At 43.6% G+C, this 56,584-nt stretch carries 56 protein-coding genes, 2 pseudogenes and 1 other annotated feature (2 of these 59 only partly in view); of the genes and pseudogenes, 12 read left to right on the plus strand and 46 right to left on the minus strand.

From position 1 onward, the window contains the following. The 5 genes from A3GY_RS09900 to A3GY_RS0103510 form a co-directional block, all read right to left on the minus strand. A protein-coding gene (locus A3GY_RS09900) for a GBS Bsp-like repeat-containing protein (protein ID WP_018030021.1) crosses the window boundary here: on the minus strand, window positions 1-224 show its start. It extends 2,368 nt beyond the left edge of the window; the window shows 224 of its 2,592 coding nt (coding positions 1-224); the start codon lies at window positions 222-224; its stop codon lies off the left edge, out of view. Window positions 225-389: 165 nt separating this feature from the next. After that, on the minus strand, window positions 390-1,205 hold the full coding sequence (locus A3GY_RS0103495; protein ID WP_018030022.1) for a transporter substrate-binding domain-containing protein: 816 nt from the start codon (window positions 1,203-1,205) through the stop codon (window positions 390-392). A gap of 32 nt (window positions 1,206-1,237) precedes the next feature. Further along, entirely contained in the window at window positions 1,238-2,392 is a 1,155-nt protein-coding gene (locus A3GY_RS0103500; RefSeq protein WP_018030023.1) for an aminotransferase, read from the minus strand. 114 nt (window positions 2,393-2,506) lie between these two features. Then, window positions 2,507-3,307 (minus strand): transporter substrate-binding domain-containing protein, encoded by an 801-nt coding sequence (locus A3GY_RS0103505; protein ID WP_018030024.1) that lies wholly within the window; start codon window positions 3,305-3,307, stop codon window positions 2,507-2,509. Window positions 3,308-3,452: 145 nt separating this feature from the next. Next, the gene (locus A3GY_RS0103510) at window positions 3,453-4,499 is read right to left on the minus strand and encodes a zinc-binding dehydrogenase (RefSeq protein WP_018030025.1); all 1,047 of its coding nucleotides are present in this window, start codon (window positions 4,497-4,499) and stop codon (window positions 3,453-3,455) included. A 263-nt stretch (window positions 4,500-4,762) separates the two neighbouring features. On the opposite strand from A3GY_RS0103510, the gene A3GY_RS0103515 reads away from it, so the two are divergent. Next, the gene (locus tag A3GY_RS0103515; protein WP_018030026.1) at window positions 4,763-5,779 is read left to right on the plus strand and encodes a YdcF family protein; all 1,017 of its coding nucleotides are present in this window, start codon (window positions 4,763-4,765) and stop codon (window positions 5,777-5,779) included. A 91-nt stretch (window positions 5,780-5,870) separates the two neighbouring features. Here the strand turns inward: A3GY_RS0103515 and A3GY_RS10410 are convergent, their stop codons facing one another. From A3GY_RS10410 to uvrB, 3 genes and pseudogenes are all read right to left on the minus strand, one after another. Continuing rightward, window positions 5,871-6,458 carry a CPBP family glutamic-type intramembrane protease gene (locus A3GY_RS10410; RefSeq protein WP_018030027.1) on the minus strand — a complete coding sequence of 196 codons (588 nt, stop codon included), beginning with the start codon at window positions 6,456-6,458 and terminating at the stop codon, window positions 5,871-5,873. 83 nt (window positions 6,459-6,541) lie between these two features. Next, a pseudogene (locus A3GY_RS10520) lies at window positions 6,542-6,820 on the minus strand (putative immunity protein); the annotation flags it as partial. Window positions 6,821-6,870: 50 nt separating this feature from the next. Continuing rightward, entirely contained in the window at window positions 6,871-8,862 is a 1,992-nt protein-coding gene (uvrB, locus tag A3GY_RS0103530; protein ID WP_018030028.1) for an excinuclease ABC subunit UvrB, read from the minus strand. Window positions 8,863-9,023: 161 nt separating this feature from the next. Here uvrB and A3GY_RS0103535 point away from each other — a divergent pair, with 161 nt between their 5' ends. The 4 genes from A3GY_RS0103535 (at window position 9,024) to A3GY_RS0103550 (ending at window position 13,916) form a co-directional block, all read left to right on the plus strand. Continuing rightward, the gene (locus A3GY_RS0103535; RefSeq protein ID WP_018030029.1) at window positions 9,024-11,174 is read left to right on the plus strand and encodes an ABC transporter substrate-binding protein/permease; all 2,151 of its coding nucleotides are present in this window, start codon (window positions 9,024-9,026) and stop codon (window positions 11,172-11,174) included. Then, window positions 11,174-11,914 (plus strand): amino acid ABC transporter ATP-binding protein, encoded by a 741-nt coding sequence (locus A3GY_RS0103540; RefSeq protein WP_018030030.1) that lies wholly within the window; start codon window positions 11,174-11,176, stop codon window positions 11,912-11,914. Before A3GY_RS0103535 ends, A3GY_RS0103540 begins: the two co-directional genes overlap by 1 nt. 322 nt (window positions 11,915-12,236) lie before the next feature. After that, window positions 12,237-12,383, plus strand: a complete 147-nt coding sequence (locus tag A3GY_RS10370) for a hypothetical protein (RefSeq protein ID WP_018030031.1) — start codon at window positions 12,237-12,239, stop codon at window positions 12,381-12,383. Window positions 12,384-12,410: 27 nt separating this feature from the next. Beyond that, window positions 12,411-13,916 carry an ATP-binding cassette domain-containing protein gene (locus A3GY_RS0103550; RefSeq protein WP_018030032.1) on the plus strand — a complete coding sequence of 502 codons (1,506 nt, stop codon included), beginning with the start codon at window positions 12,411-12,413 and terminating at the stop codon, window positions 13,914-13,916. Window positions 13,917-13,955: 39 nt separating this feature from the next. On the opposite strand, the gene A3GY_RS0103555 is transcribed toward A3GY_RS0103550, so the two are convergent. The 3 genes from A3GY_RS0103555 to A3GY_RS10025 form a co-directional block, all read right to left on the minus strand. After that, on the minus strand, window positions 13,956-14,132 hold the full coding sequence (locus A3GY_RS0103555; RefSeq protein WP_018030033.1) for a hypothetical protein: 177 nt from the start codon (window positions 14,130-14,132) through the stop codon (window positions 13,956-13,958). 273 nt (window positions 14,133-14,405) lie between these two features. Next, window positions 14,406-15,719, minus strand: a complete 1,314-nt coding sequence (gene obgE, locus A3GY_RS0103560; protein WP_018030034.1) for a GTPase ObgE — start codon at window positions 15,717-15,719, stop codon at window positions 14,406-14,408. Between the two features lie 53 nt (window positions 15,720-15,772). Continuing rightward, on the minus strand, window positions 15,773-15,907 hold the full coding sequence (locus A3GY_RS10025; protein WP_018030035.1) for a DUF4044 domain-containing protein: 135 nt from the start codon (window positions 15,905-15,907) through the stop codon (window positions 15,773-15,775). A gap of 150 nt (window positions 15,908-16,057) precedes the next feature. On the opposite strand from A3GY_RS10025, the gene A3GY_RS0103570 reads away from it, so the two are divergent. After that, window positions 16,058-17,299 (plus strand): aminopeptidase, encoded by a 1,242-nt coding sequence (locus tag A3GY_RS0103570; protein ID WP_018030036.1) that lies wholly within the window; start codon window positions 16,058-16,060, stop codon window positions 17,297-17,299. Between the two features lie 14 nt (window positions 17,300-17,313). Next, window positions 17,314-17,676 (plus strand): thioesterase family protein, encoded by a 363-nt coding sequence (locus A3GY_RS0103575; protein ID WP_018030037.1) that lies wholly within the window; start codon window positions 17,314-17,316, stop codon window positions 17,674-17,676. Between the two features lie 189 nt (window positions 17,677-17,865). Here A3GY_RS0103575 and A3GY_RS0103580 read toward each other — a convergent pair whose 3' ends face one another. The 4 genes from A3GY_RS0103580 to A3GY_RS0103595 all read right to left on the minus strand — a co-directional run bounded on the left by A3GY_RS0103580 (window position 17,866) and on the right by A3GY_RS0103595 (window position 21,605). Beyond that, window positions 17,866-19,407 carry an ABC-F family ATP-binding cassette domain-containing protein gene (locus A3GY_RS0103580; protein ID WP_018030038.1) on the minus strand — a complete coding sequence of 514 codons (1,542 nt, stop codon included), beginning with the start codon at window positions 19,405-19,407 and terminating at the stop codon, window positions 17,866-17,868. Between the two features lie 141 nt (window positions 19,408-19,548). After that, window positions 19,549-20,379 carry an SDR family oxidoreductase gene (locus tag A3GY_RS0103585; protein WP_018030039.1) on the minus strand — a complete coding sequence of 277 codons (831 nt, stop codon included), beginning with the start codon at window positions 20,377-20,379 and terminating at the stop codon, window positions 19,549-19,551. A gap of 34 nt (window positions 20,380-20,413) precedes the next feature. Beyond that, complete coding sequence (locus tag A3GY_RS0103590; RefSeq protein ID WP_018030040.1) at window positions 20,414-20,827, minus strand: acyl-CoA thioesterase; 414 nt, start codon at window positions 20,825-20,827, stop codon at window positions 20,414-20,416. Window positions 20,828-20,882: 55 nt separating this feature from the next. Then, a complete protein-coding gene (locus tag A3GY_RS0103595; protein ID WP_231871627.1) occupies window positions 20,883-21,605 on the minus strand; it encodes a phosphatase PAP2 family protein in 723 nt (240 codons plus the stop codon). On the opposite strand from A3GY_RS0103595, the pseudogene A3GY_RS09910 reads away from it, so the two are divergent. Further along, window positions 21,593-22,300, plus strand: a pseudogene (locus A3GY_RS09910) (alpha-galactosidase). The gene A3GY_RS0103595 and the pseudogene A3GY_RS09910 overlap by 13 nt on opposite strands. Continuing rightward, a complete protein-coding gene (locus tag A3GY_RS10525) occupies window positions 22,301-22,531 on the plus strand; it encodes a GH36 C-terminal domain-containing protein (RefSeq protein ID WP_081601036.1) in 231 nt (76 codons plus the stop codon). A gap of 43 nt (window positions 22,532-22,574) precedes the next feature. Here A3GY_RS10525 and A3GY_RS0103610 read toward each other — a convergent pair whose 3' ends face one another. The 4 genes from A3GY_RS0103610 to A3GY_RS0103625 form a co-directional block, all read right to left on the minus strand. Further along, entirely contained in the window at window positions 22,575-23,174 is a 600-nt protein-coding gene (locus A3GY_RS0103610; protein WP_018030044.1) for a DUF1349 domain-containing protein, read from the minus strand. Between the two features lie 135 nt (window positions 23,175-23,309). Beyond that, window positions 23,310-24,146 carry an alpha/beta fold hydrolase gene (locus A3GY_RS0103615; RefSeq protein WP_018030045.1) on the minus strand — a complete coding sequence of 279 codons (837 nt, stop codon included), beginning with the start codon at window positions 24,144-24,146 and terminating at the stop codon, window positions 23,310-23,312. A gap of 8 nt (window positions 24,147-24,154) precedes the next feature. Beyond that, window positions 24,155-25,159, minus strand: a complete 1,005-nt coding sequence (locus A3GY_RS0103620; RefSeq protein WP_018030046.1) for an NADP-dependent oxidoreductase — start codon at window positions 25,157-25,159, stop codon at window positions 24,155-24,157. Between the two features lie 74 nt (window positions 25,160-25,233). Beyond that, a complete protein-coding gene (locus A3GY_RS0103625) occupies window positions 25,234-25,665 on the minus strand; it encodes an Rrf2 family transcriptional regulator (protein ID WP_018030047.1) in 432 nt (143 codons plus the stop codon). Between the two features lie 363 nt (window positions 25,666-26,028). Here A3GY_RS0103625 and A3GY_RS0103630 point away from each other — a divergent pair, with 363 nt between their 5' ends. After that, the gene (locus A3GY_RS0103630; protein WP_018030048.1) at window positions 26,029-26,403 is read left to right on the plus strand and encodes a hypothetical protein; all 375 of its coding nucleotides are present in this window, start codon (window positions 26,029-26,031) and stop codon (window positions 26,401-26,403) included. Window positions 26,404-26,579: 176 nt separating this feature from the next. Here A3GY_RS0103630 and A3GY_RS0103635 read toward each other — a convergent pair whose 3' ends face one another. The 21 genes from A3GY_RS0103635 to A3GY_RS0103740 all read right to left on the minus strand — a co-directional run bounded on the left by A3GY_RS0103635 (window position 26,580) and on the right by A3GY_RS0103740 (window position 44,782). Further along, window positions 26,580-27,518 (minus strand): alpha/beta hydrolase, encoded by a 939-nt coding sequence (locus A3GY_RS0103635; protein WP_018030049.1) that lies wholly within the window; start codon window positions 27,516-27,518, stop codon window positions 26,580-26,582. A 69-nt stretch (window positions 27,519-27,587) separates the two neighbouring features. After that, complete coding sequence (locus A3GY_RS0103640; RefSeq protein ID WP_018030050.1) at window positions 27,588-27,890, minus strand: ArsR/SmtB family transcription factor; 303 nt, start codon at window positions 27,888-27,890, stop codon at window positions 27,588-27,590. A gap of 176 nt (window positions 27,891-28,066) precedes the next feature. Continuing rightward, window positions 28,067-28,708 (minus strand): Rossmann-fold NAD(P)-binding domain-containing protein, encoded by a 642-nt coding sequence (locus A3GY_RS0103650; protein WP_018030052.1) that lies wholly within the window; start codon window positions 28,706-28,708, stop codon window positions 28,067-28,069. 302 nt (window positions 28,709-29,010) lie between these two features. Continuing rightward, window positions 29,011-29,817, minus strand: coding sequence for a sugar phosphate isomerase/epimerase family protein (locus A3GY_RS0103655; RefSeq protein ID WP_018030053.1), 807 nt, complete (start codon window positions 29,815-29,817; stop codon window positions 29,011-29,013). 387 nt (window positions 29,818-30,204) lie between these two features. After that, window positions 30,205-30,648 carry a hypothetical protein gene (locus A3GY_RS0103660; RefSeq protein ID WP_018030054.1) on the minus strand — a complete coding sequence of 148 codons (444 nt, stop codon included), beginning with the start codon at window positions 30,646-30,648 and terminating at the stop codon, window positions 30,205-30,207. 38 nt (window positions 30,649-30,686) lie between these two features. Beyond that, entirely contained in the window at window positions 30,687-31,232 is a 546-nt protein-coding gene (locus A3GY_RS0103665; protein WP_018030055.1) for a TMEM175 family protein, read from the minus strand. Between the two features lie 61 nt (window positions 31,233-31,293). After that, window positions 31,294-31,569, minus strand: a complete 276-nt coding sequence (locus A3GY_RS0103670) for a YciI family protein (protein ID WP_018030056.1) — start codon at window positions 31,567-31,569, stop codon at window positions 31,294-31,296. A gap of 49 nt (window positions 31,570-31,618) precedes the next feature. Next, a complete protein-coding gene (gene rlmD / locus A3GY_RS0103675) occupies window positions 31,619-32,977 on the minus strand; it encodes a 23S rRNA (uracil(1939)-C(5))-methyltransferase RlmD (RefSeq protein ID WP_018030057.1) in 1,359 nt (452 codons plus the stop codon). A 58-nt stretch (window positions 32,978-33,035) separates the two neighbouring features. Further along, window positions 33,036-34,439: an LCP family protein gene (locus A3GY_RS0103680; RefSeq protein WP_018030058.1), complete on the minus strand. Its 1,404-nt coding sequence runs from the start codon at window positions 34,437-34,439 to the stop codon at window positions 33,036-33,038. Window positions 34,440-34,465: 26 nt separating this feature from the next. Continuing rightward, window positions 34,466-35,290 carry a prephenate dehydratase gene (gene pheA, locus A3GY_RS0103685; RefSeq protein ID WP_018030059.1) on the minus strand — a complete coding sequence of 275 codons (825 nt, stop codon included), beginning with the start codon at window positions 35,288-35,290 and terminating at the stop codon, window positions 34,466-34,468. Continuing rightward, window positions 35,281-35,772 (minus strand): shikimate kinase, encoded by a 492-nt coding sequence (locus A3GY_RS0103690; RefSeq protein ID WP_018030060.1) that lies wholly within the window; start codon window positions 35,770-35,772, stop codon window positions 35,281-35,283. The genes pheA and A3GY_RS0103690 overlap by 10 nt, the downstream gene beginning before the upstream one ends. After that, a complete protein-coding gene (gene aroA / locus A3GY_RS0103695) occupies window positions 35,765-37,051 on the minus strand; it encodes a 3-phosphoshikimate 1-carboxyvinyltransferase (protein ID WP_018030061.1) in 1,287 nt (428 codons plus the stop codon). The genes A3GY_RS0103690 and aroA overlap by 8 nt, the downstream gene beginning before the upstream one ends. A gap of 110 nt (window positions 37,052-37,161) precedes the next feature. Continuing rightward, window positions 37,162-37,500: a YlbF/YmcA family competence regulator gene (locus A3GY_RS0103700; RefSeq protein ID WP_018030062.1), complete on the minus strand. Its 339-nt coding sequence runs from the start codon at window positions 37,498-37,500 to the stop codon at window positions 37,162-37,164. Between the two features lie 11 nt (window positions 37,501-37,511). Further along, complete coding sequence (locus A3GY_RS0103705) at window positions 37,512-38,618, minus strand: prephenate dehydrogenase (protein WP_018030063.1); 1,107 nt, start codon at window positions 38,616-38,618, stop codon at window positions 37,512-37,514. Window positions 38,619-38,627: 9 nt separating this feature from the next. Next, window positions 38,628-39,011, minus strand: a complete 384-nt coding sequence (locus tag A3GY_RS0103710; protein WP_018030064.1) for a DUF1634 domain-containing protein — start codon at window positions 39,009-39,011, stop codon at window positions 38,628-38,630. Next, complete coding sequence (locus A3GY_RS0103715) at window positions 39,012-39,845, minus strand: sulfite exporter TauE/SafE family protein (RefSeq protein ID WP_018030065.1); 834 nt, start codon at window positions 39,843-39,845, stop codon at window positions 39,012-39,014. Then, the gene (aroC, locus tag A3GY_RS0103720) at window positions 39,845-41,011 is read right to left on the minus strand and encodes a chorismate synthase (protein ID WP_018030066.1); all 1,167 of its coding nucleotides are present in this window, start codon (window positions 41,009-41,011) and stop codon (window positions 39,845-39,847) included. The genes A3GY_RS0103715 and aroC overlap by 1 nt, the downstream gene beginning before the upstream one ends. Further along, the gene (gene aroB / locus A3GY_RS0103725) at window positions 41,012-42,079 is read right to left on the minus strand and encodes a 3-dehydroquinate synthase (RefSeq protein ID WP_018030067.1); all 1,068 of its coding nucleotides are present in this window, start codon (window positions 42,077-42,079) and stop codon (window positions 41,012-41,014) included. Window positions 42,080-42,087: 8 nt separating this feature from the next. Beyond that, window positions 42,088-42,954 (minus strand): shikimate dehydrogenase, encoded by an 867-nt coding sequence (locus A3GY_RS0103730; protein ID WP_018030068.1) that lies wholly within the window; start codon window positions 42,952-42,954, stop codon window positions 42,088-42,090. Next, entirely contained in the window at window positions 42,944-43,621 is a 678-nt protein-coding gene (gene aroD / locus A3GY_RS0103735) for a type I 3-dehydroquinate dehydratase (RefSeq protein WP_018030069.1), read from the minus strand. The genes A3GY_RS0103730 and aroD overlap by 11 nt, the downstream gene beginning before the upstream one ends. Beyond that, window positions 43,622-44,782, minus strand: a complete 1,161-nt coding sequence (locus A3GY_RS0103740) for a class I SAM-dependent rRNA methyltransferase (protein ID WP_018030070.1) — start codon at window positions 44,780-44,782, stop codon at window positions 43,622-43,624. A 135-nt stretch (window positions 44,783-44,917) separates the two neighbouring features. Between A3GY_RS0103740 and A3GY_RS0103745 the strand changes: the two genes are divergently transcribed. Next, complete coding sequence (locus A3GY_RS0103745; protein ID WP_018030071.1) at window positions 44,918-47,059, plus strand: LTA synthase family protein; 2,142 nt, start codon at window positions 44,918-44,920, stop codon at window positions 47,057-47,059. A gap of 51 nt (window positions 47,060-47,110) precedes the next feature. On the opposite strand, the gene A3GY_RS10035 is transcribed toward A3GY_RS0103745, so the two are convergent. The 6 genes from A3GY_RS10035 to A3GY_RS0103775 all read right to left on the minus strand — a co-directional run bounded on the left by A3GY_RS10035 (window position 47,111) and on the right by A3GY_RS0103775 (window position 56,452). Further along, window positions 47,111-53,704 carry a pullulanase gene (locus A3GY_RS10035; protein ID WP_018030072.1) on the minus strand — a complete coding sequence of 2,198 codons (6,594 nt, stop codon included), beginning with the start codon at window positions 53,702-53,704 and terminating at the stop codon, window positions 47,111-47,113. A gap of 257 nt (window positions 53,705-53,961) precedes the next feature. Continuing rightward, on the minus strand, window positions 53,962-54,321 hold the full coding sequence (gene rplT, locus A3GY_RS0103755) for a 50S ribosomal protein L20 (RefSeq protein ID WP_000124830.1): 360 nt from the start codon (window positions 54,319-54,321) through the stop codon (window positions 53,962-53,964). Between the two features lie 47 nt (window positions 54,322-54,368). Beyond that, on the minus strand, window positions 54,369-54,569 hold the full coding sequence (gene rpmI / locus A3GY_RS0103760; protein ID WP_018030073.1) for a 50S ribosomal protein L35: 201 nt from the start codon (window positions 54,567-54,569) through the stop codon (window positions 54,369-54,371). A gap of 36 nt (window positions 54,570-54,605) precedes the next feature. Further along, window positions 54,606-55,136, minus strand: a complete 531-nt coding sequence (infC, locus tag A3GY_RS0103765) for a translation initiation factor IF-3 (protein ID WP_018030074.1) — start codon at window positions 55,134-55,136, stop codon at window positions 54,606-54,608. Between the two features lie 15 nt (window positions 55,137-55,151). Further along, window positions 55,152-55,276, minus strand: a sequence feature (ribosomal protein L20 leader region). Window positions 55,277-55,299: 23 nt separating this feature from the next. Further along, window positions 55,300-55,980, minus strand: a complete 681-nt coding sequence (gene cmk, locus A3GY_RS0103770; RefSeq protein ID WP_026161913.1) for a (d)CMP kinase — start codon at window positions 55,978-55,980, stop codon at window positions 55,300-55,302. 13 nt (window positions 55,981-55,993) lie between these two features. Next, window positions 55,994-56,452 (minus strand): SAG1386/EF1546 family surface-associated protein, encoded by a 459-nt coding sequence (locus tag A3GY_RS0103775; RefSeq protein WP_018030076.1) that lies wholly within the window; start codon window positions 56,450-56,452, stop codon window positions 55,994-55,996. Between the two features lie 45 nt (window positions 56,453-56,497). On the opposite strand from A3GY_RS0103775, the gene A3GY_RS10040 reads away from it, so the two are divergent. After that, window positions 56,498-56,584: the 5' portion of a ferredoxin gene (locus A3GY_RS10040; protein ID WP_081601032.1), read on the plus strand. It continues 108 nt past the right edge of the window; 87 of the gene's 195 nt are visible here — the first part of the coding sequence; its start codon is at window positions 56,498-56,500; its stop codon lies beyond the right edge, outside the window.

The raw sequence follows: 56,584 nt of genomic DNA on the forward strand, positions 1-56,584 counted from the left end.
TCTTGCTTGGACAAAGTGTTCTCGGTACTTGTCACATCGGGTGCTGAACTTACAGTTGTCGTTTCACTAACACCGATGAAATCTTGAGAGGTCTGTCCCCCATCTACCAACTGATCCGCCTCATCGGCTGAGACAGAAGCCGTACTCATTAAAAAAGAGACCAATATAAGGCCACATAAGGTGTAAATGTTGTTTTTTCTAAAACGAATCTTTTTCTTTGTCATCATCATCCTTTAACCTAAAACAATCCGAAAGCAGGTCATTTTATGGTTCATTTCTACTCAACGTTTGATTATATTATTAGACAATTCTAATGTAGCACCAAATCCTATTTTTGTCAATTTCCCTAATATAATAAACACGCACAGCCAGAGGCTGTGCGCGTTATCTTATTCATCCACTTGTTGATCTGTCAGCTGAGCTGCTTCTTCAATGTAGGTTTTGTATTTGCCTTCTTTTTTCAGTTTGGCAATGACTTTGTTTACCGTTTTGAGGAGCTTGCCACTATCCTTAGGCAGAGCAACTGCTTTAGCATCTCCTTCACCCGTCTTAAGGGCAACCTTCGCAATAGCTAAATCGGAATTTTGAACGACATAGCCTTCTGCAACTGGTTTCTCCAAGTTAACCGCATCTACCTGACCAGATTTTAATTCATTAACCGCCTCTCCCATAACCGTCAAGGAGGTGATGTTAGACTTTTTCAACTGATCTTTGGCCAGCGTTTCTTCAATAGCACCTTTCAGAACAGCAACTTTCTTGCCAGAAAAGTCAGAAACAGCCGTATAGTTTTCTAAATCTGCCTTTCTAACAAGGAAAGCATTTTCCGTTTCATAATAGGCGTCCGAGAAATCATAGACTTTGGCACGTTCTTTGGTATAGGATAGGCCTGAAATAGCCATGTCTGCTTTTCCTGTTTTCACGCTAGTCAGGACATTGTCAAAACTCATGGAAGACAATTCAAGTTTGACGCCCAGCTCATCTGCAATGGCCTGAGCTAACTGTACATCCGATCCGACAATGGTATCTTTGCTGTTTATCAAAGCCTTAAATTCAAAAGGGGCATAGTCCGGGCTGATGGCAACGACTAATTTTCCTTTTTTCTCTATAGAAACCTGAGCATCTTTTGACGACGAGTTGCTGCAGGCCGCTAAACTCACTGCTGCTAAAAGTCCGGCAGCCCCTAAAAGTATTTTCTTTAATTTCATAACAAATCTCTTTTCTTTTTACTAATTTCAGTTTAGAGGGTTTTCACTGACTTGTCAATACCAATGTCATTTGCAAATTGGCGCAGCTCTTCAGATACTTTAGCCAGTGCTGTCTTTAACATATCCTGAGGACAGCAATAGCCGATACGTGCATAACCTTCCCGATCAAAACGATTGCCCGGAACCATGAGAACACCTTGGTTTTTCAAGACTTGCAAGCAAAAAGTTTCGATTGGAATAGGAAGATCGAATTTGACAAAGGCAGTTGATACATGGGCTGGTGAGATGAGGGACACACGTGGCTCAGTCGCCACCCATTCTTCTAAAATCTTTAAATTATCCCTCACAATTTTTTGATTTCGTGAAAGAATAGCCTGCCGGTGCTTCAAAGCAAAAGCAGCTGTCATATCATCAAAGACTCCGGCACAAATCATGGTGTAATCTCGATAGCCTCTCAGTCTATCGGCAATATCAGCATGGCTGGCTACCCAGCCCACTCTGATTCCCGGTAAGGAATAGGTTTTGGACAGACTGTTAACTGAGATGCCCTTATCATAGAGATCAACAATGGCTGGGATGTGCTGGTCTGGCGCAAATGACTTGTAAACTTCGTCGGATAGAATGTAAGCATCGCAGGATCTCGCAATCTCTACCAGTTCCTTCAAGTAGAGCTCATCCATCACTGCTCCCGTGGGATTATTGGCATTGTTGATGCAGATCATTTTGGTTTCTGGCCTAATCAAACGACGCAGGTCATCCAAATCCGGCAGCCAATTCTTTTCTTCTTTAATTGTCCACAAGGACACATCAGCTCCCAAGGATCTAGGAATGTCATAAAGCTGTTGATAAGTCGGATATAAAGAGATGACGTGGTCTCCTGCTTCAATCAAGCTATAAAGTACCAGAAAGTTAGCGCCCGTTGCACCGTTTGTTTGCAGCACCTGATCTGCTCTGACAGTCTTGTAAAGACCGGAGACCTCCTCTTTAAATTCAGGAGACCCTTCAATCCAGCCATAATCCAAGCGTTTCTTGTTTAATTTCTGGAAAAAATCAGTTGGGTTTTGGCGGCCCATTGCCAGCAGCTCGTCCAGACTGAGGGCTGCGATAGAGACACCGGCAATATCATAGAGTGCTTCTTTTTCATGTGCATTAAGCCACTCTTCTACTCCGAAGCGGGGTAATTTCATTAAAACTCCTTGAATAGTTAATCTTCTTGATCATACTGAATATCCCAAAGCTTGTCAAGAAATGGTTCTTCTGGCAAGTAAAAAGGAGCGGTGGCTCCTTTAATCCCTTATGATTTATTCGGCAATGGATAAGTCATAAGCCTCTTTAACAAAAGTATCAATTTTTCCTGATGCTTTCAGCTTTTTGATGACCTTATCAATTTTCTTTTTAAGAGCCGTGCTTCCTTTTGGCATAGCAACCGCATAGGCATCTGAATCACCCGACTTCAGATCGATAGAGGCAATGGCCAAATCATCATTCTTAGCAACATAACCCTCTGCAATGGGCTTTTCAAGAACAACCCCATTGACCTTGCCAGCTTTTAGCTCGTTTATCATCTCACCATTTTGAACCAAAGACACCATATTAGCCCCTTTCAGCTGCTCCTTGGCGATTGTTTCTTGGATAGAGCCTTTTTGCGTCGCTACCGATTGCCCCTTTAAAGCTGTCGTTGTTTTGTACTGATCAACTTCTGATTTTTTCACGATAACAACATTTTTAGATTCGTAGTAGGTTTCTGAAAAATCATAGACTTTTTGGCGCTCTTTCGTCGCCGAAATCCCTGAAATACCGATATCGGCCTTACCGGACTGCACACTTGACAAAACATTGTTAAAAGACATGGATGAAAACTCAACCTTAACCCCCAGCTCTTTACCAATTTCTTTAGCAATCTCAACATCAGCACCGACAATTGTATCTTTGCCATTCACCAAAGTCTTAAATTCAAAAGGTGCAAATTCCGGATTCATGGCAACAACAATCTTGCCTTTATTTTCGATTTTTTTCAAAGATGTATCTTCTGTAGCTGAACCGCAGGCCGTTAAAGCAATAAGAGACAGGGCAGCTAGGCTTCCTAAAATCCATTTTTTCATTATTATCTCTCCTAAAAAATTAATCTAAGACTATTTTATTTTATATTTATTCATATGTCAAGTATTTTTTTATAAAAATACAAAAAAGGAGGGTGTCCTCCTTTTCTATAAAACTCTCTTTACCTGTCATTGTTTTTGGAACAATTTAGTCACTAACAATCAGCATGGATTTAATAGTCTTTCGCTCTTGCATATCTTGGTAGGCCTGATTGATTTCTTCCAGTTTATAATCGGCTGTAAAGACACGTCCGGGATTGATATCGCCATCAAGAACTGCTTTCAGCAATACTTGCTTATCATAGGTGGTCACGGAAGCTGAACCGCCCGCAACAGAGATGTTTTGAGCAAATGTGGAACCAAGTGGGTGATTATTGTAATGCGGTACGCCTACAAAACCAAGTCGGCCACCATTATGGAGAACCCCAAGTGCCTGATCAACAGCTGCTTCTGTCCCGACACATTCAAGTGCGGCATCGGCTCCTCCGCCTAGGATTTCACGAACCTTGGCAATGCCTTCCTCCCCGCGTTCAGCAACAACTGCGGTTGCTCCTGATGCCAACGCCATTTGCTGACGGTCTTCGTGACGGCTCATTAAAACAATTTGAGAAGCCCCCAGCATTTTAGCCGCAATCACAGCACATTGTCCGACTGCTCCATCTCCAATAACAACAACTTTATCCCCACGTTTGACACCAGCACAGCGTGCGGCATGATAACCTGTTGGCATGACATCTGCTAAGGTTAATAGAGACTTTATCATTCCTTCTGAATAATCAGATGGCTGTCCAGGTACCTTAACCAAGGCCCAATTAGCATAATGGAAACGGATATATTCCGACTGGAAACCATGTGACCAGTTCGTGAAGCCTGGATGGCGATCGCAAGTTCCATCAAAACCGGCACGACAGGCATCACATTCGCCGCAGCCATGTGTAAATGGAACAATAACAAAGTCTCCTGGCTGAACCGTCGTTATGCCATCTCCGACCGCATCAACAATGCCCAGAGCCTCGTGACCATCGTTCATAGAGTGTTCTTCTTTATTGTCACCATGGGCATAGGCCCAGAGATCAGACCCACAGACGCAGGCGCGAACGACTTTGATAATGACATCATCGGGAGCCTGCAAAGTTGGTTTAGCAACCTCTTCGACAGTCATTAAGCCAGCTTTTTGAAAAATAGCAGATTTCATAAGTTCCTCTTTTCTACCCTGAAACGGGAATAACTACTCAAGGCTAAAGAATCTTCTAGACCAAAATTCTTTGCTTGCTTTCATTATAAACCTTGAAGTCAACTTCAAGTCAAGCTTTTTTTACCAGTCCTCACATCTCTTAACTTCATTTCTTCAAACAGACCTGCCAGCTTACAATTCTGTAAGTTTTATCCGAGCGACTGTAAGGAAAAAGAGGACCTATCTCCTATATAATCATCTTAGAAAGATTTAGGAGGTGTCCTATGCTGACGATAATCGCTCTGATATTCTTGCTACTGCTGATAGTGTCACTCTATCGAGACAACCGCAGTCTAAGCAACCCCTTCTTACTCTTCTTTTTCCTAGTCTCATTTTATTTGGCTTTGCTTGACTTGGCCTATTATTATCAGCTGAACCTACTTGGCAGTTTTCTGCTTTTAGCCGGCTTTGCTCTGATACCGTTTTTAGTCTTGCTAAGCGGCCTTTTTCTCATTTATAACGGTCTTATCCTCCTGCGAAAGGAGGGAAAATCTAAGACCAATTACCTCTCTCTGGGACTTGGGATTATCATTGTTTCCTTCTTTATTCTCTACTTTATTTACCTGACTTTCTGGAAATATTTAGTCGTCCTGCCCTATCTCTCCATTTTAGTCAATCTCTTCGTTTTCTCCTATTTACTTTTTGGCACTATCTTTGCGGCCTTACTCATCTATAGCTTTCTTTACAATCTTATTCCTAAGAAAAAGACCTATGATTTTATTATCATTCACGGAGCTGGTTTATTGGATGGCGAGCGGGTCAGCCCGCTGCTGCAAAAAAGAATTGACAAGGCGCTCGAAGTCTTTCATCACACCACTAATCCTGCTATGCAGCTAATTGCCAGCGGCGGTCAAGGACCAGATGAAAAAGTGTCTGAGGCACAGGCTATTGCAAAAGCGCTTAAACAGCAAGGCATTCCAGATGACAGGATTCTTATGGAAGATCGGTCAAGATCAACTTATGAAAATCTGTTGTTTTCTAAAAAGATTGGCGAATCGCTTATCAAAACACCACGCTTCCTCTTTGTTACAAATGATTATCATGTTTTTCGCACTAGCTTTTATGCTAAGAAAATTGGACTCAGCGGAGACGGCCTAGGCTGCCGAACTGCCAGCTATTACATCCCTAGCGCCTTTATCCGTGAATACATCGCTATCCTCGTCAAACTGAGATGGGGAATCGCAGCCATCTATCTGATTTTGATTGTATTACTCATCGTCTCTCACTTCGTTCATTGGTAATGCGATGCTAGATCAAGAAAGAGAGTTCAACCATATTGAACTCTCTTTCTGATTGAGTCAGATCAATTGAAAAGGCCATCGTAACGGGCAATCAAGCCGTTAAAAAATAAAACATGAGATGAATGAAAATCAGCCAATGCAACTGCCCTGTTTTTTCTTTTAAATAGCTGAAAAGCAGTGCCATAACAGGCGTAAGCACAACGACAACCGGGGATTTTTCGGTCAAAAAGTTAGGAATAAAGATGATATGCCCTAAGAGAAAAACAATAGGCAAAAGCAGAAAAATACTTTTTTGTGATAGGTGCTGCTTCAAAGCATTTTGAAAAAGGCCAAAAGTTACCAGATTTTGCCAAAAAACGGAAACGGTCACAAAGAGCAGGTACTGCCAGATGGGGAGCTCCCAATGATAGTGCCAGGGAACCGTGATGCCTGCAAAGAAAAGAATCAGGTAAAGCAGCCAGATTTTTCGATCAGATAACTTTAAAAGCAAAGCCAATTCTTCTCTTTTTCTTACGATAAGCCAAGATAAGATCATATTCAGCAGACAGCCTCCGACAATAACACTTCCACTCCACGGCAAAAGAGAAAAGAGGGCCTCAGACAGCCCGAGCTTGACTGTCAGTCCGAAAAGAAGAAACCATGTGATGGTTGGTAAAATCAAGTTCTTAACATTCTTCATGAATCCCCTCCAAAAGTGTTAGCTGCTTTCGCCTTTCTTCCTGAACTAGAGACATATTTCTAGGGACATGCGATTGATAACAGTTACTGCAAAGTCTGTTTCACAGAGGCTATGGTATTAACATGCGGGCTGGCCATTAATGGTGAAAAGGGTTGATAAAACCGTTTCTTGACCAGATCTTTCTCGTCGCGCACCAGCCTAGAGATCGCAAAACTAATATTTCTGGCTGTATGATAATTGATTTTCCCAGACAGCCAGTCCTGCATGGCAGCAAAGCCTTGTTTGATTTCCGGAAAAACCTGGTAATCAAAGCGCTTCAGTAAATCCTCTCCATATCGCAGACAGAAAGTGACTATTCCCTGATGACTTTTATGGTTATCGGAATTATTTTCAAGTTCACTGCTTCTCCCTCTTAATCCATCGCTTTCAGCTCCAAGACCATGTCACGGATTTGAGCTGCCAGTTCAAAGTCCAGCAATTCGGCAGCTTCCTGCATTTGTTTTTGGAGTTTTTTGATGGCTTCTTTGCGTTCTGAACGGTTCATTGCCGCATAGTCTAGGCTCTCTTCAGCCACATCGCTGTCACCCGACTTGGTAATGGCAATCAAATCACGGATTTCCTTCTTAATGGTTTGCGGAATAATACCGTGTTCTTCATTGTAGGCCATCTGAATTTCCCGGCGACGGGCGGTTTCCTTGATGGCATTCTCCATTGATTTGGTCATGGTATCGGCGTACATAATGACATGACCTTGAGCGTTACGGGCTGCCCGTCCGATAGTCTGGATAAGCCCACGTTCATTGCGCAAGAAACCTTCTTTATCTGCATCCAGGATAGCAACTAGGCTGACTTCTGGCACATCAATCCCCTCACGCAACAGATTAATCCCAATCAGAACATCAAAGACACCCAGACGCAAATCTCGGATAATTTCCGTCCGTTCTAAGGTCTTGATATCTGAGTGCATGTATTTAACCTTGACTCCCATTTCTTTCAGGTAATCGGTCAAATCCTCCGCCATTTTCTTGGTCAGGGTCGTGACAAAGACCCGCTCGCCCTTCTCTGTCCGCGCATTGATTTCTCCCAGAAGGTCATCCATCTGCCCCATGGTCGGACGTACTTCTACTTCAGGATCCAGAAGACCTGTCGGACGAATAATCTGCTCCACAATCGTATCTGTCTGCTCCAACTCATAATCTCCAGGGGTCGCAGAAACATACACAATCTGATGAACATGACTTTCAAATTCTTCGCGGCGCAGGGGTCTGTTGTCCAGAGCAGACGGCAGACGGAAACCGTAATTAACCAACATCTCCTTGCGGGAGCGGTCACCGTTATACATGCCCTTGATTTGCCCCATGGTCATGTGACTTTCATCAATCATAATCAGAAAATCATCAGGGAAGAAATCAAGCAGGGTATAAGGCGGCTCTCCCTCGCTGCGCCCATCCATGTGGCGGGAGTAATTCTCAACACCATTGGTGTAACCCATTTCCCGAAGCATTTCAATGTCATAATCCGTCCGCTGTTTTAAGCGCTGCGCTTCTAAAAGTTTCCCTTCTGCTTCAAATAATTTGAGCTGGGTGTCTAATTCAGCCTGAATTTTGGCAATTGCCACTTCCATGTGTTCATCGTTGGTCATAAAGTGAGTCGCAGGGAAAATGGCTAAATGGTCTACCTCACCCAGATTACGACCTGTCAAGGCCTCAATTTCTCGGATACGGTCAATCTCATCTCCAAAAAATTCGATCCGAAAGGCATGCTCATCGCGAGAAGCAGGGAAAATTTCCACCACATCTCCTCGAACCCGAAAACGGCCGCGTTGAAAATCAATATCATTACGCTCGAATTGGATATCCACCAAATCATTCAAGAGCTGGTCACGGGATATCTCCTGCCCAGGTCTTAGGCTGACAACGCTGTCAGCATATTCTTTCGGAGACCCCAGCCCGTAAATACAGGACACAGAGGCCACAACAATGACATCATTGCGTTCTAAAAGGGCTGACGTCGCTGAATGGCGGAGCTTATCAATCTCATCATTGACCGAGCTGTCTTTTTCGATATAGGTATCAGACGATGGCACATAGGCCTCGGGTTGATAATAATCATAGTAGGAAACAAAGTATTCCACGGCATTGTCAGGGAAAAATTCTTTAAATTCGCCATAAAGCTGACCAGCCAGCGTTTTATTGTGGGCAATTACCAGAGTGGGCTTGTTGACCTTCTGGATAACCTGACTCATGGTATAGGTTTTCCCAGTTCCTGTTGCTCCCATGAGGATTTGAGCTTTTTCGCCCCCTTCAATATTATCTACCAAAGCCTCAATAGCCTGTGGCTGATCTCCGGAAGGTTCGTATTTAGAAACGAGTTTAAAGGAATTGTTTTCTTGTCTGTTTATCATTCTTACACCTCTTCTGTTATTCTAACATATTATTGAAAAAAGCTTCTTGCTGGACTCATAAGTTACAAATAATGTTATATTTTATGACATCGAGATTGTGAAATTTGCAGTTGCACCCGTTTTTTGCTATAATAAAGTAATTTTTACTAAAGGAGATAGAGATGAAGAAAAAATTTCTTGCTTTTATGATAGCATTTCTGACATTTTTCCTTGCATCGGGTGTTAAAGCCTCAGCAGAAACTATTACTATTGTTTCTGATTCCACTTACGCCCCTTTTGAGTTTAAAGATTCAGATCAAGTGTATAAAGGCATTGATGTTGATTTAATTAAGGCCGTCGCCGAAGCTAGTGGCTGGGATTACAAAATGACCTTCCCTGGTTTTGATGCGGCGGTTAATGCCGTCCAGTCAGGGCAGGCAGACGCTATTATCGCAGGAATGTCTGTCACAGCGGAACGTCAAAAAGTATTTACCTTTTCGGATACCTACTACGACTCTGCAGTTGTCATTGCCACAACCAAGTCCAATAAGATTTCCAAATACAGTCAGCTGAAAGGCAAAACTGTCGGCGTTAAAAACGGAACATCCTCGCAGGCTTTCTTAGAGAAGAACAAGGATAAGTACGGTTTTAAAGTCACTTCTTTTGATGCTGGGGACAATATGTACAACAGCCTAAAATCGGGAGCTGTTGATGCGGTTATGGATGATAAGCCTGTTATTCAATATGCTATCAGCCAAGGTCAAGACCTTCGTGTCTCCATGAAAGGAGAGAAGGTTGGTTCTTATGCTTTTGCTGTGAAAAAAGGCAGTAAGTATGAGTATCTGGTCAAAGACTTTAATAAAGCGCTCAAAAAACTGAAAAAAGATGGCAGTTACGATAAGATTATCGCCAAATGGACTGCTTCTGACACTGATCAAACAAGCAGCGCCAAGGCTACCCCGGTCAAAGACAGCTACACGATTGTTATGGATTCCTCCTTTGCACCTTTTGAATTCCAAAATGATGCTGGCAAATATGTGGGGATTGATGTTGAATTGATAAAGGCAATCGCCAAGCAGCAAGGTTTCACCCTGCAAATCAAAAATCCCGGCTTTGACGCGGCCCTAAATGCCGTTCAGTCCAGTCAAGCTGATGGGGTTATGGCGGGAATGTCCATTACCGAAGAGCGCAAACAAATCTTCGACTTTTCTGACCCGTACTATACTTCCAACACCCTCTTGGCCGTCAAAAAAGGCAGCAAGATCTCCAGTTATGCTGATTTAAAAGGTAAAACGGTTGGTGCCAAAAATGGAACTGCTTCTTACACTTTCTTTGAAAAAAACAAGAGTAAGTATGGCTACACAATCAAAGCTTTTGATGAAGCTTCTACCATGTATGACAGCTTGAACTCTGGCTCTATTGATGCGCTTATGGATGATGAAGCTGTTCTGAAATATGCTATTCAGCAGGGACGTCAGTTTGAGACACCGGTTGATGGTGAAAAATCAGGTGAATATGGATTCGGCGTTAAAAAAGGCACGAATCCTGAGCTCATTCAAATGTTCAATAACGGCTTGGCCGCTCTTAAAGAAAATGGTCAGTATGACAAAATTGTCAATAAGTATCTAGGCGATGAGAGCGAAAGCCAAGAAAAAACAGCTGACGAAACAACCATCATTGGCCTCCTTCAAAACAACTACAAACAGCTTTTATCTGGACTTGGCACTACCTTAAGTCTAGCCCTGCTGTCATTTGGCCTTGCCATTATTGTCGGTATTATTTTTGGGATGATGAGTGTCAGCCCATTCAAAACACTTCGCGTGATTGCTTCTATCTTTGTTGATGTGGTTCGCGGTATTCCGCTCATGATTGTCGCAGCCTTTATCTTCTGGGGGATTCCAAACCTCATCGAATCCGTAACCGGCAATCAGAGTCCTATCAATGACTTCGTCGCTGGGACTATTGCCCTTACCCTAAATGCTGGTGCCTACATCGCTGAAATTGTCCGCGGTGGTATTGAAGCTGTCCCAGTCGGACAGATGGAAGCCAGCCGAAGTCTGGGTATTCCTTATCGGAAGACGATGCAAAAAATCATCCTTCCACAGGCTACGAAGCTGATGCNGCCAAACTTCATCAACCAATTTGTCATCACCTTAAAAGATACAACCATTATTTCAGCTATTGGTCTGATCGAACTCTTCCAAGCTGGAAAAATTATCATTGCTAGAAACTACCAATCTTTCCGTATGTATGCCATTTTAGCAATCTTGTATCTGATCATCATCACCTTGCTGACACGCTTGGCAAAACGTTTAGAAAAGAGGATTAAATAATGGCAGATTTAAAAATTGATGTTCAAGATTTGCATAAATCCTTTGGAAAAAATGAAGTTTTAAAAGGAATTGATGCTAAATTTTATGAGGGGGACGTGGTTTGTATTATCGGTCCTTCTGGATCAGGCAAGTCAACCTTCCTTCGGACCTTAAATCTTTTGGAGACGATTACCAGCGGTAAGGTTGTTGTGGATGGCTATGAATTGTCGGATCCAGCCACTAATGTTGATAAAGCCCGCGAAAATATCGGAATGGTTTTCCAGCATTTCAACCTTTTCCCTCACATGACCGTTTTAGAGAATATCATGTTTGCACCGACTGAATTGGGTAAAGAGTCCAAGGCAACTGCAGAAAAGCATGCTATTGAATTACTGGAAAAGGTCGGACTTTCTGATAAGAAAGATGCTTATCCTGACAGCCTTTCCGGTGGACAAAAGCAACGCGTGGCAATCGCTCGAAGCTTAGCCATGAATCCAGAAATCATGCTCTTTGATGAGCCGACTTCTGCCCTTGACCCTGAAATGGTCGGAGACGTTCTCAATGTCATGAAAGACTTAGCCGAACAAGGCATGACCATGCTCATCGTTACCCATGAAATGGGATTTGCTCGCCGAGTAGCTAACCGCGTTATTTTTACAGACGGCGGTCAATTTCTAGAGGATGGCACTCCTGAAGAAATTTTTGATCACCCTAAACACCCGCGTTTGAAAGACTTCTTGGATAAAGTCTTAAACGTTTAATCGTTAAAAAGCAGCCGTAATTCTTAGATAACAGCTGCTTTTTAGATTGTCTTTGCTAGTCATGAAAGCCTTTTCTTGACAAAATACGATTGATTTGCTAGTATAAAGGTACCACAATTCAGGAGGACAACCTATCGTGTTAAACTAAAAACCAATAATTGCAGATAATCTATCTTTATCAAGCATGGTTTTTAGTTCTGTCCAAATAAACAAGTCAACAAGCCTTTTTGAGTCTTGTTCTTATTGGCACTCTCTTCTTTCAAACCCTGCTTGATTAAGCAGGGTTTTTCTATTAAATCTTGGAGCAAGAAAGGAAAATACGATGAAACACTTAGACCAACTAAAAAAACAAGTCAAACAGCCACAGGGAAAGGGACAAGCTGGCAAAACAGCTGATAAAAATGTCCGCCCTGGTCACACTAACCAGCACAGCAAGCCTATTATCAGTCATAATCTAGGAAATCGCTAAGCTGGTCCCATCTCCTAAGGAGGACCTATGCTACAATTAGAAAAACTAACCATTACCCATCAGAAAGACTTGCAAGATTTGGTACACAACTTGGATTTGGTCTTAAATCCAGGCGAAAAACTGGCCATTATTGGCGAAGAAGGCACGGGCAAGTCCAGCCTCATCAAGGCTATCGTTGCCCCTCAACTCCTTTCTTCCTATGCCCAACTTTCAGGGAAGATCACCAACCATTTTCACCAGTTCGGTTATTTGCCACAAGCTTTGGAAAATGAAGAACTCCAACTAACCGTCATGGATTTTCTCTATCGAGATCTGGACTATGGGCTCTTTGACTTCAACCTTTTTTACAAATACGCCGACCAATTCGGACTTGATTTGGAGAAATTTGAAGCCAATGTACAGACTATGACTAGTCTCTCCGGTGGTGAAAAACTGAAAGTTCAGCTCTTGAAAATTCTAGCCAATGACCCTGACTTGCTGATTTTAGATGAACCATCCAGTGACTTGGACTTAGAAACCCTTCAATGGCTGGAACATTTTATCCAGCAGTCAGACAAGGCCATCCTTTTCATCTCCCATGATGAGAGTTTGCTAGCTCGGGCAGCTACTGCTATCTTGCACCTGGAATTGCTCAAAAAGCGGACAGAACCTCGAGCAACTTTCTACCGTGGAAGCTATGATCAGTACCGTCAGGAGCGAAAAGAGGGCTTTGAACACCAGCTACAAGTCGCTAAAAAAGAACGGGAAGAACACGCCAAAAAGATGGAGCGCCACCACCGTATCCACCAGAGTGTAGAGCATGTCCTGCGCCATACCCATGACAGTACTGCCGGTCGGCTCTTGGCCAAGAAGATGAAGAATGTCCTCAGCCAAGAAAAGCGACTGAAAAAAGAAGCCGAAAACCTGACCGAAATGCCGCAAGATATGGATGCCATCCAGCTCTTTTTCTCAGAAATAAAGCCCCTACCAGCCAGCAAAACCATCCTCTCTTGGGAGCATAAGGCCTTGCCGACAGGACAAACGATCAGCTTGCAGATTCGGGGACAGGATAAGCTGGTTATCACTGGCAAGAATGGCATTGGCAAAACCAGACTGCTCAAATTAATCATGAAAGACTTGCTAGCTCGTCCTGACTTATCCGTCGGCTACATGCCCCAGCACTACGAGGAGGAATTTGAAAATCAGGATACACCTCTGTCCTTTCTAGCTTCGGTAGCCGATGAGGAAAAAGCACGAACTCTCCTCGCTAGTTTAAAATTTACCAGACAAGAGGTCATTCATTCTCTACATGATTTGTCAGGCGGACAAAAGGCCAAACTGTTTCTGGCTCGGATGGTCTTGGCTGGCAATGATGTTCTGGTCTTGGATGAGCCGACCCGCCACTTTTCACCAACCAGTCAGCCCCTCATTCGACAGCTCTTGATAGATTACCCAGGTGCCATCATCAGTGTTTCCCATGACCGCCGCTTTATCGAAGAGGTAACTGCAATCAACTATCAGTTGGTTGAGGAAAGCTTGCTGAGAAAAAGATAATTGAAAAGCCTACTGTTTTTATGCAGCAGGCTTCTTCTTTTATTCTTCATTTTGCGTTTCTTCTTGCACTTCTTCCTTGGCCAATTTCTCCCGCTCTAAGCGCAACTTGCGGTTGGGATTCAATTCGTTAAAGAGCTGCTCTAGACGTTCTGAGTTCCAGACATCCGCAGCAGACCCAAAATTGCCGTCCTTGTCTTTAAAAGATACTAAGCCCATTTGATGACCTCTCTTTCACATTTCTTGACTCACACTTACCTGACGTTAGTAAGGTAGCTAACCAAGGTCCAATAAGACTTGGCCTAGTTTGACTGCTGACCTCGCTCTAAAATTTCTCTGTCCAAGCTGAGCTCACATGCCTAATAAGCTACAACATGGAGTCCAGGCAGTCGATATTACTGCCTGAACGGAATTCGTAAGGTTGGTAGGTAGACCGCCATAGTGGCTACCGTATCACATCAAGTCCTTTAGGACTAAGATGTGGTTCCAACGTTAATCCACAAACTCAAACTCAAAGTTGCCAATGCGGACAATGTCTCCATCTTTGGCACCTCGGGCACGCAGAGCTTCATCGACACCCATTCCCCGCAGCTGACGTGAGAACTTCATAATGGACTCGTCACGTTCCATATTGGTCATGACAAAAAGCTTTTCTAACTTATCCCCTGAAAGAACCCAGGCAGCATCATCAGCCCTTGAAATCTCGAATGGTTTTTCTTCTTCGTTAAAGCCATAATAGGCTTCTTCCTGCTGAAAATCCGACTCACCGTAAAGCAGAAATTCTGACGTTTTATCCAGTAATTCTGTTGTTGCTTCAAGAAGATTTTCTAACCCTTGATGGGCAATCCCAGAAACCGGAAAAATCTGAGGCAGGTCATCAAATTCATCATAGCTTTCGGCTAAGCGTTGCCTGAAAAGACGCAGATTTTCTTCTGCCTCCGGCATGTCCATCTTATTAGCAACGATAATCTGCGGACGCTCCATTAAACGAAGATTGTAGGTCTCCAGTTCATGGTTGATAGCCTGATAATCCTCATATGGATCCCGACCTTCACTGGCACTCATGTCTATCACATGAAGAATGACCCGTGTGCGCTCAATATGGCGGAGAAACTGGGTTCCAAGGCCAACGCCCTGGCTAGCCCCTTCAATCAGACCCGGTAAATCAGCTGCAACAAAAGACTCCCCTGATTTAGTTCTCACCATGCCGATATTAGGAACAATAGTGGTGAAATGGTAGGCTCCAATTTTAGGCTTAGCCGCAGAAATGACGCTTAATAAGGTGGACTTTCCGACAGACGGAAAGCCGACGAGACCAACATCTGCTAGAACTTTCAATTCCAGTTCGAGTTCACGTTCCTCACCCGGCTCACCATTTTCCGCAATTTCGGGAGCTGGGTTGCGAGGGGTAGCAAAACGGATATTGCCACGCCCCCCGCGGCCGCCATGGGCTACGACAAATTCCTGTCCATTTTCAACAAGATCGGTAAGAACCTTGCCGGTCTCCGCATCACGGACAGTTGTTCCTTGGGGAACACGGACATATAGATTATCGGAGCCGCGACCATGCATGCCTTTGGTCATCCCTTTTTCACCGGCTTTGGCTTTAAAATGACGGTTGTAGCGAAAGTCCATAAGTGTGCGAAGCCCTTCATCCACAAGGAAAATCACATCACCACCGCGACCACCGTCACCACCCCAGGGGCCGCCGTTGGGCACATACTTTTCACGGCGAAAGGCAACCATACCGTCACCGCCGCGGCCGGCCTTGACGCTTACCTTGGCCGTATCTAAAAACATACTCATTCTTTCAATTCTTCCTATTTTCCTGCTTTAAAAAAACGCCCTTAAGCGTCCCTTTAAATAATTCCAACGGCACTTAGGGCACTAAACACAACGGCTCCTACTGTAACCAATAGCATCACAATGACAACCACTAGGGTTAATTTTTCAAAGGGGGTCTTCTTTTTGGGTCCATTATCTCCAAAAGCCAATTCATTTTACCTCTTTTACAGAATTTTTTCCTATTCATCTTATCATGATTTGGAAGAATAAGCAACTAACAAGCCAGATTGACTTTAATTTGTGATTTCAAACTAAATATGCTAGAGTAACAGATGACAGAAAAAAACAAGGAGGTTGTCATGGTTTTACAAAACTTTGATCAAAACTTAAAAAAATATGCCCAGCTCTTGATTAACAAGGGGGTCAATATCCAAAAGGGCCATACTCTGATCATTACTATCGATGTCAAGCAGAATGACTTTGCTCAGCTTCTGACAGAAGCTGCTTATCAAGCCGGTGCTAGCGAAGTGGTGGTTGATTACACAGACGACAGAATCACCAAATCAAAATTGCTTTATGCCGATGAAGACCGAATAACAACTGTTCCACAGTACTTGGTTGATAAATCCCTTTATTTTCTTGACAAAAAGGCCAGCCGCCTGGCCATTCGTTCTTCGGATCCGAACGCTTTTGCTGGTGTAGACAGCAAACGTTTAGCGGATGCGACAAAAGCAGTCGCTCTGGCTTTAAATGAGCAGCGCCAAGCCACTCAGGCCAACAAAGTCAGCTGGAATTTAGCGGCCGCTGCAGGACCCGAGTGGGCTGCTATGGTCTTTCCTGACTTATCCAGTCAGGAAGAACAGGTCGATGCCCTTTGGGATGCTATCTTTAAAATGAATCGTATCTATGATGATGATCCGATTAAGGCTTGGGATGAGCATGAAGCACGCTTATCTGAGAAAGCATCCAAATTGAACAAGGCACAATTTACAGCCCTTCATTACCGAGCACCTGGAACTGACCTAACGATCGGTCTGCCAAAAAACCACCTCTGGGAATCCGCCGGCTCCTACAATGCTCAAGGAGAAACATTTATTGCCAACATGCCGACCGAAGAGGTCTTTACAGCCCCTGATTACCGTCGAGCTGATGGCTATGTTCAAAGTACCAAACCCTTAAGTTATGCCGGTGTTGTCATCGAAAACATGACCTTTACCTTTAAAGATGGGCTTATTGTGGATGTTAAAGCTGATAAAGGGGAGGAAACCATTAAACGCTTAGTGGAAGAAAACGACGGTGCCCGCTCTCTTGGTGAAGTGGCGCTTGTCCCTCATAAAACACCGATTTCTCTGTCAGGCCTTACTTTCTTTAATACGCTCTTTGACGAAAATGCCTCTAATCATCTTGCCATTGGCTCTGCCTATGCTTTCAATATTGAAGGAGGTACTCAGATGAGCAATGAAGAGCTTAAAGCGGCCGGCCTTAACCGTTCAACCACTCATGTGGACTTCATGATTGGCTCTGATCAGATGGATATTGACGGTATCGACCAGGAAGGCAATGCCGTCCCAATCTTCCGGGGCGGAGAGTGGGCTATTTAAAAAAGGAGATCCTGATGATTCTTTTTTCAAAACCCTTTAAAGCGCTGCCTCAACACTCAGCCCGTTCTCAAGGGTCAGGAGGTTTGGATGTCCTCGCAACCCCTAGTTTGGTTGCCTTTATGGAAAATGTCGCTTATGACTTCTTGGAAAAACAGTTAGACGCTGGACAAACCAGTGTGGGAGTAAGTCTTGATTTAGAACATTTAGCGCCCACCAAAATCGGACGCACCATTAAGGTAAACCTCTTAGAGCATTCTCAAGAGGGACGCAAGAACCACTTTAGCCTCGAGGCTTTTGACGGTGATAAACGGATTGGTAAAGCCCTGCATACCAGAGTTTGTGTTGATCATCAGCGTTTTTTAGAACAACTGAATTAAAAAAAGCGTGAGACACAAACCAGTCAACCGTCATAAAGTGGCAATTTCGATTTTGTTGCTCCACCGCCGCACAGTTGATGAGAACAGGTGTGATCACTTACATAGCAAGAAACAAGGGCTTCCATTAAGCTACTTTGATGCTGCATAATTAAAAGCGTTTGAGAAAAAAGTCTCAAACGCTTTTTTAAATTAGGTTAGTTGATTAAAATCCCAGACCTGATCAACCCAGCCCTCGTAGAAATCTGGTTCATGACAGACCATGAGGATAGAGCCTTTATATGCCTTTAAAGCCCGTTTCAACTCCTCTTTAGCCTCGACATCCAGGTGATTGGTTGGCTCGTCTAAGACCAGAATATTATTTTCACGATTCATCAGCAGACAGAATCGAACTTTGGTCTGCTCTCCTCCTGAAAGCACCTGAATCTGACTGTCAATATGTTTAGCTGTCAAGCCGCAGCGAGCTAGAGCAGCCCTGACTTCCGCCTGATTGAGAGCGGGGAAAGCATCCCAGACGGCTTGGAGCGGTGTCTGCCGATTGCCATTGGCTGCTTCTTGCTCAAAGTAGCCGATATCGAGATAATCGCCTCGTTCAACTTCTCCAGCCATTGGCGGTATCAGCCCCAAAAGACTTTTTAGAAGAGTAGTCTTACCAATACCATTGGCTCCTACAATGGCAACCTTTTGGTTACGCTCAAAGGTCAAATCAAGCGGTCTGGTCAAAGGTCTGTCATAGCCAATTTCCAGTTTCTTAGCCTGAAAAATAAAACGACCGGGCGTCCGCGACATTTTGAAATCAAAGGAAGGTTTTGGCTTTTCCGCCTGCAATTCAATAATGTCCATCTTATCCAGTTTCTTCTGACGGGACATGGCCATGTTTCGGGTGGCAACCCGAGCTTTATTGCGGTTGACGAAATCTTGTAAATCAGCAATTTCTTTTTGCTGGCGTTGGTAAGCTGCTTCTAGCTGAGCTTTTTTCATAGCATAGACTTCTTGGAACTGGTCGTAATTCCCTGAATAGCGAACCAGATCCTGGTTTTCCACATGGTAAACAATATTGATAACCTCATTTAAGAAAGGGATATCATGAGAGATGAGGACGAAGGCATTTTCATAGTCCTGCAGATAACGCTTAAGCCAGTCAATGTGCTCGGCATCAAGGTAATTGGTGGGTTCATCCAGTAGCAGAATGTCTGGTTTTTCCAAGAGAAGTTTGGCCAGCAGTACCTTGGTGCGCTGACCCCCCGATAGCTCGGTAACGTCTGTCTCCATGCCGAAATCCATGACGCCCAAGGCACGCGCCACCTCATCAATTTTCGCATCTAAGGTATAGAAATCACGGCTTTCCAAACGATCTTGGAGCTCTCCGACTTCCTCCATCAAGGCATCGATGTCGGCTCCCTCCTCTGCCATACGCATATAAATGTCATTAATCCGGTTTTCCGTTTTAAAGAGCTCGTCAAAGGCTGTCCTCAACACATCGCGGACGGTCTGACCTTTTTCTAAAACAGCATGCTGATCCAGATAGCCTGCCGTCACATATTTGGACCAGTCTACTTTGCCCTCGTCAGGCTGCAGCTGACCCGTTACAATGGACATGAAGGTTGATTTCCCCTCACCATTGGCTCCTACAAGACCAATATGTTCTCCCTTCAGGAGACGGAAGGATACATTATCAAAAATAGCACGGTCACCAAAACCGTGGCTTAAGTTTTTTACTTCTAAAATACTCATGATTTCTCTCTTTTTATAAAATAGCTGAGCAGTCAGCTCCTATTGCCAGATATGATTATATCAAATCAGGCTGATTGGAGGCAAGGTAAACAGACTCCACATAAAAAAGGAAGTCCATACTTCCTTAACCCAGTGTCTTCTTTAAGGATTCAGTAAATCCCTCAGACTTGTTGCAGGCCGTCCCAGAACACTTTCAACATCACTTGAAACACCGGTCTGTTCTCCTGCTTTTATAGCTGTATAGGTAGATACCCAGGCATCGTATTCCCAGTCTTGGGCAGGCCATCTTTTCCGAGATTGATACGCTTCTTCGACCGTTTCATCGATAAAGGTCAGCATCTCTCCCGTTTTCTCAGAAACAGCTCTGACAATATCGGTCATGGTCAGATTTTCTGGGCCTGTCAGATCTAAGGTCTGATTTGCCCATTTCTCAGGTGCCTTCAAAATACAGGCACCGACCTCTGCAACATCTTGTCTAGCCACAGCTGAAACACTACCATTGCCGGCAGGCCCCCGAATCTCGCCATTAGACTGACACAAGTCTAGGAAGAAATCCAAGTAAAAATTATCCCGCAAAAAGGTGTAGGTAAAGCCCTTTTTGATAATATACTGTTCTGTCTTTGCATGATCACGCGCTAAGGTGAAAACAGAATTATCGGCAGCATTATAGAAAGAGGTGTAGATGATATGTGTCACACCAGCTTTTTGAGCGGCATCAACAAAGGCAAAATGTTGCTCTAAGCGCTTAGGATGCTCAGCAGCTGAGACCATAAATAATGTCTCAACTCCCTTTAAAGCCTCGACCGTCTCTGCTGAATCATCATAAGCAGCCTTAACTACCGTCGCATTAGCGTACTTTGGGGCTCTTTCAGGACTTCTAGCCAAGTGACGAGCAGGGATCCCTTGCTGCGATAATAAAGCAGCAAGCTGTCCGCCGACTTTCCCGGTAACACCTGTAATCGCAATTGTCATTTTCTGCCTCCTTTACGTAATAGCTACTGTCTTCTTAGTTTGTTTGACTAAGGGTCATTAATCTTGTGTAAAAATCTGGGAACTGTCTCTTAAGATTGACAAAGTCACCCGCCTGACTAGTAAACGTGTGATGTGATTCCGCCTGACAAATGAGGGCCCCCTTGTCATTGACCATTTGATAAGAGAAAATCAAGCGTGCGGCTTTAACAGCTGCAACAGAAATGGTAATGCGGATCTCATCTGCAAAGGTTGAAGTGGCTAAATAGTCACAATTTACCCTTGTGACCGGAGATATAATTCCTTTTTCTTCTAGTTTATCATAGGGCCAGCCAATTTCTGACAAAAAATGAACCCGCGCTTCTTCCATCCAGCGAATATAATTTGAATGATGGGTGATGCCCATACGGTCTGTCTCATAGTACTGAACACGGTGATGATGTGGTGTCATAATTCCCCTCACTTCTGCTTTTGTTCCATTATAGCATAAAGCCTTTATCCACCCCTCAAAAAGGAAAGGCAAATAAAAGACAGCCGCTGAAGAGTCCTAGGAAAAAGCCCACCAAAACATCCTTGGGATAATGAAGACCCGCCGCAATTCGGCAAAAGCCAAGAAAAGCAGATAGGACCAGCAAACAAAGGCCTAATAACAGGTGAACTCGCAGCACACAGATACTAATCAAGGTTGCAGAAAACACATGGCGGCTTGGCATAGAATGGCCACGAGTCTCTTTTAAAATCAATGGTTCAATTGCCCATGTTTCATAAGGTCTCGGCTGATTAAGGACTTTTCGAAGGATCGTCATCAAGCAAAAGCTAACCCCTGGAAACAATAAGAAAGGAAACCAATTTTTCTGATTGAAGAATAAATAGGCCAGCAAAATCAGATAGACCGCTGCCATCAGTTTACTGATGAGACGGTTAGCTGATTTAATCAGTGCGATAGCAAATGGGTAAGTCTTCAAGGTTTTCATTAAACGGTTGTAAAACAAATCATAATTTTCCATCATTACTCCCATTATATCATGCCTGGCCTTGATTCGAAACGATTCAGATAAAAATGGGGCAAGAGGCTGATAAGACAGCAAAAAGCCTCTGTGGCTAGACTTTGATGTAAAGTTCTCGTCACAGAGGAGGTTGGTATCAATCGGGCATTTCCTGCCGATATTGGCTACATGAGCAGGGCCTGCAATTTGGTATCTGGTTTGAACCCGAAATGATTTCCCCAAAAAGCCTCCTGATTCAAGAAAAGCCACATTGAGTGGTGGGTTCCAAGTCCCACCCTCCATTGTATAGCCGTCACCAGTATTGTCTAGACCTGAGCCAAAAAGAAGTGTAGGATTGGCTGATTGATACCCTGTCTCAATTTATCTCAACCTACTAGGTTGACTATATCAAGTGGGATATGAATAGACATCTGGTGGAGCACGAAAGTCCCACTGTCATCTTAGGCAGCGCCAAGGAATTTGCCCATCGCTATATGCTGGGACTCTACCGGGTAATTGAGAGCATCACCAGCCAGTTTCCGGACCTGCTGATTGAAAATTGTTCCAGTGGTGGTGGCCGGCTTGATTATGGAATGCTCTACTATTTCCCTCAGACTTGGGCAAGTGATAATACAGATGGCTTTGACCGTCAGGCTATCCAAGACGGAGCAAGTTATCTCTTCCATCCCTATCAACTGACTGGGCATGTTTCTGTTACTCCCAACCGTCAAACCCAGCGTCTTACACCTTTTCAAACCCGCCTTGATTTGGCATCTGCCACCAATATGGGCTATGAACTCAACATTCTTGAGTTTTCTGAAAATGAGGAGAAGATGGTTTTGGAACATATCAGCGAATACAAGAAACTCCGACCACTTATAAAAGATGGCCGTTTCTACCGCCTGAAATCTCCCTTCACCAGTAATCAGACAGCCTGACTGTTTGAAAGTCCAGATAAATCCCACTATCACTTATTTGCCTTTAGAAATCTCTTCAAGGTCTCTCAATTCCATGCCATTCTCAAGATTCCCTATCTTGACCCAAATGCGCATTATAAGGACCAATTCGGAAGGGTATTTTCTGGAGCGGAGTTGGTCCATTCCGGCATCCATATTCCGTTTGCAGCTAGTGATTTTCAGTATTTTAGTCTGGAATTTCATAAAATATAAGAAAGTACACTAGGCATGTTTTTCCTAGTGTACTTTTTCAATTCTAATCTGGCTGCTGGCCATCATGGGCCAACCATTTGCAATCAGTCAAACTCATTTCCGAAAAGACGGCTTCAAAGGAAGAGTCTTCCGGCGAGCAGGCATAGATGCCGAAATGGATCTTACCGCTGCCTTCATGCAGGTGGCAGATCCGCATTTGCTCAAAATGGACACCATCTTTGGAGTTTTCGATGCAAAAATCACTGCCCCGGCGGCTCAAACGGTAATAGATGGACTTGACGGAGGCAGGAATTTCCTGAGTGGCCCAGTCGGAGTAGCCATGATTGGTCACGACGCTGCCCAGGTGCTGAAAATCTTCATTTTCATATTCAATCGAGCCCTTGATCCAGTTTTCCGAGTCCTGATAGACCACGACACCACACTGGTCAAAACGGGTATGGCTATTGGAAAAGTCTGTCTTTACTGTAAAGGAGAAATACTCTTCCTCCGTGTCCATCAATAGCAAGGGCGCATTGTCATTGACAAAATGGTAATAGGTCTTCTGCCACAAGTCCGTATGGGCCTGGGTGGTGATTCTGATTTCCTGGTCTGAAATCTGGTAGTTTTGGGGTTCCCGAACCCAGTAAAAATCTTTCGTGTTCATTTGATTTCCTTTTGTTTTTAGACTATTATACAGGCAAAAGAAAAAGAAGACAAGTATCTCAACCAACTCTTTCAGGAGCAGGCTGGGGTAATTTTAGGAAGCTTGCAGGCCTTGTATGGCCAAAAGTAATAGGGACTATTCCTCCAAAAATGCAACTAATTCTTTTGAAAATTCTTCTGCGTATTGGAAAATGGAGCCGTGACCTGCATTTGGATAGATGATGAGTTGGCTGTTTTTGATTTTCTCATGCATGATATAAGAGTTTTCAGTCGGAACCTGCATATCCTTATCGCCATTGACAATCAGGGTTGGTTGCGCGATAAAAGTCATATCATCTTGAGGATCTCTACCCCAGCGTTTGATGGCCTTCAGCTGAGTCAAAAATCCTGGAACATTCATGTCCTTGTCTGCATCAGCAGCTTTTCTTTGACCCATACGGCCCAAAACTTTTTCAGCTTCCAGGCGGCCTGCTTCATCGTGATTATAGAAAATGTAGCGTTTGGGATCCACTCGCTTCAGACCAGCCTTCAGCATATAGCGGAAGGTTTTTCCTGTCACCTTATCGACTTCAAGACCGCCACGAGGACCTGTTCCTGCAAGAATCAAGCGGTTGACCAAGGGACTGTCAAGACGAACGATTTCTTGGGCAATAAAACCACCCATAGAAAGACCGAGCAAGTTGATTTTCGTATGCCCCAAAGCCCTGATAATGGCAATGGCCTGCTCTGCCATTCCCGGAATGGTGGATGCCACCTTGCCCTGACTGGCTCCGACGCCAGGCAGGTCTAGGACGATGATGTGCTCTTTTTCAGCCAGTAAGTCTAGCAATTTGGGATCCCAGTTGTCCAAGGTTGCAGCCAAGTGGACCAACATGACCAGGGGCAGTTTGGACTGGCCCTTGCCTAGTTCACGGTAGGCAATCTGCTTGCCCGCGACTGTTATGTATTGATTTTTGCTTGTGATATAAGACATGACTTCTCCTATTTTTCAAAACTGAGGACAGTTTTTCCGCGTGAACGACCGTTGGCCACCTTATCCAGGGCTGCGTTGACTTCTTCAAATGGGTAAACGGTGTCGATGGACGGTTTGATTTCGAGTTGGCTGAAAATATCTGCCACTTCCTGCAGCTGCTGGCCATTGCTTTCAACAAAGATGAAATGGTAGTGCACGCCGTAGCTTTCCGCCATTTTGTCAAACTTGCGACCCACTTGACCAAATAAGATTTGTTTGCATTTTGGCAGGTTCATGCGTTTGGCAAAGGCTCCATTTGGCATGGCCCGAAGGGAAACCAGCTGACCGCCTTTTTTCATGATTGACATTTGTTTTTCGGTTTCTGCACCACCAAGCGTGTCCAGTACATAGTCGATTTGGGAGAGGATTTTAGTATAATCTTCTGTCTTGTAGTCGATAAACTGGTCAGCTCCCAGTGCCAATACTCGCTCTGCATTTGCTCCGTCACCGTTGGTAATGACCTTCAAGCCCTTGGCTTTGGCAATCGGAATGGCCATACCGCCGACACCGCCTGTCCCGCCCGAAATGAAAATGGTCTTGCCAGCCTCAGCCCCCATGAGGTCAAGTGCCTGCATAATAGTCAGGGCTGTCAGGGGAACAGCTGCCGCTTCCACATCTGTCAGATAGGCAGGAACTTTGGTAAGGGCTGTAGCCTCAACTGCTACATACTCGGCAAAGGCACCAATGTTGTCAAGGGGAAGACGGCCAAAGACACGGTCACCGACCGCAAAGCTGGTCACGCCTGAGCCGACCTCTTCGACCAAGCCAACGACCTCATTGCCAGCCGTTTGTGGCAGTTTGTAGGGAACAATCATTTTGACATCTCCGCGAGAAATCATATTGTCCAGAGGATTGACACCTGCTGCGGTCACTTTGACCAGGACTTGGTCTGGTTTGATGTGCGGTTTGGCAATCTCAGTCAGGTTGAGGGCGATATTGTTTTTGTTATAAGATGTGTGTTGTGCTGCTTTCATGGTTTCTCCTTTTATTTAACAACTTGTATCTGATACAGGTCTAACTGTATTCTAAGAAAATCTGACTAAGCCAGTCAGATGCGGTTTTGTTTGGCTTCCGCGTAAAGGTTCTCAATCACATTGTCCAAGCTTTGCTGGGCCAAGTCTTCTTCCAGTTGCTTTTCAACACTGGCAAAAATCGGGCTCACAGCCCCTGCGATATGCTTGCCGACTGGGCAGGCCCGATTGGCGTGCTGGTGCTGCTGAAAGAGTTGGATATGGCTGACTTCCTGAGTCGCAAAGTAGATATCTAATAGCGAGATGTCCTTGGGCTCCTTGCTCAGCTCATAACCTGCCTTGCCCTGCTGGGACTGGATAAGGCCTGCATTTTTCAACAGTGCAATCACCTTACGAATGTAACTGGCATTGGTGCCAACACTCTCCGCCAGAGCCTGCGATGTCATGACATCACTGCTCTCGCTAATCATGGTGAGAATATGCAGGGCTACTGAAAATTTGGTATCCATAGCTGCTCCTTTCTGAACTTGTATCAATTACAAGAACAAGTATAACATGAAGAAATCCACTTGGCAAGGATTTGACTTCAACAATAATTAAGCCAGTCATCAACTGCTCAAAAGGGAGTACACATCAGCAGTTGAGCACACAACCACCCTCTTATTTAATATCATAGAAGGCTGTTCTCCGGGTAGGTTTTCCAATTGGCTCTCTCCACTCCTAGCTGATGGTCTGCAATGCTCAACTGAATTCCAGCTACAATAGCAATAACAAAATGTGGGAAAAATGATATAATAAAAAGGATGAGAAATTAACAAATTAGAATCTGTAACTGGAATTTTTTATATTTTGCGAAGGGAGAATATTGATTAATGTTTGCAATGTTAGGTGCAGTAATATTTGGAGTTATAGCAACTATGACCGTTCTTGTTGCTTGCGGTTTGCCTTTGGGCGAATTTACAATGGGTGGACAACATAAAATCTTACCAAAGAACCTTAGAGTTGCAGCCGTCATTTCGGTGGCTATCCAATTTTTTGCAATGATCATTATTTTACAAGCCGGAGGTTTTATTCCCTTGTGGTTCTCTTTTAAGGTTACTAAATATATTTGTTTCTTCTTTGCTGCTTACCTATCTTTGAATACCATTATGAACATGATTTCAAAAAGTAGGAAAGAAAGATTTGTTATGACCCCACTTTCACTTATAGCCGGAATATGTTTTTGGATAACGGCATTTCAGATGTAGTATATATAATGAAGCTAACCTACAATGTTTTAAATTGCCGGTTTGTCGCACTAAAACAATTAAATAAAATGACTAAGAGGAAGTAAAAGTAAATAGCTGTACTTCCTTTTTTGATGCTTAAAAAATGGAAGAAACGATGGCTTATGTACGATGGGGAATAGTACCTTGTTCTATATTCATAGATTACGCTTAATAAATCGATCAATACTGTCATTCATCACTCGAAGGGCTTGGTGTTCCACTGGATAGTGTCCGCCATTTGGCAACTGGACCACTTCTACTGGTACTTTTGAAATCTGATCCAGAACAGGACGGCTCAATTCATAAGGTGTCCATTTATCCGCATCTGGCTGGGTCAATAAAACCGGAGCAATATCAAAATCCTTGGGAGCAATTTCTGGAACGTAGTTCATGTACGATTGCAAGAAATTGATAGAAGCAAGATTTCCAGCAGATGTCTTATCTTTCATAAATACTTTGAGCAAATCTTTGTCATTGACAAGGGCTGACATTTTTGAAGCAAACCACATGGGCAGCTGAAGACGACCCAAGCCCAAGGCTTTTCCGAGCGTCAACATAGGAACGCCAATTCGTCCCATGAGAACGTGGCTAGTAGTTTGATCTCTGACAATCTGATCCTTTTGATCCAAGAAGGTCATGCCGATAATCCCTTTTACCTTTGGATTGCGGGCTGCAACGTGATAGGTTTCCATACCTCCAGCACTCAAGCCATACAAGAAAATCGGACGGTTATCTCGTGCCAACTCTCTATCAATCAAGGCTGCCCCAATTTCTACCCAATCATCATAGGTGACGTTTTTTCGATTATGAACTTGGGAAACGCCATAAGTCGGCATGTCAATCATAATGGTTTCATAGCCATTTTTCGATTGTGGACCACCGAGAATCATAGAAATTTGTCGGCCGTTTGTTCCTACACCATGAAAGGCAATGATTTTTGCTGGAGCTGCTGGATTTCTAAAGGTATCCAAGTGCAAACGATGTCCCTTGTAATCCCACCATTCTTCCTCAGGTTGATAAGAAGCTGTAAACTGGTAATCAGCTGGCAAGGTTTTCATAATTTCTTTCCAAGTAGTTTGTGTTGCGTAGGTCATTTTTTATCCTCTTTTCGTTTTTATATTTTTAAACATTTCAACATATTTGTGATAAGAAAATTTAAAGTCTTACTTTAAATCCTCCTCTATAGAATGCACCAGATCTTTTAGGATAATCAGCGCCTCTTCTAAGCATATACTGTAATAGCGTTCTTTTCCATCTTTTCGATAGGTGACAAGATCTGCTGAGTAAAGCAATTTCAGATGATGCGAAACCGTTGGTCGAGAAAGCGACATGTGGTCTGTTAATTGATTGACCGTCATCTCTCCCTTATCAAACAAGAGCATCAATAAATCTTGCCGACTCTCATCTTGTAACATGGTAAAAGCTGGAATAGCCTTCCGCAAATACTGCATTGTTTTCTGACTCATTTTTTACCTCGGGTCGAAATGTTTAAACTTATTTAATTTTAAAGTTTTGTATTTGTCAACCCCTTTGCTCAAAAAATCAACAAATTGATAAAAGCCTCCTGCACGAGCTTGAGTTGACATGTCAAATGGAAAAACAAAAACGACAGGTCCCACGTTTTCCTGTCGTTTTTTGCTTGTTAAACAGCTGTCATGTCTTTATGACGGTAAATGGTTTGTGGATTTTCGTTCAGAGCATTTTGGACCATGGCACGCGCAACCTGTTCTGGCCGAATGCCCTTCCAGCCTGCCATAGGACCGACCAGAACTGGGGAGATGACTTGGAAGATTTTGATCCAAATAGCTCCATCCAGCGTCAATCCTTCACGCTTGGGCGCAATCAGCATCGAAGGCCGATAATAGCGGTGAGTGCCGAGATTGAGCTTGAGCAAGTCCTCTTCCAAACGGCCCTTGACCTGTAAATACTTATACCCTATTTTACTATTGGCTCCCATAGCGGAAACGAGATTAAAGCTTTTGACCTTGCCTGCACAGAGTTTTGCAAAATCGTAGGCGTACCCGTAGTCCACCTTTTCAAAATCTTGCCTCTCCCCTGTTCCGATGGCACAAAAGACATCTGACTCCTCTAGAATAGCTGGGTTGACAATAGGATTTTCAAAGTCAATGATGATTTTCTCAATTTCCTGATAGTTGGGAAGTTTGTGAATGGAGGCTCTCCCCAAAACATAAATCTTACGGTAGTGGGGATTGGTCACCAATTCCTGTAAGAGATGACCGCCTACCTCGCCCGTTGCACCTAAGAGTATGGCTGTGTTTGACATGATATTCCTTTCCTAGTGGTCTGCTGAAATAACTTTCTTCGGCTGGGAAATATCCACTGAAACTCGATAAAAATCAGAGTTATTTTTTGTTTTACAAGATAGATTATAGACCTCCACAAGAAGATTTTGAATAACATTTAATCCTTTGTTTTATCATTTTACGCCAAAAAAGCTGAGATTTTGTTCTCAGCTTTGAAAATCAGCGATGTAGTATTAGTATCTTGGCGTGTTAAATAGTATGAGGTCAACCGTTTCCCACCACCACCAACTCACCTGCTCGTGGGGAACAGAGCAAGCCCTTTTTATGAAAAAAGCTGCTGGAGATAGGCATGGCTCGCCAGCTGCTCTCTTGGGTCGAGCATATCTGCCAGATCAATTTCATAGATGCTGGTAGCCTTTGGATTGAGCAAGGGGATAACCCGCTTCCAGTCGATGGACCCTTGGCCCAGAGGCAGACTGTCATGCTCCTGCCCTTTTGAATCAACCAAATGATAGTGCACAATATGGTCTTTCAAATAGGCCAAAGAGTCTTCCAAGGCTTCCTGATTCCCCTTTAGGGCGATAAAAGCGTGGGAAACATCGTAGGCCAGACGGTAGCCGCGCTTAAAAATCTCACGCTCAAGCTCTCTATCCCCAAAGCAAAAGAGAGGGGAAATGGAATTTTCAAACATAATCCGGTCTTTGCCAAAGTCCCGATAAATATCCAGTCTTTGCCAAAGAACTTCCGTAGCTTCTGCCAAACTCCGATAATCTGCAATAAAAGCATGGGTCTGCTTTTCGTAGGAGCCATGAACCAGCACCTGTATATCATACTTAGCAGCCAAATCCAGCAAAGTCCTTGTAGAATAATCGATGAAATCCACTAATTGCGGATGGCAGTCCGCCTTGGCAACCAGCTCCAGCATCTCCCCTCGATAAAATACAGGATGGTGCAGGATGATATCCCGGATGCCTGCATCCTTTACTCTCCTAATCCCCTGTTCCAGCCTAGACAGTCCCTCTTTTGTCAAATCATGCTCCGAGGTATAAAATTCATAGACACTGGGTCGGTATTTCAGACGGCTCTCCATTTGGTCAGGAGCAGCACTTGATTTTAGCCCTAAACGCATACAGCCACCTCCTATCTCTCAAATCCTATTATAACAGATGGGAAGACAATTTTCCTCAGCTTACGCCATTTAAAAAACGAGAGTGGGACATAAATTGGTAATTTCGAAGAAATTCAATTTCGTCAACAAGTCTTTATTTCCAGTTGTTGACCTAAAACGGTCTATCCCCAGACCTTTTGAACTCCCACCTCCGCATAGCTCCAAAGGTTTGGGGAACCTTTGGAGGTTGGAAATAGAGCGAACTTTGTTCGCATCAATCGTATAGGGCTATAAAAGCTGATTTATCAGCGCATTAGAGCCCACTCAACTACTGCGCCATAAGTACCTAAAACAAGTATAAAAGAGTTTGGAACTAATTTTATCCCAAACTCGCTTATCTTATCTAGCCTAACGGTAAAAGAGCAAACAGAGGCAGGCACATGCATAGACCAGGCTATAAGTCAGGTGCAAGGGAATATTCCAACGCAGGTAAAGCTGACGCTGTCGCTCATCAAAGAATCGACCGCTGACAATGGTTTCTTCTGCTTTACCAAATCCGGTCAAGCGGTGACAGAGCAACAAGAATGGCAACGGCAAAAGGGCAGTGAGGGAGGCATAGCTCTGAGCAAACAAGACTGCCAGCAAACCGACTACAAATTGACTGCCCATACAAAAGGCATAACGTTTCGCAATATTTTCCTGCCTGCGAAACACACTGTAATAATCCGAAAAACCTTTATCTCTATGCGTTTTTAGAAGAAAATTATAGTAATGACCGAGGGTCACGCAGTAAGAAAGCATAAAACCAGCAACCATGCCAGTCGCAAGAATGGTCAAGTCATAAATGAGCATAAGCACCTCTTTTGAAACACAGCAATAGGCTACGCTGCCTAGATTTCCAAATCCCGTCCTATAATAAGACCAATCACATTGAAAAGAATAAGACCAACGAGGGCTAATGGAATGTGCCAGAGCGCCAACAGGATTAGAACCAAAAGAACAGCTAGATAAGACAAGGTCCTGGACCAGGGATAGGCTGGCATGTCATTTTCCTCGCACAAGGCATAGTACATGAGGCGGTAAGACAAAGCCCAGAGCATATTTAAGGCTAAAAAGACGATGACTGGTGTAGAATGGCCAGGGTAGTCCGCCATCCAAGAGGAAATGTAAGGGAGGAAGGACTGAATGAGCAGCCAGAGGGCATTGGCCCAAAACACCTTGCGATTGATTGTCTCTGCATAGTGAAATAGGTTGTGGTGCTGAAACCAGACGCCGACTAGAACCACAAAAGACCCCATATAGACGAGGTACGATTCCCAGTTCACCAAGAGGGCATCTAGTCGATAAGATTCGGGTTTTGGAAGCTCCAGTACCAAAATGGTCACCACAATGGCCACAATGGCATCTGTAAAAGCTTCAAATCTTGCTTTATTCATAAGAACTCCTTAACTGATCAATGTTTCCTATTATACTAAAAATATAGCCGTCCGCTATGATTCAGACCAGATAGTTATTGTCCTTATTAGCAACTTCCAGCGTTCTCAGCTCATAAGTCTTATGACCAGACGCAATAAAGGGATCACTTTCAGCCAGTGCAACAGCCTGATCATGGCTATCGGCCTTAAAAACCACCATACCCCCAGGATAATCGCTGAAAGGTCCACACAAGACAAGTTTATTATCAGCCTCTAAGGCCTTCAGATGTTCGACATGGTCTCTGACCAGTTGGTCAGTCAATGCCTTCTGATTTGTCATCAAATACATATACAGCATGACATGTCCTCCTTTATTTTTCAAAGACAATAAGCCTTGTGAAGAATAGTTATTTGCTTTTTTCGAGTAAACTCACTACCTCCACATGATGCGTCTGTGGAAACAAGTCTACGGGCTGTACCTTGGTCAGTTTATAGCCTAACTCTTCGTAGAGCTTGATGTCACGCGCCATGGTGGCTGGATTGCAGGAGATGTAGGTGATCCTGTCAGCTGCTGTCTGACAGCTAGCCTTGATAAAACTTTCGGTCAAGCCTTTTCTCGGTGGATCGACAATGATAAGGCTAGGCTTAATACCTGCCTTAACCCAGTCTGCCATTGCTTGTTCAGCAGTAGCGCAGACATAGGTCACATTAGCAATGCCGTTGTTCTGAGCATTGGTACGCGCATCCTCTACGGCCCTTGCTATAACTTCGACCCCGTAGACATGCTTGACCTGTCTGGCAAGAGAGAGACCAATCGTACCGATTCCCGAATAGGCATCAATGACAATATCATCTGACTTTAAGTCGGAGAAATCAATAGCGGTCTGATAGAGCAACTCTGCCATTTCAGTATTAACCTGGTAGAAAGACTGGGCTGAGATTGCATAAGTATTGCCTAAAAGTCTGTCTGAAATCGTCTCAGTACCATAAAGAGTCCGATAGTCCGGCCCTAAGATTGTATTGGTATTGCGGTCATTGATATTTTGAATGACGGACTTAAGCATAGGGAAGGCTCCGGTCAGTTCTTCAATCAGCTGCTCAATGCGGAAAATTTTCGGACGGGTGGTGACCAAAACTAGCATTAACTCTCCACTGTAATGGCCGCGGCGAACAAGAATATTGCGAATCAGGCCCGATTGCGCCTTCTCATCATAAGGTTTAAGATCAAAACGACGGAGCAGGTCTCGGGTTGCATTAATCAAGGCATCAATCTCTGGATGTTGGATATAATAATCCGAGATTGGCATCAAGTCATGCGAATGCTTACGGAAAAAACCTGTCTCTAGCTGGCCTTTAATTCGGCGAACAGGCACCTGAGCCTTGTTGCGGTAGGCAACAGGATGGGACATACCCAGCGTTTCCAATACCTTGACATCCTCTATTCCAGCCGTCTTGTAAAGGCTGTCAGCCACCTGCTTCTGCTTGAACAGGAGCTGCTCTGAGTAAGCCAAATGCCCCAAATCAGCAATTCCTGTTCTTAAATAGGCCAAATCCAAGTCTTCATTTCGATGGGGCGACTTGACCAGGTACTCCTCCACCTTGCCATAGCCCATTTTTTTCTTGCTTTTCAGAACCCGCATCTGAACTTTTTCACCCGGCAAAACATTTTCAATAAAAAAGACCATGCCGTCTACCTTAGCCACCCCTTGACCTTCATGACTTAAATCAATAATCTCTACAGGAATAATGTCATTTTTTTCTAGCATATTTTCTCCAATTAATAAAAGGCGTCCTAGTCACCTAGTCGCCTTTTATTATATCATATTAGCGCAAGCCTAGCTCTGATAGTTTTTGCTGATACTTATCAAAATCAATCGCCAGAGCCTGTCCGCCGTACATATCGTAATCGTCAATCCAATCCCCATTCTCAGGAATCGTCATCTGTTCCACACCGCCTTTTCCGCTGGTCAAAGCCGACAGGCCGTTGGTCAGCAAGAAGCTATAAGACACATTGGTCGATGTTAGAGCATAGATTTTCCCCAGCGCTGCTGAGCCGGTAAAGAGCTTGGTCGGATCTTTAACCTGAGACATTACGGCTGACATAACCTGCTGCTGCCGTTTGGTCCGGCCATAGTCGCCCTCATCATCCTTACGGAAGCGCGCATAGTTGAGCAGGGTTCTGCCATCCATCTTCTGCTTGCCGACATGAATCGTCTGATTGGGCACCACGCCGTCTTTCATATTAAGATCATCTGGTACTTCGACAGAGTCTACGGCAACACCATCAACCGTTGAGAACTTCGCATTAATGGTGACGCCATTTGGAAAGAGGGTATCAATAGCCTCCGCAAATGTCTCAAAATCGACCATCATATAATATTTAATGTCAATGTCAAAATTATTTTTCAGGGTTTGACGCATGAGCTCAGCCCCTTGGTTATTATTTTGCTCACCAATATTAAAGGCAGAGTTGAGCTTACTGTCATAATAGCCTTCCGTGCTGACACCCGGAATATTAACCAAGGTATCCCGCATAAAGCTGACCATTTTAACCTTTTTATCCTTATTACCGACATTGACCACCATAATCGTATCGGTTCTGGCCTCCGAAGAACCTTGGGTAATCCTTTGGTCACTTCCCAGAATAAGGATGTTTGTCCCATCCTTAGTGTCCTGTCCCTTAAAGACTTCCGTCATGGCGGCTTTATAATTCTTATTATTGCCTGATGAAATATCATTCATGCCTTTGAAGAACATAAAAATCATACCGGCCAGAGTCAGCAGCAGCAAGACTCCTGCCCACTTCAAAATGGTTTTAAAGCGAATCCGCTCTTTAGCTTTGGGTGCTTTAAATTTTCCTGAAGAAGAGGCCGCCAAAGCAGCTTTTCTTGCCTTACGGCTTTCACGCTTGGGCTCTTGATCAACATAGACCGGGAGACCTTGATCTGTATACTGACTATCCTCGTCCCAGTAATCTTCTTCCTGATAATAACTGTCTGCTGCATCATCATAGTCCGTTTGATAATCATAGCTATTATCATACCGATTATCCTGATAAGGAGACCTGTAAGGGGCTTGATAGTTATTCTCGACCTGACGCGCTTCAATCTTTCGTCTCAGGTAATCAAACTCAGCCTGTTCTCTGGCAGTCAGATAAGCCAGGTTTCTAAGCAGGTACTCATAGCGCAGCTGTTCGTGGCGGGCTGTTTTCCCATTATCATTCGTCATATTACTTCTCTATATCATCTTTTCATTTATAGCTGATAAACAGCATAGTTACCAAGAATTTTATACTGAATTCCAATACTTGTCAACTCTTGGAGGGCAAATGATACCAATTCTTCATTCCGATTTTCAAAATCAATAATAAAGAAATACTCTCCTAAAATAGTCTTCAGCGGACGGCTTTCAATCTTGGTCAAATCAATTCCTCGCCAAGCAAAAGTAGATAAGGCCTTATAAAGCGCACCGGGCAGATTGTCCGGCAGCGTTAAGGCAATCGTAATCTTTTGATCTTCCTGCTTCAAGGAAATATCTGGCCGACGGTGACCCAACACCCAGAAGCGGGTGTAATTTTCATCAATTTCCTGGATGTCTTTAGCGATGATAGACAGGCCGTACTCGGCTGCCGCAGAATGCGGAGCGATAGCTGCAAAATTCTTCTGAGGATGGGACGCCACAAAACGCGCCGCATAAGCTGTACTGGCGGTCATCTCAATCAGGGCATCTGGATAATACTGGCGGATATACTTCTTCCCTTGGGCAATGGCCTGAGGATGCGAAAAAATCTTATCGATTTTCTTATCCTTAGAGGTCGCCATCAACTGTTGTTTGATAGGCAGGATAATTTCCGCAACAGCCTCAATCTCAGCCTGATGAAAAAGATAGTCCGAAGTCTCATGAACACTGCCTTCAATCGAATTTTCCACCGGAACAATGGCGTACTCAACCTTTCCGGTTTCATAAGCCTTGATAACTTCTGTAATATTTTCAAAAGGCAGGAGGTCAGCCTCTGGAAACGCATGAAAAGCTACGTTATGCGTAAAAGAGCCTTTGGGTCCTAAAAAGCCTACAAACATCTAATCATCTCCGCAATTTCTTCAGGTGTCTTATCCTTAACATCTATGATATGTGTCGCCACATCGGTGTACATTTTTTGGCGACCATCAAAAATCTTCTTGAATTCCTCTTTGGTATTATTCAGATAAAGCGGGCGGTGCATTTCCTTATCGTTTTCAATCCGTTTGTAAAGTGTCTCAAAATCGAGTTTTAAGAAAATATTATAGTCGTTTTCGGACAGCAAGTCACGATTGTGCGGATTGACCACAATACCTCCCCCAGGAGAGATGATGGCATCTTCTTTGGCCAATAATTCTTCCAAGGTCTGGGTTTCAACTTTCCGAAAGGCGGCTTCTCCTTCTTTAGCAAAGAAATCATTGATAGACATGCCAATTTTGTCCGTAATGATTTCGTCCATATCGTGAAAATCAGGATCTAATACACGACCGATTGTGGTCTTACCAGCTCCCATAAAGCCTAAAAGTATGATTGTTTTAGTCATGTCTAATGATTTCCTCCAGATCTGCAAAGAAACTTGGGTAGCTCGTATTGATGGCTTCTGCTCTTTCCAAGTCAACTTCTCCTTCTGTCACCAGCAAGGCAGCAATAGCCGTCATCATGCCAATGCGGTGATCGCCAAAGGTATTGACCTTCGCGCCATGAAGCGGTGTTTTCCCCTCAATAATCATACCATCTGCTGTCGGGGTTATATGAGCTCCCATGGCGTTCAAAGCATCTGCAACGACCTGAATGCGGTCTGTTTCCTTGACCTTTAATTCCTCAGCATCTCTGATAACTGTCCGGCCTTGTGCCTGTGTTGCTAAAAGAGCAATGACCGGCAGCTCATCAATCAGGCGCGGTATGATATCGCCACCAATTTCAGTGCCATGTAATTCCGATGTTTCAACAGTGATGGTTGCTGATTTCGCCAACTCATCAACCTCTGACAGACTTAAACGGCCTCCCATGGCCTCAATGACTTCCAGAATTCCTGTCCGTGTCTCGTTGATGCCGACATTTTTCAAAATGAGTTTGGCATTTGGCACCACAAGCCCTGCTACCAGCCAGAAAGCTGCGCTGGAAATATCCCCAGGCACCAAAATATCCTGAGCAATGAACTCCTGCCCTCCGGAAATACGGATTTCTTTCCCATCAACCTGAATCTCTCCGCCAAATTGCCTAATCATATCTTCTGTATGGTTGCGGGTCTTCTCTTTTTCAATAATGACACTTTCCCCTTCTGCCTGTAAGGCCGCGAAGATGAGAGCGGATTTGACTTGAGCAGAAGCAACCGGCAGCTGGTAACGGATTGGTTTTAGGTGCCTGCTGCCCTTCAATGTCAACGGTGGGAGGTCGCGATCCGTCTGACCTGAGATGGATGCTCCCATTTGTCTCAGCGGAATGGTCACACGATCCATTGGACGTTTTGAGAGGCTGTCATCTCCAAACATTTCCACTTTGAAGTCTTGGCCGGCCAAAAAACCTGAAATCAAACGAATAGATGTTCCTGAATTTCCCATATCAAGTGCTTTTCGAGGCGCTTTTAGGCCATCAAAGCCCACTCCATGAATTTCCACAAGGTCTCCCTTGTCTTCAATGTTAACGCCCAGTTCACGAAACACCTGTATGGTAGATAAGACATCTTCCCCCCGCAGAATATCATGAACTTTGGTCACGCCCTTAGCCAGACTGCCAAACATAATTGAACGGTGGCTGATTGACTTATCGCCGGGAATTCGCAGACTTCCCTCTAAAGCTGTTGCATTTGTTTTTAGTTTCATCTATCGCTCCAAAAAGATACTTTCCCTCTATTTTACCATAATTTCACTGCAAAAAAACCATCATTTCTGATGGTTTCCAAATTTTAGAGTATGTTGTCCTTATCATCCTGTTAAATCAAATCCTGTAAAGGTTTGAAGACAATGCGTTCAATGTCAGCCATATAAACCGACAAGGCCTGCTGCGCATCAAAATAAGATTTTAAAACAGGGTTTTCTTCAATACGCTTGCCAAAGCTCTGCATCTCTTCTTGGTCTTTTTCGGTAGGCGCCTGCCCTGCCTGCATCAAACCTTGAAGTTTAGACTGAAAATCAATAAATTCTTTTAAAAGAGCGGAAGCCGTCTGATCGGCATCTACTTTTTGCTTGCTCTCAGCAACTGCCTTGTATTCTGGCAAGTCACAGATACCACGTTCCAAGTTGTTAGCTAAATCATAAACATTAACGGTCATTTTTTCTCCTTTTAATCTAAATAAACATGATAGTCAGTATGCTGACTGATTAACGTTTGAGCATGAAGCAGATCACTTTCGGACTTAAAGGAAATCTGCAGGATACCATTGATATCGTCCCGATTTTCTTCATTGATGTGAACATTGACAAGCGAAGTTCCTCTTAGCAGCTCCAAGATTTGCAAGATGACATCTTCTTCATCGGGAACATCTACAAAGAGATCGTAGAAACTGTCAACGCCAGCCCGTTTATGAATTTCCATTTCTTTGCGTTTACGGCGTCCCGCATCAAAAAAGTGCCAGATGGCTTCTTCATCTTTCTGCCCAATCAGTTCTGCCACGGCATCCAGGCGATTTTTGAAATCCGTCAACCGTTCAAGGACCGCATCGGAATTGCTCAACAGAATGCTGGTCCACATCCCAGGTTCACTTTCTGCAATCCTAGTCATATCCCTGAAGCCACCTGCAGCAAAATGATTGGTCAGCTCATGTCCATTGGCATAATCACCGGCTTGTTCCATCAAGGCTGAGGCTAAGATGTGGGGAAAATGGCTAATCTGGCTAGTTACCAAATCATGCTCCGCTGCTTCAACCTCAATAAACCGTGCCTTGAGCCCTAATAAAAGATCTTTTAAACGAGGGATTGTCTCCTCCCGTGTCAGACGGGTCGGGCTAAAAATATAATAAGCATTTTCAAAGAGGTGGACATTGGCTGCAATTGCCCCCGTTTTATGACTGCCAGCCATGGGATGACTGCCGACAAATTGGACTTTGTCAGCCGGCAAGTATTTTTCTGCCGCTTGGATAATCTTTAACTTGGTTGAGCCGGCGTCTGTGATAATTACATTTTCTTTCAGGTCTAGTTGAGCTAAAACCTTAATAAAGTCAATGGTTTGCTTGATGGGAACGGCCAGAATAATCACATCGGCCAGAGGTGCAAATGCTTTAAAATCGGCAGTCGCCTCGTCTACAATCCCTCTTTCTAACGCAATTTGACGCGATTGATCAGACCGATTATAGCCTAAAATCTTGTAATCTGGGTGCTGACGCCGAATTCCCAGAGCCAGCGAAGCACCGATCAGCCCCATACCTGCAATGTAAACAACTTTTTCTTCCATTTTTCCCCCTTATTTCGGTTCAAAAACAAAGCCTAAGACAATAGAAATAGCGATAATCACTAAGACGACTGTGGTAAACAGGACATAGAGTCGGTCTTTCGTGATGAAGAAAATAATGAGTGTTGCCAGCACCCGAAAAATCGGTGTCAGAATGAGCATGAAGCAGCCCATAAGCATGATCGTCACCGGATCAAAAACAGAATGACTGCTAACATAATCCATCAGGTTGAAAGCTGTCACCTCGTCAGGGCTGAGACTCGCTTGGCTATTACCCAAAAAGAGAATGAGACCTACTAGCATAAAGGCAACCGATAACAGAATCCCTAAACGAAGCAGCTTGCCTAATTGTAATTCAATTCTGGCATTCTCTTCTGCTGTGCTTTTTTTATCCATTTAAAAACCTCGCAAAAACATCTGGAGACCTGAAACAAGCAAGACGACGATAAAGATAAGCCTCAAAAGACTGACAGGTATATACGGCATCATTTTACTGCCTAAAAGCGATCCGAAGATCACCCCGATAGCAATTGGTGTTGCGAGAACAGGATTGATATGGCCACTGAAAATATAGAAAACGGCAGATGCTGTCGCTGTTACCCCCATCATAAAGTTCGAGGTCGCCGAGGAAGCTTTCAGCGGCATTTTCATCACAGTATCCATCGCCAGGACCTTAAAGGCACCCGCACCGATTCCTAAGAGTGCTGATAGAATTCCTGCACAGAACATGACCAGAGACCCCTGAGGGACCTTGGTCAGCTGGTAGGTCACTAATTCGCCGCTGCTTTTATCGTAATAACGACCGCCAAGATTCAGTTTGGCCGCTAAGGCGTCTTCCTCCACCGCTGCAAGATTTTCTTTTCCGGCACGGATTTTTTGATACATATTGAAAGCTTGAAAGGTCAGAAGTCCACCGTAGAGGAGAAAGAGCACCTTTGAGTCCAGCACAAGTGATAGCATGGCCCCCACAAAAGCTCCCAAAGTGGTAAAAATCTCTAAAAACATCGCCAGTCTTAAATTCAGCATATCATCCTTGAGATAGGCAATAGCCGATCCTGAGCTGGTGGCCAAAACAGCGATAATAGAAGCTCCCACAGCGTGCTTAATATCTACATTAAAGATTAAGGTTAAAACAGGGGTAACGACAATGCCGCCCCCCAGTCCTAACAATGCTCCAAGAAGCCCTGCAAAGAGACCCACCAAGAGCATGGTAATGATGTAAGATAACATTAGAATTCCTTCACATAAGTACGGTGTTTAGCGACTGCTTCCTTCAACTCTTCTAAATTATCAGATGAAAACTTCATCAGTACTTCCGTCGCCAAAACAGTTGCCACCACACTTTCCATGACAACACCTGCAGCCGGAACTGCTGTTGGGTCAGAACGCTCAACGCTGGCTTTATAAGGTTGGTGGCTCTCAATATCGACACTCATCAAAGGTTTATACAGGGTCGGTATAGGTTTCATCACCCCACGAACCACAATTGGCTGACCGTTTGTCATGCCACCTTCAAAACCACCTAAATTATTGGATGTTCTGGTATAACCCTTTTCTTCCGACCAGACAATCTCATCCATGACTTCAGAGCCCGGACGATAGCCTGCTTTAAAGCCTAAACCAAACTCAACACCCTTGAAAGCATTAATTGAGACAACCCCTTGGGCGATTTTAGCATCTAATTTACGATCCCACTGCACATAGGAACCTAAACCAACAGGAACGCCTCCAACAAGGGTCTCAATGACACCTCCTATGGTATTCCCTTCTTTTTTGATCTGATCAATATAGTCTTTGATGTCTTGTTCACGGTCTTGATTGACGATGGAAACCTCAGACTGACGTGCCCGTTCTTTAATCTCAGCCACGGTCAGATTTTCTGGGACATCAACCTCAATGCCACCGAAAACAACAACATGGCTGGCCACTTCCATTCCCAGCTCTTCCAACAGACGTTTCGCCACTGCACCTACGGCAACCCGCATCGTCGTTTCACGTGCACTGGAACGCTCCAGACTGTTACGCAAATCGGAAAAACGGTACTTCATGCCTCCAACTAAGTCAGCATGACCAGGCCGTGGTTTGGTCAGTTTTCGAATAGCTTTTTTCTTCTCGTCAATTTCAGCAGCACTCATGACTTCTGTCCAATTTTTGAAATCACGGTTAGTGACATTCAGCGTAATCGGACTTCCCATGGTTACTCCGTGTCTGACGCCTGAGGTAATCTCAACTTGATCCGATTCAATCATCATTCGACCGCCACGACCGTAACCTCCCTGACGGCGTTTCAGTTCCGCATTAATGTATTCCGCGGTCAAAGGCAAACCAGCGGGAATACCTTCGATAATGGCTGTCAGACGGGGGCCGTGCGATTCACCTGCAGTAAAATATCTCATTTATTTCTCCAAATATTCTTTCATCTCGTCAATCGGAATCTGATTGATAGCTGCGCTTCCCAGTTCAGGAACAATTACCGTCTTAATAGTCTTACCGCGAGCTTTCTTATCATGTGTCAAAGCCTTGTAGAGTGCTTCAGTATCCCACGGTTCATAGTCTGTTGGTAAGCCAAATTTTGCACACATGTCGATAATTACCTGTGTGATTCCTGCTGGCATGAGTCCTTTGCTTTCTGCAACTCGTGAAAGCTGAACCATTCCAATAGCCACGGCTTCGCCGTGCATGACCTTACCATATCCGGCCGTTGCCTCAATGGCGTGACCAATTGTATGACCAAAATTAAGGTGGAGGCGGACACCATTGTCTAATTCATCTTCAACAACAACCTTCCGTTTGACCTCACAGGAACGGTAAATAATCGATTCTGCATGATCTAAAATAGATTCCGGACTACCGTCCATCTGCTGCAATTCTTGCCAGAGTTCCAAGTCTTCTATCAAGCCGTACTTCACAACTTCACCCATTCCTTCAATGAGCTCACGGTGTCCCAATGTTTTCAAGGTTTCCGGATCAATCAACACGCCATCCGGCTGAGTGAAGGTTCCGACCATATTTTTAGCAAAAGACGTGTTAACACCGGTTTTGCCACCTATCGAAGAATCCACCTGAGCAGTCAAACTTGTTGGAATCTGCAGAAAATGAATGCCGCGCATATAGGTCGATGCAACAAAACCTGCTAAATCTCCAACAACCCCACCACCAAGAGCTACAATACCATCACTCTTAGTCAGACCTTGCTGGACTAAAAAAGCATAAGCTTTATTAACCGTCGTTAGATTCTTTTGGGCTTCGCCATGCAAAAAATCAAAAACGGAGACATCAAAACCAGCATCCTCTAAACTAAATTTAACTTTGTTGGCATAGAGGCTGCCGACCTTATTATCCGTAATAATAACAATTTTTTGCGGTTGCCATAGCTGCTTGACCCACTGTCCTGTTTTGGATAAGACGCCCTTTTCAATGACAATATCATAGGGAGTTCTCGGAAGATTGACATTCAATTTCATCGTATCACCTAATTTTCTGACTTGTATTTTTCTTCAAGGGCCTGCCAAACTTCTGCCGTTGGCATCATTTCCCCTGTCCATAATCTAAAGGCCTCTGCCGCCTGAAAAAGAAGCATTCCTAAACCGTTGATGGTCGTCGCTCCCTGAGCTTTGGCTAATCTTAAGAAGGGAGTTTCAAAGGGCTGATAAATCACATCGGCCACAAGTAAGCCCTCTTTAAAAACCATATCCGCAGAAACTACGGTTGAGATGCCATCCATACCAACGCTATTCGCATTCACTAATAAGTCTGCGTCATTAGCCTTTTCCTGAATTTGTTTTTTATCAGAGATGTCAAAAATCTCAATCCTTGTTCCCGTTTGCTCAGCTACACGCCCCTGACGTTCAATCGTCACATCAAGGTACTTCGCCTTACTGAACATGTTGATTTTACCAACACCGTTTTGAGCAGCGTAGGCAGAAATAGCTGTCGCTGCTCCGCCACCTCCTAAAATGGTAATCGTCTTACCTTTAAGATCAAACTCCTGAGGCAGAGACGCAAAAAAGCCATAACCATCGGTATTATGCCCGATGAGCTTTCCATTTTTGTTTACTACCGTATTAACCATGCCAGTCAGGGAAGCAGACTCATCCAATTCGTCTAAGTACTGCGTCACAATTCTCTTGTAAGGCATCGAAAGATTGATGCCAAACATATCATAGCGCTTGACATTGGCTAGAGTCGCTTCTAATTCTGATTCAGGAATATCCCAAGCGACATAGACCCCGTTAATGCCTGTTTTATCAAAGGCATAATTATGGATAAAAGGGGAAATCGAATGTTTTATGGGAGTAGCAACAACTGCCGCTAATCTCGTGTGACCATCAATCTGCATCTAAAATCTCCTTTATTTTCACCATATCTGCCAAAGCAATCTGTCCTGGGGCACTCCCCTGATCAATGCTGGCAAAGGTCCATGAACTGCCAAATAAATCTGCGGATAAGCGTGACGGCCGTCCAAGTTTAGACATTGACATCGTGACATACTCCTGCTCAGGATTTAAGGTCTTAAAGCCGCGTGTATAATTCATGAGATCAAGAACGTCTTGTTCATTTCCCGGCATCACAGCAATCTTTACCACTTGAGGTGCTAAAGCCGTCAGCTCCGAGAAAATCTCCATGATGTTTTCCGGTGTCTCCTCAAAATTATGATAAGACAAGACCAGATTGGGAAAATCGTACATTTGGTCAAAGACATCGGTGTATGAAAAATACTCAAAATCAATAAAATCTGGACGGTAGAGGGCGTTCACTTCCTTGATTAGTGCAATGTATTCATCCTTATCCAGCATGATATTGCCCCCTTCTTTTTCCGTACGAAGGGTAAAAATAACCTCAAAGCCGGCAAATTTTTCAAAGATAGCTGGGGCTACTGCCAAAATATCTTCCTTTGGCAAAAAATCAGCACGCCATTCAATCAAATCAGCATTTTGAAACTTATTTAAATCAATAGCATTGGCCTCCTCGAGGCTTCTTGGCATGACGGGAACTACAATTTTCATTTATTTAACCTTTATCGTAAAAACTTTTAAATAATTACTTCTTTCATCGTGTTTATTCACTGCAAAATCACTGGGCAATTGCTGCAGCTTGCTATAATGATGTTTTTGGGCAGCAAAACCCTTTTCTATTTCTTTTCTAAACTGCTCAACCGTCATATTGGAGGCATTGGTTGAGGCAATCAGAGTGCCTTGGGGTGATAAGAGTGTGAGTGCCTCTTGGATGAGCTTATGATAGTCCTTCTGAACGGAGAAGGTCTGCTTTTTGTTGCGGGCAAAGCTGGGCGGGTCTATGATAATCAGCTCAAATTGCTGCTCATGACGCCTTGCATATTTGAAGTAGGAGAAAACATCCATGACAACGAATCGGTGGTTCTCAGTCCTTAAATGATTCGCTTCAAAATGTGCCTTAGAAAGTTCCAAAGAGCGTTTAGCCAGATCAACAGACGTGGTTTCAGCGGCACCCCCCATAGCAGCAGCAACCGAGAAAGCGGCTGTATAGGAAAAGAGGTTCAAAACACGTTTGCCCGTAGCCAGACCATTGATCAATTCCTGACGGACAGGTCTCTGATCCAGAAAGATTCCTGTCATCAGGCCATCATTTAAGAAAACCTGGTAAGAAACCCCATTTTCTAAAATAGAAAATACAGGTGGCGCTTCTTGTCCGTAAAGGTGCGCTGAGTCGTAGGACTGCCCTCTAAAACGAACTTTCTCATAAGCCCCTACCAGGTCAGGAAAAACCGTCCTAAAAGCCTTAATAATCATTTCTTTCTGGCTGAAGACAAACGCATTATACCAAGAAAAGAGGGCAAAATCACCATAACGATCCACCGTCAAACCACCAAAATCGTCACCATCCTGATTAAAGAGACGGTAGGCCGTTGTCCGTTCAGACTGTTCTAAAGACTGGCGTTTAGCTCTTGCTTTTTGAAAAATATCCTCAAAGTAAGATTCATCAAGAACTTGTCTTTGCCGTGAAATCAGCCAGCCAATCCCTTTCTGCTGGGGTGATAGATAAGCCGTTCCAAGCAAGTCGCCTCTTTTAGAGACAAGCTCTGCTAACTGATTATCAAACGGTAAATCAGAAAAATCCTTACCGTCCAGGAGTTGAACCCCTTTCCGTAACTTCTTTTCTGTCCAAGAATCCACAACAAGTTTTTTCATAAAGACAATTATACCAAAAAATTGAAAATATTTCTCCCTTAATAAAGGACCTTTCTGATGGCTGACAAAAATAAAAATATGGTATAATCTAATAATAGAGTTTTATCTTTTAAAATATATAAGGAAGTCAATCTGATGAAAAAAATTGCTAAATTTCTTTTAAGCGCAGTCAAGACAAGGCTAGGATTTATTTTAACCCTCTTAATGATTTACTGGCTTAAAACAATTTGGGCTTACTATGCAGATTTTAGTCTAGATATTGGAAACGCCTATCAGGCGCTTCTTTCCATTATGAATCCAATCCCGCTCGGGCTTTTGCTGATGGGGCTGAGCCTCTATATTAAAAATACCAAGGCTTTCTACACGGTATCTCTGCTTATCTATACCCTGCTTAACATCCTCTTAATTGCTAATGCTATTTATTTCCGAGAATTTTCTGATTTCATTACGGTTAGTGCTGTCTTTGCCAGTAGCAAGACCTCGGCAGGTCTTGGCGATGCCGCTATCAACCTCTTACGACCTTGGGATGTTATCTATATCATAGACTATCTTGTTCTTATCTTCTTATTGATCACCAAGCGTTTTTCATTTGACCAGAGACCTTTTAATAAAAGAGCTAGTTTTGCGGTAAGTGCCCTCTCAGGACTTCTCTTTTCGCTCAACCTTTTCCTAGCCGAAATTGACAGACCTGAATTGCTGACCAGAGGATTTTCCAATGTTTATATCGTTAGAGCCATTGGTTTACCGGCCTTTAGTGCTTATAGTGCCAATCAGACCTACCAAGCGCAGAAAGTCCGCTCTGAAGCAACAGCTGATGAGTTAAAGACTGTAAAAGCTTACGTCAAAAAACATTACGCTGCGCCAAATGCTGAGTATTATGGAGCTGGAAAAGGAAAGAATGTCATCATTCTCCATTTAGAAAGTTTCCAACAGTTCCTATTGGACTATAAATTAAAGGTTGACGGCAAGGAATACGAAGTGACTCCTTTCCTGAATTCCATCTACCACTCGCAGGATACCTTTGCTTTTTCTAACTTTTTCCACCAAGTAAAAGCCGGAAAAACTTCTGATGCAGAAACCCTTCTGGAAACTTCCCTTTTCGGTTTAGATCAAGGCTCCTTCTTTGTCCAATACGGTGGTGACAATACACAGCAGGCTGCGCCGCACATTCTTTCCGAAACGAATCAGTACACGAGTGCTGTTTTCCACGGAAATACCGGTACTTTCTGGAATCGAAATAATGTCTACAAGCAATTAGGCTACAACTATTTCTTCGATCAATCCTACATGTCTAAGTCGACCAAGGATAATTCTTTCCAATATGGCTTAAATGATAAGATTATGTTCGCAGATTCTATTAAATATCTCGAACATATGCAACAGCCTTTCTACACTAAATTCATCACTGTTTCAAACCATTACCCTTATCAGAGTCTGTCTGGTGACGAAACAGGTTTCCCTCTTGCTCAAACCAAAGATGAAACCATCAATGGCTACTTTGCTACGGCTAACTACCTAGATGCTGCTATTAAGGATTTCTTTGATTACCTAAAAGCAACAGGCCTCTATGACAACTCTATCATTGTCATGTATGGTGACCACTACGGTATTTCCAATTCGCGCAATACCGATTTAGCAGAATTGCTGGGCAAAGATCCGCAGACCTGGACAGACTATGACAACGCTATGCTTCAAAGGGTGCCTTACATGATTCATGTCCCTGGGAACGGAAAAGGCTTCATCAGTTCCACTTACGGCGGAGAGGTTGATGCACTGCCAACCCTGCTTCATATTCTGGGAATTGATTCCAGCAAATATGTTGAATTAGGACAGGATTTACTGTCGCCTCAAAACAGTCAAACCGTTGCTTTCAGAACAGAAGATAATTATGTGACACCGACTTATACCAGCTATAACGACCATCTCTATGATACGAAAACAGGTACGGAAATCACTAACCCTGATGCTACAACAACTGAAAAAGTGAAGGCGATTCAGACGGCTGTTAAAGAGCAGCTGAAGATGAGCGATGAGGTTCAGACAGGAGACTTGCTAAGGTTTGACGAGAGCAGCGGCCTTAAGCCAATTGATACAAGTCAATTTTCCTATGCTAATTCGCTAGATGCCATGAAGAAAATTGAAAAAGATTTGGGAGATAAGTCAACCAGTCTATATAGTAAGAATGGCAATCAATCTACCCAAGACTTATACAAGTCGCCATCTTACAAAGAACTCTACGGCAGCAGCTCAACAACAACCAAAAGCAGTTCTAAATAATACCAAAAAGAGGCTTTAAGCCTCTTTTTGGTGTCGTCTTATACAGGAAAGTCAGTCTTTTCTAGATTTAGAATAACGAAGGATTTGATAGCAAGCAAGAGCAGATAAACCAAGCCATCCAGCTAGACTGAGGTATCGTTCTTCTTCGCCTGTTTCAGGCAGTTGAAGACTTGTTGTCTGTACCCGATGAGAAGGGAATGAGCCAGTTCCTGCTTTGGCTTGGCTAGACAACTGAGGATTTGTAAGGTAATAAGCTGCTAATTCTTCCTGCTGACGACCTGATTCCTTCCGACTGTCCATTCCAGCTGAGCTATCAGCTTGCTGCCCACTTGATTCGTTTTGGTAGACAATTCCGTAATGACTAAAATGATGTGCCAAAAATACGACAAATTTAAGGGTTTGGCCATTGACTGTTTGACTGATTTCTTCAAAAGGCAGCGTTTCCGAACGCTGATCTGTTGGAAGATAGACCACCTGATAGACCATTTTTCCTACATCAATCGGCATGATAACACGCGCAGGCTTGCTGATTGGGACTTTGGTCCCAAGCGAATCTGTCAGTTCAATATCAAAAAGATCAAAATCTTGTCCGAGAAGAATTTCTGGCGTTTCCCGATCATTTGTTTCGATATGGGCTACGTTCAAATCAGTAATCCGCTCCGTCTCACCGGCAGCCAATATCACCGTAACTCCTGTCTTGGCATCATAAAGGCTGCGTTCTCCAAGTTCAGGAGCAGCTTTTCTTAAACGCAGGACGGTAGCTGTCAGAGGTGATAGACTCAGCCCATGCTCTGTAAAGGTCACCCCTACTGGGTCTGTAATCGCCTCAATGCCCGCTTGGTTAGCATCAACGAGAACCTCTGCTTCCAGTAATTCGCGGTAACTATCCTCTAAAACAAAATCTCTCGCCACAGTATCAGCGTTTACAAAAACAGCATAAACATCACCGTTTGTAGCAATTGCCTGATAAGCAATAACAGTATCTTGTTTTTGAACACCGTTTTGATTCGGCTGACTAATCAGACTCACACGCTGTTCAACATCTGCCAAAGTCTTTAAGCGGAAAGCATCGGTTGATCGCCTCAAGGCAATAAGTCCTTTGGTAAAGGCCTGACTTTTGGTGTGTTCCGGATAGGCTGTATGATCTGTTGCTTTTGTCCAGTCAAAATGATTGATCGCATCCGTCGAGTCGTAAGAATCATGGATAAAATAAGGATAGAGAAAAGGACTGCCATCACTATTGGTCAGCAGATGAGATTTGTTTGGCACTCGATCCTCTGAAACAGGTGTTTTGTAAGCGTCATCTAAAAATTGTTTGGTCCGGCCATATTCTTGACCTGAGTGTAAGAAAGCTGTTCCCTGAGAAGTCAGGACAAGCAAATTCCCTAAACGAAGACGGCGATGAATCTCTTGATTATTTTCAGCCAGCGATGGATCTTTTTTGATGGACTGTGCAATAATATCAAAAAGCGTCAAATTATCATGGGCAGCAATGTATTGAATAACATCTCCTGGATCATCCGCCTTAAAGTTACTTGGCTGAGCCTTGATATTATTAAAGATGGTCAAGACATCTCTGGCACCACCAGTGATAAAGGCCGGCTGACCTTCATTCGGATAACCTGATTTGAGGTTGTTACGGATATCATCTGAGAAGGAAGCCACAGTATCTGTCTGAGACATCCATGTTTGATCGGCTGGCTGCTGTGGCATATGTTCATCACCGGCATAAGTCACCCAGCCTTCTCCTAACATGACAATGTTAGGATTAAGAGCCTTGGCAGCATTATAGGCTGCTTCGATAGCTGCCGCATCATGATCACCCATCATATCGAAACGGAAACCATCAACCTTATATTCTTTGACAAGATAGCTGATAGAATCGACCAGAAGGCGGCGGGTCATATAATGCGTCGTTCCTAGACGACCGCCACCGAAACTACTGCGTGCCTTACCATCTGCATCCATGAAATGATAATACTGAGGTTCCAAATCCTCAAAAATATCCACCTTAGCCGTGTGATTATAGACCACATCTAAGATAATTCCCATACCACGCTTATGAACTTCATTAACTAAATGTTTAAACTCTTCAATCCGCTTAGCTGGATCAGCAGGATTCGTTGAATACATACCTGTCAGCGCAAAATAACTTTGTGGATCGTATCCCCAGTTATAGTTATTGTCGCTTGAGCTGTAATTGGTCATACGTTCCGCATTTTTCAGTTCATTGACATAATAATAGCTCATAACAGGCAGCAGCTGGATGTGGGTCACTCCCAAGTCTTTCAAGTAATCTAATTTTTCAACAAAAGCTGCAAATGTTCCAAATTGGTGCGTCAGTTCTTGCGCAATCGCGGTATCCGACGTAAAGTCTCGGACATGAGCTTCATAAATAATGGCATCTTCACGACTGGTAAAGCCTTTGATATTAGCATAATCGAGATTTTTCGGACCAAGAGAAGATGGATCGACAATAGCGGCTTTCGCAACCTTATAGGACGGATCTGTATCAGCCAAATCACTATTCCATTCAGCCAAGGACTTGGCATAAGGATCAAGAACCAATGTTTTGATGCCATTTCGTGTTATCTCATAATGGTAATAATAACCTTGATAATCAGCAATACCTAATTGACTTTGTTGATTAAGACTGACTGACCACTCTCCCTTATCCCCCTTCGTCATAGCGATATGAGCAAGACGCTTAGTCTGGTCATCCTTATCATAAAGGACAAGAGCCACCTGATCAGCACTCGGTGACCATAATGTAAAGTCAACACTAGCTCCTAAATCTTTAACACGCGCACCAAGTTCACCATCGTAAGCGTAAAGGGCATCCTTATACTGCCAATTGGCTTTAACTGCAAACTGATCGCTAAGATAAGCGACTTGATAAGGGGCCTTGTCCTGACTAAAGTTACCCGTGATAAGGAGTTTCTTACCAGCCACATCTAAAAGAAGATTCGTAATAGTCACAGGCGTCTTAGAGCTATCTGTTACGCTTAAATTTTTCAGGATAAGTTCCCTGTCAACACCTTCCAGACTTGTCATGCTAGCAACAATGGTTGTCGGCCCTGTCTGTTGAGCACCAGTCATCCGAATAGTATTAACAAAATAAGGATTGGTATAAATAGTCGGGTCGTCATCTTTTAAGAAAATCTGGCTGTGATTCTTTAAGTCTTTAAAACTATAATTTTCCGACCGAATTTTCGCCGCATCTCCTTCCTTAGATTCATCAAGCAATAAGAAACCTAATTCATTAAAATCGGATAATTTGATATCCCTATAGGCTCCATATTTACCTTGATTTTCAAAGTCAATACCATCTGGCCATTGACCCAATTGTTTTGTGACAGATGAATCAACGCTGCCCCATAACCATAAGGACTTCTTATCATAATGACCATCACTGCGGTAATAATTGATACGAATAGTTCCTTCTGCCAGCGGCTGATAGTAATGCACTTTAAAGTTCTCATCAAACCAGACCTCATTCATGTCTTGGCTAATGAGATCAACGGATTTATCTCCTGTTAAGTTATCGCCCTTGGTATTATTAATCAAGAGCGACAGTTTGTCGCGCTGTCCTTCAATTAATTTGACATCAAGATAATAACCATAACTGTCGGCTTTAGCCTGGCTAAAACTAGTGGCTCCTGCAGGCCAGGCTCCTAAGCTTGCTGACGGGGTTTCAACGTCTTCCCATGTCCATAAACCCAGACTGGACAAATCGCCAGCAGGTAAGGCTTTAAAGTGGATACGGATATGATTTTCTTGGATCGCCTCATCCTGAACCTGAGGAGCTGCTGCAGACAGAATTGCGCCTGTTGACACCTTGAGCAACATGGTTCCGCCATTAGCAATAGACGGCGCTAAGATATCAATATACCATTTGCCATCTTGACCGGCAAAAGCATGATAGCTCAAGCCGCTATAGTAGTCCGTCACAAGTGTCTCCTTATGACTGACTTCTAGACGAAGCTCCTGTTCCTTGTCATTTAAGCTGTAAAGGATATAGGCTGCATCATTCGCCGTTGCACGTTTAGCCAAAAGCCATTGCTGACTATCGCTGACTGCTACTGTACTGCGATCGCCGCGAGACAATAGCTGACTATTTTGATTACGGAAGGCCAGTAATTTCTTATAATGCTCAAGAACAGCATTACCAGCTGTTTTAGTCCAGTCAAATTCATAACGATTATCGTAGATCGGCCAGTTATTAGCGCCAGACTGGGCTAACTCTTCCCCATAATAAATGACTGGCTGACCTTTGGCTGTCAGCAGCAAGCTGGCTGCCACTTTTAATTTAGACAGGTCACCGCCAATACTGTAGAGAAATCCGTCCTCATCGTGACTGCCAAGGAATTGAGCTAAGCTTAAGTTACTGCTCAGAGTATTATTTCGGGCAATCAGCTCATCATTCGCCTGCTTCAGCCGGCCGTTAACAAGCAGCTTGGCTGTGTCTTTAAAACCAAAGTCCAAAAGACTGTCCATTGTCCCTGTACCGAGGTCACCCTTTGTATCCTTATAGTTTGCGCCCCAGCTTTCGCCGACCAAGTGAAAATCGGGGTCCTTTAAGGCAAGTTCGTTTTTAAAATGCTGCCAAGTCACATCATCCACATGCTTAACGGTATCAACACGAAAGGCGTAGATGCTATTGCCTTTGGCCGTTTTTGATTTAGCCAGCCAATCAGACTGCCAAGCCACCAATTGGTTACGGACAGCTTCATTTTCAGTCTTGAAATCTGGCAGATCTGAAAGCGAACCTTTTTGATCATCGCCCTTTTGGTCTTCTTCAGCTGTCCTTACCATACCTGCAAATTTGCTTTCTGTCCCGTATCCAGCATGGTTTAAGACCACATCAACAATAATATTAATGCCTCTATCGGCAGCTTGGTCAATCAGTTCATGAAAATCGGCTAAGGTTCCTAGGTGAGGATTCAGTTTTTCGAAATCCTCTGCCCAATAACCGTGGTAGGCATAATATTCCTTGCCCGGCTCTTGGCTGACATTCTGCGGTACATTCTCAACAATTGGCGTCAGCCAAATACTGCTGACCCCTAGCTCCTTGAGATAATCCAGTTTAGCAGTCACCCCTTTAAAGTCACCACCCTTATAAGTTCCGGACTGATTGATAGCTGCCGCATAATCTTGGTGGTAGGGGTTATCATTGCTGATGTTGCCATTATAGAAGCGATCCGTCAGCATAAAATAAATCACCTGTTCATCCCAGTCACGCTCTCCAGCTTCTTTTTGGCGCTCTGAAATGGTTACTGAAACAGTTCCATCATAGTAGCCATTATCCGCATCATAAACCCGAATCGGCAGCAAATAAGTCCCCGCTGGGATCTGTGAACCTGCTGTAATGGTCACACGATTTAACTGAGGAGAAATATCAATTTTACCGCCACCCAACTGAGCCGTATCGACTTCCATTTTGACGATTTGAGCTTTTTGCGGATTGGCAAGTGTCACATCAATAAGACCTGTTTCATTATAGTTAAAGGCTCTCAAACTCTTTGCCGTTACAGAAATTGCTTTCGTTCCAGGTTGAGCCTTAGAAAAATCCTGTCCACTGACTGTTTCAATGTAATAAGGATTGGTGTAGACTTTGCTCTCATCATTTCGAAGGAAAATTTGACTGTGCTGAGCACGGTCTGAAAAGGTCATGTCCTGAGATTTATTTCCCGGTGCCTCAGGATCATTTTGATTCACAAGCAGAAATCCAATTTTTGATTCTGACAGTCGTGATAGAGGAACATCTATATAGCGACCATAAGCTCCCTCATTTTCAAAGTCAAGAGCGTCCTTGGGCCAATCACTGCTTGTTTTGGCGGTATCACCCCACAGCCAGAGTCCCCAGCCATCGTAGTTGCCGTCATCTCGTTTGTAATTAATCCTCAGCAGGCTTTCTGTAGGTAGAGGCCGATAACTATAAGTTGTAAAATCACTTTTCACCCAAATTTCATTCATACTTTGGGTCAACAATTGAATCTTTTGATCAGCTTGGCTGGTCTTTTCCCCATTTTTGAGGAGAAGATAACCGATATCGCCCGCTTTCTCTGCCTGCTTAACATCTAAATAATAACCAAAATCATCCTTTTGCTCAGCTAGGAAAGGAAGTGCAGCTTTGGGCCAATTATTCCCATCAGATGGTTGGGCTACCGCTCCCCAAGTCCAAAGGCCATACTGGTCATAATCATTGTCCTGCACCGCTTCAAAATGAATGCGAACAGTCTTCTCGGCAATCGGTGTCTCAGCTGCACTGCTGCTATTGCTCGCTGTGACTGCTTCAGTCACCGACGTATCAGTGATTGACGAGGTTGTCTCAGTGGCAGAAAGAGCTGCCACATCCTTAGAAACAGGCGACTCGGTCACGGCTGCAGTTTCTGACACAGCTTGATGCTCAGTGACTGAAGATTCAGCTGAACTAATGGATTCATCGCTCTTAGCAGATGAGACAACCGAGGTCGTCTCTGTCACAGGAAGTGTAGCTTCCTCGGCAGACACTGGCCTAGCTGCTGCAAATAGCAAAGCCGTCGCAACAGCCACAGATACAACGCCAACTTTCAATTTCCGAATTCCGAAAAATTGACGTTTCTCAGGACTAATGGACAGCTTTCTTTGTTTTAACTTTTCCATAAAAACCTCCCTTTGAATGGATTCACCAATTCATGTTTACGTTTTTAGTATACAAAAAGGGCAGTCATTATGCAAGCGGTTTCAGTATTTTTTAAAATTTTTTTATAACATCTTTATAAGAAGTGGATTTTAAAACGCAAGCGGTTTCTTTGTTGTTTCTTATCTTGATAGGTCATGCTTTGAAGGTTTGATTTTTCCTAAAATAAACACTACCCTCTTCCAATAAACCACAAAAAAAGAGGCTAAGCCTCCTTTTCTTATTTGCCTAATTTTGCCTTAGCAGCATCTGCAAGTGCTGTGAAAGCAGCTGCATCATTTACCGCCAAGTCAGCGAGCATTTTACGGTTAACTTCAATCTCTGCCAATTTAAGACCGTGCATCAATTGTGAGTAAGACAAACCGTTTAAACGTGCTGCCGCATTGATACGTGTAATCCAAAGTTTACGGAAATCACGTTTTTTCTGGCGACGATCACGGTAAGCATAGTAATAAGAATTCATTACCTGCTCTTTTGCTGTACGGAATAAGATATGCTTAGCTCCGTAATAACCTTTTGCTAATTTTAAAATACGTTTACGACGTTTACGTGATACAACGCCACCTTTAACACGTGCCATTTATAGTTTCCTCCAAATAATTTCTAGTTTCTAATTGACTGTTCTTCTTACTTCAGACGAGTAAGCATTGATTTGATACGTTTGAAATCTCCAGCACTCACCATAGAAGCCTTGCGAAGATGACGACGTTGTTTTTTAGTCTTACCATGGAAACGGTGAGATGTATATGCGCGGAAGCGTTTCAAGCCACCTGAACCTGTACGTTTAAAACGTTTAGCTGATGCGCGGTGTGTTTTTTGTTTTGGCATTTTATATTCTCCTACTTTTATGATAATTGATACTGACTATTTTTTGTCAGGAATTGGTGCGAGCTGCATAAACATTTGACGGCCATCCATCTTAGCTCTTTGTTCGATGATGGCAATATCTTGTGTGGCTTCTGCAAAATCCGCCAATACCTTTGCTCCAATTTCCTTATGAGTAATCATCCGTCCTTTGAAACGAATAGAAACTTTAACCTTATTTCCTTTTTCGAGGAACTTACGGCCATTGCGAAGTTTCGTTTCAAAATCCCCTTTATCAATTACAGGACTTAAACGAACTTCTTTCACGGTCACAACACTTTGTTTCTTGCGCTGCTCCTTTTGTTTCTTTTGATACTCAAATTTGAACTTACCATAGTCCATAATTTTCGCAACAGGTGGCGTAGCTTGCGGCTGAATTAAAACCAAGTCAACGTTAGCATCATCAGCAATTTCCTGAGCTTCTGACAAGGGTTTAATACCTAATTGTTCACCATCAAGGCCAACAAGACGGACTTCACGGACACGAATTTCGTCATTAATGAACAAATCTTTTTTAGCTATGTCTTTCACCTCTTTTTATTTTTTCGAGAAAAACGAAAGCGGACTTGATAATTCAAGCCCGCACACATAATATTCCTAATGGAATCTTGACATGTTGGGCCAGACAACCTTAGTCGCAAGGCGAGAAGTTCTCACTTCTGCTTTTCTCACTCAGAACATCATATCAAATATCCTAAGCTTTGTCAATCATCTTTTTCGCTTTTTCTTGGATAAAGTCCACAACACCTTGGATATCAATACCCGTGGTATCAAAGGTAATGGCATCCGCAGCAGGTTTTAAAGGCGAAACAGAACGATTACTGTCCTTGTAATCACGAGCAGCAATCTCTTCCTTTAGACTCTCAAAGTCTGTTTCAATGCCTTTTGCAATATTCTCTTTATAACGGCGTTCAGCTCGTTCTTCCACTGATGCAATCAGAAAAATTTTTAATTCCGCGTCGGGTAAAACGACCGTTCCAATGTCCCGCCCATCCATAATAATACTGCCTTGTTTGGCAATTTTTTGCTGCAAGGCTACTAGGGTTTCTCTAACTTTGGGCAATGCTGAAACAGCCGAAACATTGTTGGTGACCTCATTGTCACGAATGGGAAGCGTCACATCAACATCACCAACAAAGACAAGCTGTTCACCCGATTCACTACGTCCAAAACTGATGGGATACTGCTTCAACAGCTGAATAATTCCCTCTTCATCCGTCACAGATACACCATTCTTCAGAGCAAGATAGGTTGCCGACCGGTACATGGCACCGGTATCTAGATAGGTGTAGCCCAAATTTTGAGCAATAATCTTTGCAACCGTACTTTTTCCGCTGGATGCAGGCCCGTCAATAGCAATTTTTATTTGAGTCATATCAGCTCGTCCCTCAGTTAATTTTGACTTGGTCGCCAGGGTTGGCATACCAATATCCCTGCGTCATGTGATCTGGATTTAATTCATACAGTTTCTCAACTGAGATTCCTGCTCGGGCAGCAATCGCCGCAGCACCTTCACCAGACTGTACTTCAATAGTATCACCGCTAGATGTAGTCGTTGCATCCGTTGTTGCTCCGGTAGAATCAGAAATAGCCTGTGTTTCCTGATTGCTAGCTTCTGTTTGCGTTGTTTTTGAGCTTCCATAAAAGGTTGAGGAAGCTTTTTTTTCATTTCCCCCACCATTTGAAGCATACAGCACAAAAAAGAGAATGCCGATAATAATCAGGAAAAATAAACTTAGTAAAATCGTCAGAATTGGTGTACTGACCATATCATTTGAAGCTGACTGGCGTGTCAGCTTATCACTGCTGTCTTCGGTCACTTTTTCTTCCCATGGTTTGTTTCCCATGACTGCCCCCTTGTTAAATTCACTCAATCATATTACAATGATACTATGAAAGTATCTATCATTCCGGAAAATTGTATTGCCTGCGGCCTCTGCCAAACTTATTCTAATGTGTTTGACTACCATGATAATGGC

Origin of the sequence: Streptococcus ferus DSM 20646, from assembly GCF_000372425.1 — a bacterium.
GTDB lineage: Bacteria > Bacillota > Bacilli > Lactobacillales > Streptococcaceae > Streptococcus > Streptococcus ferus.

What these genes read in the sequence shown, in the direction of transcription:
- A3GY_RS0103715 (WP_018030065.1), bottom strand. Translation starts at nt 39,845, where the DNA reads ATGTTATCTTACATCATTACCATGCTCTTGGTGGGTCTCTTTGCAGGG.
- A3GY_RS0103610 (WP_018030044.1), bottom strand. Translation starts at nt 23,174, where the DNA reads ATGAACACGAAAGATTTTTACTGGGTTCGGGAACCCCAAAACTACCAG.
- cmk (WP_026161913.1), bottom strand. Translation starts at nt 55,980, where the DNA reads ATGACTCAAATAAAAATTGCTATTGACGGGCCTGCATCCAGCGGAAAA.
- A3GY_RS0103660 (WP_018030054.1), bottom strand. Translation starts at nt 30,648, where the DNA reads ATGCTCATTTATGACTTGACCATTCTTGCGACTGGCATGGTTGCTGGT.
- A3GY_RS0103615 (WP_018030045.1), bottom strand. Translation starts at nt 24,146, where the DNA reads ATGTCTTATATCACAAGCAAAAATCAATACATAACAGTCGCGGGCAAG.
- A3GY_RS0103620 (WP_018030046.1), bottom strand. Translation starts at nt 25,159, where the DNA reads ATGAAAGCAGCACAACACACATCTTATAACAAAAACAATATCGCCCTC.
- A3GY_RS0103630 (WP_018030048.1), top strand. Translation starts at nt 26,029, where the DNA reads ATGTTTGCAATGTTAGGTGCAGTAATATTTGGAGTTATAGCAACTATG.
- pheA (WP_018030059.1), bottom strand. Translation starts at nt 35,290, where the DNA reads ATGTTTGTAGGCTTTTTAGGACCCAAAGGCTCTTTTACGCATAACGTA.
- A3GY_RS0103730 (WP_018030068.1), bottom strand. Translation starts at nt 42,954, where the DNA reads ATGCAGATTGATGGTCACACGAGATTAGCGGCAGTTGTTGCTACTCCC.
- A3GY_RS10410 (WP_018030027.1), bottom strand. Translation starts at nt 6,458, where the DNA reads ATGAAGAATGTTAAGAACTTGATTTTACCAACCATCACATGGTTTCTT.
- A3GY_RS0103510 (WP_018030025.1), bottom strand. Translation starts at nt 4,499, where the DNA reads ATGAAATCTGCTATTTTTCAAAAAGCTGGCTTAATGACTGTCGAAGAG.
- rpmI (WP_018030073.1), bottom strand. Translation starts at nt 54,569, where the DNA reads ATGCCAAAACAAAAAACACACCGCGCATCAGCTAAACGTTTTAAACGT.
- A3GY_RS0103655 (WP_018030053.1), bottom strand. Translation starts at nt 29,817, where the DNA reads ATGCGTTTAGGGCTAAAATCAAGTGCTGCTCCTGACCAAATGGAGAGC.
- A3GY_RS0103555 (WP_018030033.1), bottom strand. Translation starts at nt 14,132, where the DNA reads ATGGGCTTAGTATCTTTTAAAGACAAGGACGGCAATTTTGGGTCTGCT.
- A3GY_RS0103570 (WP_018030036.1), top strand. Translation starts at nt 16,058, where the DNA reads ATGGTTTTACAAAACTTTGATCAAAACTTAAAAAAATATGCCCAGCTC.
- aroC (WP_018030066.1), bottom strand. Translation starts at nt 41,011, where the DNA reads ATGAGATATTTTACTGCAGGTGAATCGCACGGCCCCCGTCTGACAGCC.
- A3GY_RS0103680 (WP_018030058.1), bottom strand. Translation starts at nt 34,439, where the DNA reads ATGACGAATGATAATGGGAAAACAGCCCGCCACGAACAGCTGCGCTAT.
- aroB (WP_018030067.1), bottom strand. Translation starts at nt 42,079, where the DNA reads ATGAAATTGAATGTCAATCTTCCGAGAACTCCCTATGATATTGTCATT.
- A3GY_RS0103640 (WP_018030050.1), bottom strand. Translation starts at nt 27,890, where the DNA reads ATGAGTCAGAAAACAATGCAGTATTTGCGGAAGGCTATTCCAGCTTTT.
- A3GY_RS0103650 (WP_018030052.1), bottom strand. Translation starts at nt 28,708, where the DNA reads ATGTCAAACACAGCCATACTCTTAGGTGCAACGGGCGAGGTAGGCGGT.
- A3GY_RS0103740 (WP_018030070.1), bottom strand. Translation starts at nt 44,782, where the DNA reads ATGAAAAAACTTGTTGTGGATTCTTGGACAGAAAAGAAGTTACGGAAA.
- A3GY_RS0103700 (WP_018030062.1), bottom strand. Translation starts at nt 37,500, where the DNA reads ATGACCGTTAATGTTTATGATTTAGCTAACAACTTGGAACGTGGTATC.
- A3GY_RS0103745 (WP_018030071.1), top strand. Translation starts at nt 44,918, where the DNA reads ATGAAAAAAATTGCTAAATTTCTTTTAAGCGCAGTCAAGACAAGGCTA.
- rplT (WP_000124830.1), bottom strand. Translation starts at nt 54,321, where the DNA reads ATGGCACGTGTTAAAGGTGGCGTTGTATCACGTAAACGTCGTAAACGT.
- A3GY_RS0103580 (WP_018030038.1), bottom strand. Translation starts at nt 19,407, where the DNA reads ATGAGTATTTTAGAAGTAAAAAACTTAAGCCACGGTTTTGGTGACCGT.
- A3GY_RS0103635 (WP_018030049.1), bottom strand. Translation starts at nt 27,518, where the DNA reads ATGACCTACGCAACACAAACTACTTGGAAAGAAATTATGAAAACCTTG.
- rlmD (WP_018030057.1), bottom strand. Translation starts at nt 32,977, where the DNA reads ATGCTAGAAAAAAATGACATTATTCCTGTAGAGATTATTGATTTAAGT.
- A3GY_RS0103665 (WP_018030055.1), bottom strand. Translation starts at nt 31,232, where the DNA reads ATGAATAAAGCAAGATTTGAAGCTTTTACAGATGCCATTGTGGCCATT.
- A3GY_RS0103590 (WP_018030040.1), bottom strand. Translation starts at nt 20,827, where the DNA reads ATGACACCACATCATCACCGTGTTCAGTACTATGAGACAGACCGTATG.
- A3GY_RS0103515 (WP_018030026.1), top strand. Translation starts at nt 4,763, where the DNA reads ATGCTGACGATAATCGCTCTGATATTCTTGCTACTGCTGATAGTGTCA.
- A3GY_RS0103585 (WP_018030039.1), bottom strand. Translation starts at nt 20,379, where the DNA reads ATGACAATTGCGATTACAGGTGTTACCGGGAAAGTCGGCGGACAGCTT.
- A3GY_RS0103625 (WP_018030047.1), bottom strand. Translation starts at nt 25,665, where the DNA reads ATGGATACCAAATTTTCAGTAGCCCTGCATATTCTCACCATGATTAGC.
- A3GY_RS10370 (WP_018030031.1), top strand. Translation starts at nt 12,237, where the DNA reads ATGAAACACTTAGACCAACTAAAAAAACAAGTCAAACAGCCACAGGGA.
- A3GY_RS0103775 (WP_018030076.1), bottom strand. Translation starts at nt 56,452, where the DNA reads ATGGGAAACAAACCATGGGAAGAAAAAGTGACCGAAGACAGCAGTGAT.
- A3GY_RS0103690 (WP_018030060.1), bottom strand. Translation starts at nt 35,772, where the DNA reads ATGACTAAAACAATCATACTTTTAGGCTTTATGGGAGCTGGTAAGACC.
- A3GY_RS0103540 (WP_018030030.1), top strand. Translation starts at nt 11,174, where the DNA reads ATGGCAGATTTAAAAATTGATGTTCAAGATTTGCATAAATCCTTTGGA.
- A3GY_RS0103495 (WP_018030022.1), bottom strand. Translation starts at nt 1,205, where the DNA reads ATGAAATTAAAGAAAATACTTTTAGGGGCTGCCGGACTTTTAGCAGCA.
- A3GY_RS0103550 (WP_018030032.1), top strand. Translation starts at nt 12,411, where the DNA reads ATGCTACAATTAGAAAAACTAACCATTACCCATCAGAAAGACTTGCAA.
- aroA (WP_018030061.1), bottom strand. Translation starts at nt 37,051, where the DNA reads ATGAAACTAAAAACAAATGCAACAGCTTTAGAGGGAAGTCTGCGAATT.
- A3GY_RS0103670 (WP_018030056.1), bottom strand. Translation starts at nt 31,569, where the DNA reads ATGCTGTATATGTATTTGATGACAAATCAGAAGGCATTGACTGACCAA.
- A3GY_RS0103575 (WP_018030037.1), top strand. Translation starts at nt 17,314, where the DNA reads ATGATTCTTTTTTCAAAACCCTTTAAAGCGCTGCCTCAACACTCAGCC.
- A3GY_RS0103710 (WP_018030064.1), bottom strand. Translation starts at nt 39,011, where the DNA reads ATGGATAAAAAAAGCACAGCAGAAGAGAATGCCAGAATTGAATTACAA.
- uvrB (WP_018030028.1), bottom strand. Translation starts at nt 8,862, where the DNA reads ATGATAAACAGACAAGAAAACAATTCCTTTAAACTCGTTTCTAAATAC.
- A3GY_RS10035 (WP_018030072.1), bottom strand. Translation starts at nt 53,704, where the DNA reads ATGGAAAAGTTAAAACAAAGAAAGCTGTCCATTAGTCCTGAGAAACGT.
- A3GY_RS0103500 (WP_018030023.1), bottom strand. Translation starts at nt 2,392, where the DNA reads ATGAAATTACCCCGCTTCGGAGTAGAAGAGTGGCTTAATGCACATGAA.
- A3GY_RS0103505 (WP_018030024.1), bottom strand. Translation starts at nt 3,307, where the DNA reads ATGAAAAAATGGATTTTAGGAAGCCTAGCTGCCCTGTCTCTTATTGCT.
- aroD (WP_018030069.1), bottom strand. Translation starts at nt 43,621, where the DNA reads ATGAAAATTGTAGTTCCCGTCATGCCAAGAAGCCTCGAGGAGGCCAAT.
- obgE (WP_018030034.1), bottom strand. Translation starts at nt 15,719, where the DNA reads ATGAGTATGTTTTTAGATACGGCCAAGGTAAGCGTCAAGGCCGGCCGC.
- A3GY_RS0103705 (WP_018030063.1), bottom strand. Translation starts at nt 38,618, where the DNA reads ATGGAAGAAAAAGTTGTTTACATTGCAGGTATGGGGCTGATCGGTGCT.